Source organism: Parasphingomonas zepuensis, assembly GCF_036663735.1.
GTDB lineage: Bacteria > Pseudomonadota > Alphaproteobacteria > Sphingomonadales > Sphingomonadaceae > Sphingomonas.
The window spans coordinates 1-57,151 of the sequence record NZ_JAXOJO010000008.1 but is presented as its reverse complement, the minus strand read 5'-3'; the positions used below and the strand labels follow the sequence as shown (position 1 = coordinate 57,151).

Below are 57,151 nucleotides of genomic sequence, written 5' to 3'. Positions count from 1 at the left end.
GCGAGGCGGCGCGCCTCGTCGGGATGCCAGGTGACGTTGCCGAACAGCGCGTCGGTATCGGTGTGGAACACCGCCTGGCTGCGGAAGCCGGCGCCGGTCAGCTGAGCGGCATAAGCGCCCTGCGCCCAGGTCTTGCCGCCGAGCGTCGGGAACTGGGTGGCCGACGGGTTGGCCGCCCAGATATTGTACTGCGTACCGAAGCGGACCCGCGAATCCACCTGCAGGCGCTGGCGGCTGAGGAAACCGCCGACCGTTGCCTCGATCGGCTGGTCCTTGGGGCTCGACCAGCGCAGCTCCTGCGAGAACTGATGTTCCTTGTTGCACGAGCCGTAATCGGCAAGCGCATCGAGCTGGGTGTAATCATTGTCGTTGTTGGTGAAGCAGGACCAGGCTTCATAGGCCGTGATCGAGGTGAGATCGCCCAGTTTGCCCAGGCCTAGATCGATCTGCGCGCTGCCGGAATCGAGCTTGGTCTTCGCGTTGAGCGGGCTGTCGATGTTGATCAGCCGGTCCTCCGCATTGGAGGTGAGCAGGGTGTAGCCCGCCGCCGTCATGCGCGCCTGCAGCGCGGCCGGGTTATAGACCGAGAGGATCACCGGCGAGATGGTCGGGAAGCTCTGCCGCCCATGCGTCCCGATCAGGCGGATCGAGAGATTGTCGGTCGGCGTGGCGAGGATCTGGCCGCGCAGGCCCCAGCCCTGACGGGCATTCTGATCCTTGCCGTTGAATATGTTGTGATAGGTGCCGTCGCGATCGCTGTAGAAACCGGACAGGCGCACCGCGAGCTTGTCGGCGATCAGCGGGCCGGTGACGCTCGCCTTGAATTCGTGGAAGCCGAAATTGCCGACGCTGGCCTCGGCCGTCGCGCCGAGATCGAAGCTCGGCTTCAGCGTGTTGATGATCACCGCGCCGGCAGTGGTGTTCTTGCCGAACAGCGTGCCCTGCGGGCCGCGCAGCAATTCCACATCGGCGATGTCGTTGAAGTCGCTCGACACCATGCCCTGGCGGCCGGTGTAGACGCCGTCGACGAAGATGCCGACCGATCCATCGATACCGTCCGTGTTGAAGCCGTTGTTGCCAATGCCCCGGATGCCCAGGTTCAGCTGCTTCGGGTTGGTGAGGTAGACCGAGAAGGCGGGGAATTTCGACTGGAAATTGGTGAAGTTGACGAGATTTTGCCGGGTCAGCTCGGTCGCGGTGATGACGGTTACCGGGATCGGCACCTGCTGGACATTCTCGGTCCGCTTGCGCGCCACGACGGTGATATCGGCCTGGCCATCGGCGCCGTCAGCGGGCGTTTCGTCGGCGGCGGGCGCCGCAGCCGCGGCGGATACGGGGGTTTCGGCCTGCGCGATCGAGGCGAAGGGCAGCAGGCTGGCGGTGAGCATCAGAAAACCGCCGAGCTTCCTGGTCGAGCGCGAAGAAGATGAAGAAATCATCAGGTATAACCCCCAATTTTGTGATGGCGCGGAAGCACGGTTCCTCAATCTCGCAAATGGAGTTGAAGAGTTACACGTTGGACGTGTTTATATGTGCGTGCGGCCGTCTTGCCGTTGGGAGGCCGTTATGATGGTTTCGTGTATCTATTGTGACAAAGTGTTGCTGGTTTCATAAATTATATGGCCTCGGCATGCAGCCCCGGCTGACCGGGCTGGAGCGAGAAGCGCGCAATGTCCGCGATCGACGAATTCTCCAGCCGGGAATCGGCGAGCCCGCGAAAGACCACGCCGCCGCCGCGCGGCGTAAGATCGACCCGGCCATAGCCGCGCACCGCTTCCTCGGCGAAACCGATACCGTCAGCCTGGGCCATCCGCTTGAAGTTGCCGTCATTCGACAGCGAGCTGATCGATCCGCCGACGAACTCGGCCGCGATCGGCGGACCGTCGGGCCTGGCCGGATCGCGGATGTCGGCGGCGGCGAAGGCATGGATATCGCCGCCGAGCGCCAGCGGGTTGCGCGTGCCTGCCTCAGCCCAGCGGCGGAAGATCCGGTCTCGCGCGGCGGGGAAGCCCGACCAGCTATCGGCCGAATATTGGTTGCCGCGCTCGGGATGCGCCGAATCGATCCGCGCCTGCTGATGCATCAGCGTCTGCTGGGCCAGGATATTCCACTGCGCGCCGGTCTTCCCCAGCCGGTCCATCAGCCAGCGCTCCTGCGGCGCCCCCAGCATCGTCCGGCCGGGATCGCCAAGTTCCGGGCAGGCATCGATCAGGCTGCGATATTTCAGGTGGCTGGCAGCGAGTCCCACCGGCTGACAGGCCGGCAGCCCGCGATATTGCCGGTCGTCGAGGATCTGGAACTGCGCGAGGCTGCCCCAGTCGAGCGTGCGGTAAAGCTGCATGCCCCGGCCGTTCGGGCGGGAGACGCCGCGCAGCGGCTGATGTTCGTAATAGGCCTGATAGGCGGCCGCGCGCCGGAGCAGAAAGGCAGCGGGATCGCCGTTGTTTTCGTCCCGCGCGCTGCCGTAATCATTGTCGACTTCGTGATCGTCCCAGGTCAGCGCCCAGGGTGCGGCGTGATGTGCCGCCTGGAGCAACGGATCGAGCTTGTAGGTGGCGTAGCGGGCGCGGTAGCCGGCGAGATCGAGCGGTTCCGGATTCTGGTGCAGCCGGACCGCGTCCTTCGGGTTCGGCGCGCCTTCATAGATATAGTCGCCGAGGAACAGGATCAGATCGGGATCGTCAGCCACCATATGGCGATAGGCGGCATAATGGCCTGCCTCATATTTCTGGCAGGAACCGAAACAGATGCGCAGGCGATCGACCTGAGCGCCGGCGGCGGGCGCGGTGCGGGTGCGGCCGACCGGGCTTGCCTCGCCGCCCGTGATGAAGCGGTAGAAATAGGGCCGTGCCGAGCGAAGCCCGGTGACCTCGACATGGACCGAATGGCCGAGCTCGGCGCGCGCCACGGCGTTGCCCGAACGGACGACATGGGCAAACCGCGCGTCTTCTGCCACTTCCCAGCGCACCGGAACGGCGGCGGCCGTCATTCCGCCATCGGCGGCCAGCGGCTCGGGCGCCAGCCTGGTCCACAGCACGACCCCGTCCGGCGCCGGATCGCCCGAGGCGACGCCAAGCGTGAACAGACGTTGAGGAAGCCGGGCGGAGCCCCGCGCCCCGATCGACAACAGCGCCGCGGCTCCCGCCCCCGCCAGAACCGACCGGCGGGAAATGCCGGAAATCGGCACGGCTGCCGACTCTTCAGTCGACTCTGGGCCGACTCCAACGCTGTGCATGATATTCCTTCGCCTTTGTGGCGGCCGCCATCGGCCCGGAATATTGCGCGTCGATGACAGTAGCGCGCGTCTCCGGGGACGTTACCGCTCGCGTTGCGGGTAGATCGTCTCGCCGCGCTTCAGCATCTCGACAAAGGTCGCGATCTTCCGCTTCCGGCCGACCTCGGTCTTCATGTGGTGTGTGCGAAAGGCGAGGGCGAAGCGGTTCTGCTCGGTCAGTTTCGCGAGCATCGCCTTGGCCCCCGGCTCGGCGTCGATCGCTGCCTGCAGATCGTCGGGAATCTTCATCCCCTTGCCGCTGCCGTAAGCATTGTCCCAGCGGCCATCGGCTTTGGCCGCCTGAACCTGCCTATGGCCGTGTTCCGTCATGCGGCCCTCCTCCGTCAGGCGAGCGACATTGTCGATGTTGATCTTGCTCCAGATGCTCTTCGCGGTGCGCGGCGTGTAGCGTTGGAGATAGCTGGTCTCATCGAGCCCCTTGCGGATGGCGTCGATCCAGCCCCAGCACAGCACCACGTCGATCGCCTCCTTCGGGGTGATCGACGGGAGGCCGGAGGCGACCTTGTGGATCTTGATCCACACCTCGTCAGCGCTGGCGTGATGCCGGCCGAGCCAGGCGTAGAACTGCTCCGCATCGCTGAATTCGTGAACCTTTTCGGGATCGACTCGCACGGGCGCCATATGTCCTCCTGATCCGGTCGTTGCCGGGTGGCCGAGATAGCAGAGCCGGCGCGCAGACGTATCCGGACGATACAAAAATGCCGATTTTTTCTTCGGTCTTTTTCCGTCCACCTGCGTTGGTGCGGGGCGCCCGGCGTGCCGGGTGCGACTGGATGAACGGCAAAAGGATAACGGATGTACGCGAACAGGATGATCCTCATGGCTGCCTCGGCAAGCCTTCTCGCGCTGGGCGCGTGCTCCGGCAAGAGCGACCATGCGGCGGGAAATACGGCCGCCGGCACTGATGCGGTAGCTGCCGTATCGAAGATGCCCAAGGCCGGCTTGTGGAAGATGACCGTTACCGCAGCCGGCATGCCGCAGCCAGTCAAGATGGAAGTCTGCATGGGTGAGCCCGCCGCTGGCAGCAATCCGTTCGCACCGCCGGCACAGCCCGGCCAGAATTGCTCCAAGAACCTGGTGAGCCCCACGGCCTCCGGCTACGCGATCGACATGGAATGCGCGTCGAACGGGATGACGATGGCGATCGCCGGCACCGTCAGCGGCGATTTCGCGTCGAGCTATCGTACCGAGCTGACCACCAAGATGAGCGGCCCGAACCTGCCGCCCGCCGCGCAGACGCCGATCAAGTCGTCGGTTGAATCGACGTATGCGGGCGCATGCCCGGCCGGCATGAAGCCGGGCGAATCCAGGCAGGGCGCCTGATCGGCCGCCGCCCAGCCGCGCCCCCAGGGTGCGGCCGGGCGGCGATCCCCGCGGGGTGCGGCCCCGCGCTGACGTTTTTTGAGGATATGCATGAAGAAGAACCCGTTGATCCTGATCGTGCTGGGTGTGCTGATGCTCGTCGCGGGCGCCGTCATGAAGCTGAACGGCGGAGCGCCGGGGGCCGATGCCGCTACCACGGCGCGCTGCCAGGAGCGGATGAAGGACCAGGGCCTCGAGATGCTGCGACGGTGCGACGAAACGGCGTTCGCCACCGCCATGACGGCGACCGATGCCGATGCCGCAGCCCGCGCGATCAGCGCTGCCAACAACGACGAAGTGGGGAGCAACGCGCTGGCGATGTTCCTGATCGGCCTGGGGATCGTCATGACGATCGGCGGCGTGCTGGTGGCGCGGCGCCGCGGCAATATCTGACGGGAGGCTGGGTATGAGCGGAAACGGAACGATGCGGTTTATCGGGAAGGCATCGGCGCTGGCCACGATCCTGCTTGCAGGCGCTTCGGGAGCGGCGGCGCAGCGCGCCGATCCGACCGCGACAGCGCTGAACCGCTGCCTGAGCGCCGCCGCCAATGCATCGACGGCGGGCCAGACCGGGTGCGAGGCGAGCGCGCTGCGGTCCTACGACCAGCGGATGAACGTCGCTTATACTGCCCTGTTGCGCGGCCTGCCGGCCGGCGCCGCACAGCAACTCCGCCGATCGCAACGCGCATGGCTGGCGTTTCGCGACGCCGAGCGGAGTGCGATCGGCGGGATCTATGCGACCCGGCAGGGCACGATGTATGTGCCGATGCAGGCGGGCTCGGCCACCACGCTGACGCGGGACCGCGCTCTCCAGCTGGAAACCTATCGCCGCGTGATGGCGATCGAGCCCTAACCTAGAGGCGGTGCTCGCCCTTCACCCAGCGCACAGTGCCCGAGCTTGCGCGCATGACAACGCTCTCGGTCGTCATCACGCCGGCCTTGCGCTTCACGCCAGCGAGTAGCGATCCGTCGGTCACGCCCGTCGCGGCGAAGATGCAGTCGCCCTTGGCCAGTTCGGTCAGGTCATATTGCTTGTCGAGATCGGTCACGCCCCATTTGGCAGCACGGGCGCGCTCGTCATCGTTACGGAACAGCAGCCGGCCCTTGAACTGGCCGCCGACGCAGCGGAGCGCAGCCGCGGCGAGCACGCCTTCCGGCGCGCCGCCCGAGCCGAGATAGATGTCGATCGTGGTGTCGGGGTTGGTCGTCGCGATCACGCCGGCCACGTCGCCGTCGCCGATCAGCATGATGCCGCAGCCGAGCGCGCGCAGCTCGGCGATGAGCTTCTCGTGGCGCGGACGATCGAGCACGCACGCGATGATGTCGCCGGGCTCGACGCCCTTGGCGGCGGCGACCGCCTTCACATTCTCGGTCGGGGACTTGTCGAGATCGATGATGCCTTCGGGATAGCCCGGGCCGACCGCGATCTTGTCCATATAGACGTCGGGCGCGTTGAGCAGGCCGCCCTGTTCGGCGATGGCAAGCACGGCGAGCGAGTTCGGCCCGGCGGTGGCGCAGATCGTGGTGCCTTCGAGCGGATCGAGCGCGATGTCGATCTTCGGGCCGGTGCCGATCGCCGAGCCGACCTTTTCGCCGATGAACAGCATCGGGGCTTCGTCGCGCTCGCCTTCGCCAATCACGACGGTGCCGTCCATGTACAGCTCGTTCAGCGCCTCGCGCATCGCCTCGACGGCGGCGGCATCCGCCGCCTTTTCGTCGCCGCGGCCGACCAGCTTCGATGCGGCGATCGCCGCGGCTTCGGTGACGCGCACCATTTCGAGCACGAGAACGCGGTCGAGGACCTTGCTGGCGGTGGTCATGTGGCGTGGATTCCCCTCAGATGATGCGGGCGGGATAGGAGGGGCTTGTGACGTTGTCGAGACGCTAGCTACCGCTTTATTCCCAGTCTGCTTGCGGGAAGGGCGGCAGGGCAGACCTTTTCGGGCGTTTGTCTTGAACAGGCCTTCCCCGGCGGCCGTCCGCGAACGGAAAGGTGAAGGCAGGATTATCCTTTGGGTGGGCTGATTTCGAACAGGCTGGGCCATTCCTTGCCGGTGACGTACAGATGCCGGCCCTTCTCGTCCCAGGCGATGCCGTTGGGCACGGCTTCCGGATCGGTCGCGGCGACCGTCGCGATCAGGGCGGAGAGATCGATCAGCCCGATGATATGCCCGTCACCCGGATCGATCCGGGCGATGAACCGCGTCCGCCAGATATTGGCGAGGATCTCGCCATCGACATATTCGAGTTCGTTGAGCTGATCGAGCGGCCGGCCGTTCACGGTGACGGTGATGCGGCGGCGTTCCTTCATCGTTGCGGGATCGAGGAAACGGAGCTGTGCCGTGCCATCCGACATGATGACGGCCGTACCGTCAGTGGTCAGCGCCCAGCCTTCGCCGGGATAGCTGAACTGCCCCAGCTTGCGGAAACCGTCGAGCGACCAGCGAAAGCCGATATGATGCTGCCAGGTGAGACTGACGATCTGCCGGCCGACCGGTGTGATGCCCTCGCCGAAATAGGGCGGCGGCACGGTGACGCTGCGCAGGACCTTGCCGGTGAGCAGATCGACCTTGCGGATCGAGGACTCGCCGACCTGCCCGGTGCTTTCGTAGAGAAAGCCGTCGCGGTAGAAGAGCCCTTCAGTGAAGGCGGCCGGATCGTGCGGCAACGTACGCACGATCCGCGCGGAATCGATCGGCAACCGCGTGTCGGGCGCCGGCGGCGCGGGTGCGGCCGCCAGCAGCAGAACCAGACAGGCGAGCGCCCGGATCAATCCCGCAACAGCTCGTTGATGCTGGTCTTCGAGCGGGTCTGTGCATCGACGCGCTTGACGATCACGGCGCAATACAGCGCCGGCTTGCCGCCGCCGCCGCCCAGGCTGCCGGGGACGACGACGGCATAAGGCGGCACTTCGCCGCGAAACACTTCGCCGGTCGCGCGGTCGACGATCTTGGTCGAGGCGCCGAGATAGACACCCATCGACAGCACTGCGCCCTCGCCGACGCGAACGCCCTCGGCCACTTCCGAGCGTGCGCCGATGAAGGCGCCATCGCCGATGATGACGGGATCGGCCTGGAGCGGCTCGAGCACGCCGCCGATGCCGGCGCCGCCCGAGAGATGGACGTTCTTGCCGATCTGGGCGCAGCTGCCGACCGTGGCCCAGGCATCGACCATCGTGCCTTCGCCGACATAGGCGCCGATATTGACGAAGCTCGGCAACAGGATCGCGCCCTTCGCAATGAAGGCGCCGCGGCGCGCGACGGCACCGGGGACGACGCGGATGCCGGCCGCGCGGAACTCGGCCTCGCCCCAGCCGGCGAACTTGGACGGCACCTTGTCGAATGCGGGGGAGCCGGCTGAGCCGCCATCGATCAGCGCGTTATCGTTGAGGCGGAAGGACAGGAGCACGGCTTTCTTAAGCCATTGGTTGACTCGCCAGCCGCCATTGCCGTCCGGCTCGGCGACGCGAGCCGCACCGGAATCAAGCTGGGCGAGCGCTGCCTCCACCGCATCGCGCACTGCACCGGTCGTGCCGGTGTTGATCCCGTCGCGCGCGTCCCACGCTGCCTCGATCGTGCCCTGCAAGTCGCTCATGCCCCCTCCAAAATCTCTTCCAGCCAGTGCCGGATGTCGTGTGTCGTGAAATCGATATGATCACGGTCCATATCGGCGGTCTGTTCCGAGCCGTTGTCGACCCAGACGGTCGTCATGCCGATCGCCTTGGCCGGCTTCAGGTTGCGGGCCATGTCCTCGACGAACAGGCTTTCGCGCGGATCGATGTCGAAGGCGGCGCACAGCCCGGCATAAGCCGATTCCTGCGGCTTGGGCTTCAGGTCCATCGCGTGGATATCGTGCACTGCCTCGAAGCTCGCGCCCAGGCCGAGCCGGTCGAGCACGCGGCCGGCATAGGGCGTGTCGGCATTGGTGAAGACGATCTTGCGCCCCGGCAGCTTCGCGATGGCGGCAGCGAGCGGGAGGTTCTCCTCGAGCACGTCCATCTCGATATCATGGACGAAATCGAGGAACTGGTGTGGATCGACGCCGTGATCGGCCATCAGCCCGGCCAGGGTGGTGCCGTGGCCGTGGAAATAGCCCTTCTGGATGCGGCGCGCCTCGACCAGATCGCAGCCGAAGCGTTCGGCGATATAGGCGCCCATCTTGAAGTCGATCTGATCGAACAGCCGTGCACTCGCCGGGTACAGCGTGTTGTCGAGATCGAAAATCCAGTTGCGGATAGGTGCGAGACGCGCGAGCATGGCGGCCGAGGCTCTAGGCCCGCACTGCGCCCGGGGCAAGGCGGGGTTTGGAGCGGTTTAAGGCGGGTCGGGGGGCATCGCCATCGGGGCAGTGGAAAGCACGGCGCGGCGCCGTTTTCCGAACAGAGGGGAGCCGCATGGCGATCGTGACCAGGCAGCGATTGCTGCGCTCAGCCGGCCTTGCCTGCCTGTTCGCCGCGGCGGGCTGTGGCGGCGGGGGAGGGGGCGGCATCGGCAACACGCCCACGCCCCCGGTGACGCCGACCCCGACGCCCCCCGCGACGCCAACGCCCACACCTGCGCCGACTCCCACACCCACCAGTGCCGACACGGCCGAATATCGCGCGACGGTCGGCGCTGTATCGGCCAATGCGCTGGCCGCTTATAACCGCGCGGCGACCGGAGCCGGCATCACCGTGGGCGTGATCGACAGCGGCATCGACCTGCAGAGCGCCGAGTTCGGCAGCCGGATCGACCCCGATTCCGCCTCGACCGCCGGCAACGGGACGGTCGATGACGAAGGCGGCCATGGCACCGCGGTGTCGTTCACGATCGCCGGCCGGCGCAACGGCGCGGGCACGCACGGCATCGCGTTCGACGCAGCGCTGATCGTGGCGCGGGCCGATACGCCGGGCAGCTGCGCCGATACATCCGACGATGGCGGCTGCTCGTTCGAGGACGGGGCGATCGCGCGTGGCCTCGATCTGGCGCGGAACAACGGCGCACGCGTCGTCAACATATCGCTGGGCGGGGAGGCAGCGAATGCCACCCTGATCGAAGCGATCAACCAGGCGACGGCTGCGGGGATCGTCATCGTGATCTCGGCCGGCAATGATTTCGAGGACCATCCCGATCGCGCGGTCAATCCAGACCCCTTCGCGCAGGTCGCCAACCTCGCCCAGGCGCGGGGCCTGGTGATCATTGCCGGATCGGTCGGCGCGAACGATGCGCGGACGCCGGGCGGCGACGCGATCTCCAGCTTCAGCAACCGCGCCGGCAACAGCGTCGCGCATTATCTGGCGGCGGTGGGCGAGCATGTGCGTGCGCCGGACGAGAAGGATACGCCGCTGCTGTGGAGCGGCACCTCCTTTTCTGCACCGCAGATCGCCGGCGCCGTCGCGTTGCTGGCGCAGGCCTTTCCAAACCTGACCGGCGCGCAGATCGTCGAGATCCTGTACATGTCGGCGCGCGACGCCGGTGCGATCGGGGACGACGCCGTCTATGGCCAGGGCGTGCTCGATCTGACCGCCGCCTTTTCGCCGCTCGGCACGAGCTCGGTGGCGGGCACGCATTCGGTCGCGTCGCTGAACGTCAACGCCACACTGTCGGCCCCGATGGGCGATGCGCGCCAGGGCGGGCTGGGCGCAGTGATCCTCGACGGGTTCAGCCGCGCCTTTGCGATCGATCTGGCGCGGACGATCGACCGCAGCGGCCCGTCGCGGACGCTGGGCGGGGTGCTCGAATCGCGGCAGCGCAGCTTCTCGGCGGGGCTCGACGACGACACGGTCGTCGCGCTGACCATCGCGCCGGCGCAGACCGGCGCCAGCGTATTGCGCATGACCCTGCACAGCGGCGATGCGGCACGCGCGCGGGCGATCGCCGGGATCGTGACGAAGCGGCTGGGCAGCGATGCGGCCTTCGCCATCGGGTTTGCCGAGGGTAGTGCAGCGCTGAGCGCGCGCCTTGCCGGACGGGTGGAGCCGGCCTTTCTCGTCGCGCGCGATCCGGTGCAGGGCCAGGGCTTCGACAGCAGCATCACCGGATCGAGTGCGATCCGCCAGCAATTCGGGGCGATCGGCCTGACCGCGGCGATCGAGCGCGGGGACGTGCTGACGCGCGACGCGGACCGGATGCCGGCGCTGCAGGGCCGTTACCTGCGTTATGGCTATGACCGGGCCGCAATCACGATCGATCGCCGCTTCGGCGGTTTGCAGCTGGGGCTGACGGGCACGCGGCTGGCCGAACGGGATACCGTGCTCGGTGCGCGCTTCGGCGATGCGCTGGGCGGGACGCGCGGGACGAGCTGGTTCCTCGACGGCACGGCCCGATGGGAGATGGGCGCCGGCTGGAGGCTCGGCGGATCGCTGCGCCGCGGCTGGACGCAGGCCGAGGTGCGGGGCGGGCTGACCGGACGCGGGTTCATCCGGACCAGCGCCTTTGCCGGCGATATCGGCAAGGCCGGGGTGTTCGGCCGGTTCGACAGCGCCGGGCTGCGTATCGCCCAGCCGCTCCGCGTCGCGAGCGGGGGCATCGACCTGCGGTTGCCGACCTTTTACGACTACGACACGCTGCGCGTGACCGAGTGGACTACCCAGCGGCTCAACCTCGCGCCGACCGGCCGCGAGATCGATCTGGAAGCGCGCTACGCGCTGCCCTTCCTGGGCGGCGCCGTCCAGAGCAACCTGTTCTGGCGCAGGGACCCGGGCAATTTCGCGACACTGCCCGACGATATCGGCGGGGCGGTGCGCTATTCGGTGACGTTCTGATCGTGCCACGCGGGACGAAGGAATATGTGCGCCGTGGATAGCTTTGATTGGCCGGGCGGCGGGATTGGGGGCTTCCACTGGCCGTCAGGCCACCCCATCTTGCTCGCATGACAGCCTATTCCCTGCTCGATCTCGTGCCCGTCGTCGAAGGCGGCACCGTCGCCCAGTCGCTAGCCAATGCCGCCGATCTGGCGCGCCATGCCGAAAGCCTCGGCTTCAGCCGTTACTGGGTGGCCGAACATCACGGCATGGCGGGCATCGCCAGCGCGGCGACCGCGGTGGTGATCGGCCATGTCGCGGCGGCGACGGAGACCATCCGGGTCGGGGCAGGGGGCATCATGCTGCCCAACCATTCGCCACTGGTGATCGCCGAGCAGTTCGGCACGCTCGATGCGCTGTTCCCCGGCAGGATCGACCTGGGCCTTGGCCGCGCGCCGGGATCGGACCAGATCGTCGCGCGCGCTTTGCGCCGCAATCTGGAGAGCGATGCGAACGCCTTCCCGCGCGACGTGGTCGAACTGCAGAGCTTTTTCGCCGATGACGGCCGCACCGGCATTCGCGCGACCCCCGGCGCCGGCGCCGACGTGACTTTGTGGATCCTCGGATCGAGCACGTTCGGGGCACAGCTCGCGGCGATGCTTGGGCTGCCTTATGCCTTTGCTTCGCACTTCGCGCCTGACTCGCTGAAGGACGCGATCGCGATCTATCGCCGCGAGTTCCGCCCTTCCGCGGCGCTGGCCAAGCCGCATCTGATGGCCGGGTTCAACGTGTTCGCGGCCGATACCGATGCCGAGGCCGAATTGCTGGCGAGTTCCCAGCAACAGGCTTTCGTTGCGCTGCGGACGGGCAATCCGGGCAAGCTACGGCCGCCGGTCGCCGATTATCGCGCCAGCCTCGGGCCGCAGGGCGAGCGGATCCTCGACCATGTGCTGCAATGTTCGGCAGTCGGCAGCCCGGCCAAGGTGGCGCGGGAGATCGCCGCGTTCGTGGAGCGGACCGGGGTCGACGAACTGATGATCGCCAGCTCGATCTACGATCATGAGGCGCGCAAGCGCAGCCTGACGATCACTGCCGAGGTGATGCAGGAGTTGAAGGTAGCGGCCTGAGATTCCTCCCCGGCACGGGAGGAATTAATTTGCGGCGGGCAATCTGAGCCGCACGAGCAGGCCGCCGAGATCCTCGCTCTCTTCTAACGAGACCGTCCCCTCGTAAATCTCGGCGACGTCGCGCACGATGCCGAGGCCAAGCCCGGTGCCGGGCTTGCCGGTATCGAGGCGCGCGCCGCGATCGAAGATGCGGATGCGTTCCTCCTCGGGGATGCCGACGCCGTCGTCCTCGATCAGGAACTCGACGAAGCCCGCCTGAGCGCCGACCGTGACGAACACGCTGCCGCCGCCATATTTCGCGGCATTCTCGATCAGGTTGCCGAGCATCTCGTCCAGATCCTGGCGCTCGACATGGACCTGAAGGCCTTTCGGCCCAGTCACGTCGATGCGGACATGGCGGTAAAGCCGGGCGACCGCGCGCTCGACCGATTCGAGGCTCGGCCAGACGTCGGCCCGGCTGTGCGCCGAGCCGCGGCGGCCGACCGCGCGGGCGCGGGCGAGGTGATGATCGACCTGGCGACGCATCGTGCGCGCCTCGCGGATCACCGTCTCGCCGAGATCGTCGGACTGGGCCGTGGCGGCGTTCATGATCACGGTCAGCGGCGTCTTGAGCGCATGGGCGAGATTGCCGGCATGGCGGCGCGCTTCCTCGGCCTGTTTCTCGTTATGCTCAATCAGGGCGTTGAGCTCCTCGACCAGCGGCGCGACTTCGTTGGGCATGGCGCGCTCGACCTGGCGCGACTTGCCCGCGCGCATCCGCGCGATTTCCTCGCGCACGCGGCGCAGCGGCCACAGGCCGTAAAAGGTCTGGAGCGCGGCCATCACGATCAGGCCGAGCGCGAGCAGCAGGAAACTGCGCACCAGCGTCTTGCGCAGCGTCTCGATCTGGGCGTCCAGCCCGTCGCGGCTCTGCGCGACCTGGAAGCGCCAGCGCGTCGCGGCGCCGGGCAGTTTGACGTCGCGTTCGACGATGCGCAGTTTCTCTTCGCCGAACTGCGGGCTGTCATAAGTGTGCACGGCCATATCGCTATGGTCGCTGCCGAAGCCGAGCCGGCGATCCCAGAGCGAGCGCGACGAGAAGGATTCGCGGCCCTTCGCGCTGACCTGCCAGTAAAGCCCGGAATAAGGCTCGAGGAAGCGCTGGTCGGCCGGCTCGCGGTTGAACACGACTTCGCCGTCCGGCCCGATCTCGGACGAGACGATCAGGGCGGTGAGCACATATTCGAGCTGGTCGTCGAAATTGCGCGTGATCGCGGCGGTGAGGACCCGGTCGAGCGCGAAGCCACCGCCCGTCAGCAGCAGGATGATCCAGCCGGCCGCGATGAAGATCATGCGCCGGCTAAGCGAGCCGGTGGTCTTCTGCTTCGGGTAGACGGTCGGGGCCGGGCCGCTCTCCTCGACCGGTTTTGCAGGCGTGACCGGGGTTTCGGCCGCGGGCGCGGCCTCGCCGTCAGCCATGGAGCGTCACTGGGACGGGATCACGCATCCGGATCCTCGAGGCTGTAGCCAAGCCCCCGGATGGTGGTGATGACATCCTGCCCCAATTTCTTGCGGATGCGCGTGACGAACACCTCGATCGTGTTCGAATCGCGATCGAAATCCTGATCGTAGATATGCTCGATCAATTCGGTGCGGCTGACGACCTTGCCCTTGTGGTGGAGCAGATAGCTGAGCAGCTTATATTCCTGCGCCGTCAGCTTGACCGGCTCGCCGGCCAGCGTGACCTTGCCCGAGCGGGTGTCGAGGCGGACGTCGCCCGCCATCAGCTCCGACGAGGCGTTGCCCGAGGCGCGGCGAATCAGCGCGCGCAGCCGGGCGATCAGCTCCTCCGACTGGAACGGCTTGGCGACATAATCGTCGGCGCCGGCATCGAGGCCGGCGACCTTGTCCGACCAGCTGTCGCGCGCCGTCAGCACCAGCACCGGCGCGGTGCGGCCTTCCTTGCGCCAGCGGTCCAGCACGGTCAGCCCGTCGATCTCGGGCAGGCCGAGATCGAGCACGATCGCATCGTAATTCTCGGTCGAACCGAGGAAATGGCCTTCCTCGCCGTCCGTGGCGAGATCGATGGCATAGCCAGCGCCTTCCAGCGTGTTCTTCAGCTGCTGGCCCAGGCTTGGCTCGTCTTCGACGATCAGAACGCGCATTGGATTATCCTCTCCGACGACGCCACACGGGCGTTCAATTTCCGTCCTGGCCGACGACCTTGCCCGAACGGGCATCGACATAGACCCAGATGACCGTTCCCTTACGCACGAACTTGAGCGTGTAAATACTGGTCTGGGGATCGAGCTCGACACCGAGATACTGCGCGCCGTTCATCCGGGGAAGCACGCGCGCCTCGATTTCGCGCAGGGGCATGATGCGGCCCTGGCGCAGCTGATCGAACGCTTCCTGCTGGTCGCGCCGCTGCCCTGGTTCCGCCGGGGCGGACACAGGGCCGAGCGCGGCGAGGGCGGATAACGCAAGCGGTACGAGCATCTTCATTGCGTCTTGCATAGGCACGCAGGCTTGAACAGCCTGTGAATGCACGTGTCAGGCAAGGGTCACATGGGAATAGCCGGCAACGTGGGCGGGCGGCGCTTGCCCGACCTCGCACGGCACCCTAACGGAGCCGCATGGCAGCACCAATCCTCGCATATGAAAATCTCGGCATCATCCAGGGCTCGGGATGGCTGTTCCGCGGCCTCGACATCCATGTACAGCCGCGCGACCGGCTGGCGCTGATCGGCCGCAACGGCGCGGGCAAGACCACGCTGCTCAAGCTGATCGCCGGCAAGATCGAGGCAGACGAGGGCCGGCGCACGATTGTGCCGGGCACGCGCGTGATCCTGCTGGAGCAGGAACCGGATCTTACCGGCTTCCCGACGCTGCTCGATTATGTGCTTGCCGGCGACGAAGCCCCGGCGCGACACGAGGCGGAGGCGATCGCCGATCAGCTCGGCATCGACCTGTCGCGCGAATCGGCCAGCGCCTCGGGCGGCGAGCGGCGCCGCGCGGCGATCGTGCGGGCTCTGTCGCTCGAGCCGGACGTATTGCTGCTCGACGAGCCGACCAACCATCTCGACATCGCGGCGATCGACTGGCTCGAAGGCTGGCTCGGCCGTTACAACGGCGCCTTCATCGCGATCAGCCATGATCGTACCTTCCTGACGCGTCTGACCAAGCAGACTTTGTGGCTCGATCGCGGATCGGTGCGCCGCGCCGAAGTCGGCTTTGGCGGGTTCGAGGCGTGGACCGAGCAGGTCTATGCCGAGGAGGCGCGCAACGCCGAGAAGCTCGACGCCAAGCTGAAGCTGGAGGAGCATTGGCTGCTGCGCGGCGTGACGGGCCGGCGCAAGCGCAACCAGGGGCGGCTGTCCAAGCTGCACGAGATGCGCGCGGTCCGCGCCGCGATGATGGGGCCGCAGGGTACTGCCAATCTCACGATCGGCACCGATGACGCGCGCACCAAGGTGGTGATCGACGTGAAGGGCGTGTCCAAAAGTTTCGGGGACCGTCCGATCATCAAGGACCTGACCCTGCGCATCACGCGTGGCGACCGGATCGGTATCGTCGGCGCGAACGGGGCGGGCAAATCGACTCTGCTGAAGCTGCTGACCGGAGAACTGGCCCCTGACGAGGGGCATATCCGCCTGGCCAAGACGCTCGACGCGATCGTCATCGACCAGCAACGCAGCCTGATGGCGCCGGACAAGACGGTGCGCGAGGTGCTGGCCGATGGCGGCGACTGGATCGAGGTGCAGGGCGTGAAGAAGCACGTCATTGGCTATCTCAAGGAATTCCTGTTCGAGCCCGGGCTGGTCGATGCGATGATCGGCACGCTCTCCGGCGGCGAGCGCTCGCGCCTGCTGCTGGCGCGCGAGTTCGCGCGGCCGTCCAACCTGCTGGTGCTTGACGAGCCGACCAACGATCTCGACCTGGAGACGCTCGACCTGCTGCAGGAAGTGATCTCGGACTATGACGGCACCGTTCTGATCGTCAGCCATGACCGCGACTTCCTCGACCGCACCGTGACGATCACCCTGGGGCTCGATGGTTCGGGCACGGTGGATGTCGTGGCGGGCGGCTATGAGGATTGGGAGAAGCGGCGCAAGCAGCGCGTGTCCGGCGGGAAACGGGCCAATCCGCGCAAGGTCGAGCCGACCGCACCGCCGGCGCCGCGCGTGAAGCTGACCTATAAGGATCAGCGCGATTACGAGCTGTTGCCCAAGCGCATCGAGCAGCTCGATGCGGCGATCGCGCGCGACGAGGCGGCGCTGGCGGACCCCAATCTTTATGCCAGCGATCCCGGTGCCTTTGACCGGCTGATGAAGGCGATCGACGTCGCCCGGACCGAGAAGGAGGCAGCCGAGCTGCGCTGGCTCCAGCTGGCCGAGCAGGTCGAGACGCTGGGCTAGGATCTCCCGGTCAGGCGATGGCGGTCAGTGTCGTCGGCAGAATTTCCGCGAGCAGGGCCGCCCACCCGGCCTGCTGTTCGGGCGTGCTCAACAGGTCCTGGCGGATTTCCAGTTCGGCATAAGGGAGCCGGCCGGGATAGGCGTGGCGCGGGATGGTGTGATCGATGCCGTCCATGGCGTAGGGTTCGTTGTCGCCCACCGTCCAGGCGCCGCGCCGCTGCAGCAGATCGAGCAGGGCGAGGGCAAAGCCCGTGTCTCCTTCACCGTAGAGCACGCCGATCTGCCATGGGCGATCCCGGCCGTTCATGCTGGGCGTGAAGCTGTGGAGCGATACGAGGACGGTTGCCATGCCGGCGGCGTGGCGCCGCTCGATCTCGGCGGCTATCGCCGCCTGATAGGGCTGATGGATCGCAGCGAGGCGCGCCGCGCGCGCGGATGGCGTCATGGCGGCATTGCCGGGGACGGCCGTGAAGTCGCTGATCTCCGGTATCGCGTCCGGGGCGTCCGGATCGCGATTGCAGTCGACGACGAGGCGCGAATAATGCTGCCGGATGAACACGGCGTCCAACGCTTCGGAAAGCACCGCGCCCAGGCCGCCGACCCCGATATCCCAGGCGATGTGCCGGCCGAGATCGTCTCCCCCCAGCCCGAGCGATCCAAGCGCGGCGGGAATGGCATTGCCGGCATGATCGCCCAGCAGAAGGAACGGAGACGCTCCCGCGGGGTTGATGAGGCGGACCGGCGGCGGTTCTTCCGCCGTAAGCAGCGATTGGCTCGGATGGTTGTTCATGCGACGGATGTCCGATGCCTTTCCTGACTCTCTCTCATGTGACGACCTACACCTATCGCCAGCCGGTGTCCTTTGGCGAGCACCGCATCATGGTGCGTCCGCGCGAAAGCTATGACCAGCATCTGATCGAGGCGACGCTCACCATCGATCCGCCGCCCTGCGAGCTGCGCTGGCTGCAGGACGTGTTCGGCAATTCCGTCGCCATAGCGTCGTTCGACAAACGGGCGAAGCGTCTCGTGTTCGATAGCCGCATCCGGGTCGAGCATAATCCGGCGGCCGTGCAGAATGTCGATATCGAGGATTATGCGCGCTTCTATCCGTTCACCTATTCCTCCGAGGAAATGCCGGACCTGCTGCGCTCGATCGAGCGCCAGCATCTCGATCCGCTCCGTCAGATCGACAGCTGGGCGCGACGCTTCGTCAATCCGCTTGGCCAGACCGACACGCTGGCGATGCTTTCGGAGATGACGACCGCGATCAAGCGCGAGTTCACTTATGTCTCGCGCCCCGAAAAGGGCACGCAGAGCCCGATCGAAACGCTGACGCGGCGCAAGGGCACCTGTCGCGATTATGCGATGCTGATGATCGAGGCGGTGCGGGCGCTCGGCTTCGCGGCGCGCTTCGTCTCCGGCTATGTCTACAGCCCGTCCGAGCATGACCAGCGCGCCGGCGGCGGCAACACCCATGCCTGGGTCCGCGTCTATCTGCCGGGATCCGGCTGGGTCGAATTCGATCCGACCAACGGCATCATCGGCAATCGCGGGCTGATCCGCGTCGCCATCGCGCGCGACATTTATCAGGCAGTCCCGATTTCCGGCACCTGGGCGGGATTTCCCGGCAGTTTCATCGACATGGAAGTGTCCGTGGACATCTCCGTCGATCAGAGCGTTTCGTCCCCCTATGCCATTTCCGCCACCGGTAGAAAGTCATCCTGATGCTGATCCGCGCCGGTTACGAGATACGCTACGAAACCGACGTTCCGACGCCGATGATGGCGATGCTGAGCATCCATCCGTCGCGCAACAAGGATCTGGTGACGCCGCACCGCATCACCGCGGCGCCCGACGTGCCGATGTACGATTATCTCGATGCGTTCGGGAACGTCTGTACCAGGGTGACGGTACCGGTCGGCGGCATGACGTTGTCGTGCGACTTCACGATCGAGGATGACGGGCTGCCCGATCCGGCGGCGCCCGGCGCCGTGCAGCATGCGGTGGAGGAGTTGCCGGACGACGTCATCCTCTTCCTGCTCGGCAGCCGCTATTGCGAGACCGACCGGCTGTCGGAAACGGCCTGGTCGCTGTTCGGGCATATCGCACCGGGCTGGCAGCGCGTGCAGGCGATCGTCGACTTCACGCATCACCATATCGAGTTCGGCTATCATTTCGCGCGATCGACCAAGACGGCGTGGGATGCCTATCAGGAGCGCCAGGGCGTGTGCCGCGATTTCGCGCATCTCGCCATTGCGCTGTGCCGCTGCATGAACATCCCGGCGCGCTATTGCACCGGCTATCTCGGCGATATCGGCATTCCGCCGGTCGACGCGCCAATGGATTTCTCCGCCTGGTTCGACGTCTATCTCGGCGATCGCTGGCATACCTTCGACGCCCGGCACAACCGGCCGCGCATTGGGCGGATCCTGATGGCGCGCGGGCGCGACGCGACCGACACGGCGCTGACGACGACCTTCGGATCGGCCACCCTGACCGGTTTCGACGTCCATACCGACGAGGTGACGGCGTCGTGACCGCACTGCTCGACCGCGATCCGTTGCTCGACGAAAGCCGGTTGCCGTTCGCGGCCCCTGATTTCGCGCAGATCCGAAGCGCGGATTTCCTGCCAGCGTTCCGCGCGGCGATCGCTGAAGCGGCGGCCGAGATTGCCGCCATTGCCGAAGACCCGGCGGCGCCCAGCTTCGCCAACACGCTCGAGGCGCTCGAGAGATCGGGCGCCAGGCTGGCGCGGGTGCGGCGCATCTTCTGGACGCTGTCGTCGGCCCAGGCCGATGCCGCCATCCGCGAGATCGAGCCGGTGGTGTCGGCGTTGCTGACCGAGCATGGCATCGCCACGTCGCACGATCCGCGTCTGTTCGCGCGCGTCCGGGCTTTGTGGGAGAAGCGCGAGACGCTCGGGCTGAACGAAGCGCAGGTACGCCTGCTCGACGACAGCCATCGCGGCTTCATCGAAGGGGGCGCCAATCTCGACGCGGCGGGCAAGGCACGTTTTGCCGCGATCGCGCAGGAGCTCTCGGCGCTGTCGACGCGCTTCGGGCAGAATGTGCTGGCCGCCGCGGCCGCGTGGGAAATGCTGCTCGACGCGTCTGATCTCGACGGTCTGCCCGAGCCGATGATCGCCGCCGCCGCGCGCCGGGCCGAGGCGCGGGGCCATGACGGGCGCTATCTGCTGACGCTCGATCGCGGCGATGCCGAAGGGTTGCTGACCTTCTCCACCCGGCGCGACCTGCGCGAAACGATGTGGCGCGCTTTCATCTCGCGCTGCGACGGTGGCCCGCACGACAATGGCCCGCTGGTCGATCGCATCCTGGCGCTGAGGCAGGAGCGGGTGCGCCTGCTCGGGTACCGAAATTACGCTGATTATGCGCTGGCGGACAGTATGGCGAAGACGCCGGAGGCAGCGGAAGCACTGCTGATGCGGGTCTGGCGCCCGGCGCTCCTCCAGGCCGCGGCGGAGCAGGCCGAACTGCAACGGATCGCCGAGGCCGATGGCGAAAGCTTCGCGATCGCCGGCTGGGACTGGCGCTTCTACGCCGAGCGCGTGCGCCGTGAACGCTATGCGCTCGACGGCGGCGAAGTGAAGGAGAATCTCACGCTGGACCGCGTGCGCGACGCTGCCTTTGCCACCGCAGGCCGGTTGTACGGATTGAATTTCGAGCATCGGCAGGATCTGCCCGGGTGGCATCCCGACGTTCGCGCCTGGGCGGTGTCGGCCGGCGATGGCGCCGAGATCGGGCTGCTCTACACCGATTATTTCGCGCGGGCCGAAAAGCATGGCGGTGCGTGGATGGGATCGTTGCGGGTGCAGGAAAGGTTCGACGGGGCGGTGCTGCCGATCGCCTATCTCGTCGCCAATTTCGCCAAGTCGCCGGCCGGCGCAGACACCGGCCTGTCGATCGACGAGGCGCGGACCCTGTTTCACGAATTCGGCCATGCACTGCACGCGTTGCTGTCCGACGCGGCCTATCCGAGCCAGGCTGGCACCGCGGTGGCGCGGGATTTCGTCGAATTCCCGAGCAAGTTCATGGAGCACTGGATCGTCGCGCCCGAGACTCTGGCGGCGCTTGGCCTGCCTGCCGCGCTGATCGAGGCGATCGGCCATGCCGACGATTTCGGCCAGGGCTATGCGACGATCGAATTCCTGGCCTCGGCGATCGTCGATCTGGCGCTTCATCGTTGCGCGGATGCGACGCCCGACGCCAGGGCGCTCGCCGCCAGCACGCTTGCCGACCTCGGCATGCCGGCGGCGATTGCACCGCGGCACGGCCTGACCCATTTCACCCATGTCTTCGACGGTGGCTATGCCGCCAGCTATTACAGCTATCTCTGGTCGGAAGTGCTCGACTCCGATGCTTTTGCCGCCTTTGTCGAGGCGGGCGATATCTTCGATCCAACGCTTGCGGCCCGGTTCCGCGAAGAAGTGCTGGCGCCCGGCAACAGCCGCGATCCGATGGCTTCGTTCATTGCCTTTCGCGGCCGCGAGCCGGACGAGGCGCCATTGCTGCGTGAGCGGCGGCTCGCCTGATTCAGGCGACCATGCCGAGGCGATCCTCGTCGGTATAGACCTGGAAGCGAGTCAGCGTCGTCCGGCCGAACGTGTTGGTCAGCGCTACGTCAGTCGCGTCGCGCCCGCGCGCCATCAGGATCCGCCCGCGCCGCGGCCGGTTATGCCGGGCGTCGAACACATACCAGCGTCCATCGAGATAGGCCTCGAACCAGGCCGAGAAATCCATCTCGCCGACGATCGCCGGAAGATCCATGTCGCCCATATAGCCAGTGCAATAGCGCGCCGGGATGTTCATGCAGCGGCAGAGCGCGATGGCAAGATGCGCATAATCGCGACAGACGCCGACCTGCTCCTCCCACGCATCCCACGCCGTCTTCGTTGCGCGCGCCTGACTATAATCGAAGCGGATACGCTCATGCGTGTACCCGACGATCGCCTGAACCATCGCCCATCCAGGCGCGACCCCGCCGAACAGCTCCAAGGCGGTTTCGGACAGCCGGTCGGTTTCGCAATAGCGGCTGCCCTGGAGGAATTGCAGCACGTCGTCCGGCAGCGCCTCGACCGGCACCTGTCGCGCGTCCGGGGCAACCTCGTCCGGTTCGAACGGGTCCTCGATCAGGAAGCCGCAGGAAATGGTGATGCCACCTTCCGGTATCGTCAGGCGGGTGCAGATGTTGCCGAAGGAATCGACATAATCATAGAGCGGCACATCGGGCTCAGTCATGATCCGCTGCGCGGTGCGCAGATCCTTGTTGCGCGATGGATGGACGCTCAGGTTCGCCAGCATCGGCACTGGCCAATCATTTGCGAAACTGATGTCGTAGCCGGCGCGGATCAACATTTTTTGGCCTTTCGGGCTGGATGAGTGGCCGCAGGAGGGCGGCGATCCAGCCGGGCGCGGTCGCGCCCCTCACGACCCTTACCACCAGCAGTGCGCGCGGACCATGATGGTCAGTGCGCCAGGTCCGCCGCGGCAGGGGCGCCGCTGCCATAGGCGATGACCTCGCGCACGCGGGTCAAGGCATCGGCGCAGGCATCGGTACCGCCCATCAGGGCGAAGGAGCCGCTGAGATCGAGCGAGCAATGCCCGTGGACGATGGCGATGAGCGAGCGGGTGATGGCGACGGCATCGCCGCGCCGCGCCGGCGGGAGCGCGCGTTCGACCTCGTTCGTCACGATCCCGGTCAGCCTGCCGCGCACCTGCACCTGCTCCGCATCGACCGCCTCCCCGACCGGAAGGTGATGATCGTAAATGGCGTTCCACAGATTGCGGTGCGCGTGGGCGAAGTGGAAATAGCCCGCGACGAGGGCGGCGATCCGGTCTTCGCCGCTTTCCTCCAGCGCTGCCTCCAAGGCATCGGCCCACGCCCCGAACGTCCGCGTGTTCACCGCGGCGAACAGCCGATCGAGCGTGCCATAGACATTATAGAGCGTCCCGACGGTGTAGCCGATCCGCTTGGCGACCTCGCGCGCGGAGAATCTGGCGAACCCTACCTCGGCGATGTGATGATGCGCCTGCTCCAGGATCAGCGCCTTCAGTTCCTGTCGACTATGATCCGATCTGCGTCCCATGACTGCGCTATGCGCGGTTATTCCGCGCGGGCAACAGATTAATTGAACGGTGTCCATAAATCCCGTCGAAGGGACAGCGAAGGCGTGGTTCAGGAGGCAGGCTGTTTCCGTCGTTTGCGAGCATCGCTCTTCTCTCGTGGGGGCGGGAGCGGGTGGTGAGGCGAAGCCTTGGCTGCGAGCTCCATCACCACCTGCGTGCCCGCCGGGCCGCTGTCGATCGCGATCGTGCCGGCCGCCTGCCGAGCAAAGGCTTCGACCAGCCGGCTGCCCAGGCCGTGGTCGGCTCCCGGTGCCTTCGTGCCGACCATGCCGACGCCGTCGTCGGCGACCGTCAGGGTCCAGCCGCCATCCCTGCGGTTGCGGAAAGTGACGGCGATGGTGCCGAGATCGCGCCCGGGAAAGGCATGCTTGGCGGCATTGGTGACCAGTTCGTTGACGACTAGGCCGATCGACACGGCCCGGTCGCGCGGCACTGCTGCCGCGTCGCTGTCGCAGACAAGCGTGATGCCGCCCTGCAGGAACAGCGATTCCGCCAGCGCCGCGCTCAGATCGGTCAGGTAATCGCGGATCTCGACGGTGCCAGGCTGTCCGCTGCCGCGATAGAGATGGCGGTGCGCACGCGCGATGCTGTCGACGCGCATCTGCGCCGTTTCCAGCGCCTCGACCGTCGCCGGATCGTTCGAGCGGCGTTTCTGCAGATCCAGCAGACCGGCCACGATCGCGAAGTTATTCTTCATCCGGTGATCGAACTCGGCGAGGAACAGGTCGCGGTCGGCGATCTCGCGGTCGCGTTCCCGGGTGGCCTTGTGGGCAGTGCGACGAAAGATCTCGGCAATGGCGATCGTCATGATGGCGGTGAGGATCACGATGGCCAGGGCCGGGACGCCGGTTCGATCGGCGAACCGGAAAGAGCCCTGGATCGGATAATAATAGTACCAGATATAGACGATCATGATCGTGGCCGTGACGATGCCGGCCAGAGTGCGGGCGAACAGCGTCGCCAGCATGATCGCGGGATAGATCAGCGCGAAGGGCGCCGCGCCGCCGGCGACGAGATCGAAGGCCAGCCGGACGATCCGCGCGGTGCAGACGGTGATGACGGCGACCCCGACCTGCGTGACCCAGACGGGTACGGTCGGGGACAGTCGCTCGCACAGATCAAAGGCGCCGATATTGGCCATGGGCCGAGGTCAACGCCGCGGCGCTATCGAGTCAAGCAACCCCGCCGGGAACAAAAACCGGATCAGCCACTATCATCGTTTCATCCCAGCGATTGCCCGCTTTGGCCCGCCAGATCGACGATATAATGCCAGGCGACGCGGCCGGAACGGCTGCCGCGCCGCGTTGCCCATCCGACCGCATCGACCGGATCGAAGGCAAGACCATAGGCAGCGGCATAGCCCTGGACGATCTCCAGATAGGCGTCCTGATCGATTGCGTGGAAGCCCAGGCTCAGGCCGAACCGGTCGGCCAGGGCGAGTTGATCGTCGACCGAGTCCCGCGGGTTGATCGCGCTTTCCTGCTCGGCGATGTCGCGTGGGATCAGATGGCGGCGGTTCGAGGTGACGATCAGCCGGGCATTGGCCGGGCGCGCCTCGGCACCGCCCTGCAGCATGGAGCGTAGCGCGCGCGCGTCGCCGGCCGCGTCGAAGCCGAGATCGTCGATGAATAACACGAAGGCGCGGGGCACTGGGGCGATCGCGGCGAACAGGGTGGGGAGGGTGTCGAGCCGGGTGGTTACGACCTCGATCAGCGCAAGATTGCCGCCAGCGGCCTGGACGTGCGCCACCGCGCCCTTGACCAGCGCCGACTTGCCGGTGCCGCGCGCGCCCCACAGCAACGCGTCATGCGCCGCGGCGCCGTGGGCAAGGCGATCCAGATTGTCGACCAAAGCAGCCTTTTGCAGATCGATATTGCGGAGCTGCTCGAGCGGCAGGCCGGCGAAATCGCGCGCGGCGGTGAGCGTGTCGCCGCGCCAGACATAAGCGGGATGCGCGAGCGGATCGGCCGGCGGCGGCGCCGGCGGGGACAGGCGTTCGAGCGCATCGGCGATGCGGATCAGGGCTGAATCGTCTGACATTCCAACTCCGTTCGAGCCGGGCGGCTGGCCACAAACGGCCCCAGGCCAGCCCGGTGGCGCCTCGTTAGGAGGAAGTGCGGTCCTTCGACAAGCGGGAGAGGCCCGGTTTGTGGATCATCCGGGCATCAGACATGCAGATCATAGCTCTTCAGCAGATCGTACAAGGTCGGGCGGCTCACCCCGAGCAGCTTCGCGGTGTTCGAGATATTGCCCTCGGTACGGTTGAGCGCATGGCGGATCGCCTTGCGATCGGCCGTCTCGCGCGCGGCGCGCAGGTTCAGCGGCGCTTCGTCCACGCCGGGCGCGAGATCGAGATCGGCGGCGGTGACGAGCTTGCCCTCAGCCATGATCACGGCGCGCTTCATGCGGTTTTCCAGCTCGCGGACATTGCCCGGCCAGCCCCAGCCATCGATCGCCGTGCGCGCGTCCGGCGCCAGGCCGGTGACGGCGCTGCCCATCGTGCGTGCATATTTCTTGAGGAAATGGCGCGCCAGCAGCCCGGCATCGCCGGTCCGCTCGGCCAGCGACGGAATGCGGACGACGATTTCGGCCAGGCGGTAATAGAGATCTTCGCGAAAACGCCCCTCCGCGACCATCGCGTCGATATCCTGATGAGTCGCGCAGACGATGCGGGTGTCGACGGCAATCGCCTTGCGCCCGCCGATCCGCTCGATCACGCGCTCCTGCAGGAAACGCAGCAGCTTGACCTGGAGCGGCAGCGGCACGTCGCCGATCTCGTCGAGGAACAGGGTGCCGCCATTGGCCTGCTCGATCTTGCCCTCGGTCGTCTTCACGGCGCCGGTGAAGGCGCCCTTTTCATGGCCGAACAGCTCGCTTTCGAGCAACGTCTCGGGGATCGCCGCGCAGTTGATTGCGACGAACCCGCCTTTCGCGCGCGGGCTCGAATCATGCACGCCGCGGGCGAGCAGTTCCTTGCCGGTTCCGCTCGCACCGAGCAGCATCACCGACACGTCGGCGCCGGCGACGCGTTCGATCGTGCGGGTGACCTTCAGCATTTCTGGAGCCGCGGTGATCATGCCGCCCAGGGCGGTCTCCCCCTCCTGGCGCTCGGCGAGGCGCCGGTTCTCCGCTTCCAGCGCGTGGACGTGGAAGGCGCGCGCGACGATCAGGCCAAGCGCATCGATGTCGATCGGCTTGGCATAGAAATCCCAGGCGCCGTCGCCGATCGCCTTCAGCGCGCTGGCGCGCGCGCCGTGGCCGGACGCGACGATCACCTTGATGTCGGGCTTGAGCGCGAGGATCGCCTCGAGCGTGGCGAACCCTTCGCTGACGCCGTCCGGATCTGGCGGCAGGCCGAGATCGAGCGTGACGACCGCCGGCTCCTCGGCGCGGATCACGTCGAGCGCGGTGGCGCGGTCGCTCGCGACGAACACCTCATAATCCTCATAGGCCCAGCGCAGCTGGCGCTGCAGCCCGAGATCGTCCTCGACGATCAGCAGCCTGGGACGGGCCTGTGGTGCGCCGGTCATGCCGCGTGCTCCATGGAAGTGCCGCGCGCGGCGGCCAGGGTGACGCGAAAGCGCGAGCCCTCGCCCTCGCGGCTGGTGACGGTGACGGTGCCGCCCATTGCCTGGGCCAGTTGCCGTGCTTCGCACGCGCCGATGCCGAAGCCGCCGGGCTTGGAGGAGACGAAAGGCTTGAACAGCTTGTCGCGCAGAAAGGCCGGCGACATGCCACAGCCACGGTCGATGATGTCGATCGCGATATGCGCCTCCTCGTTCGACACCGCGATCGTCACCGGCTCGGACGCGGCGCTCGCTTCAATCGCGTTCTGGACGAGATGGCCGAGCAATTGTTCGAGGCGCGATGGATCGGCGAGCGCGATGGCCTCACCGTGCACGATGGTGGCGATCGGGTGCTGCGCCCGTCGCCGCTGCGCGACTCGCTCGATCAGTGGGGCGAGCTCGATCGGGCGCAATTCCTCGGCTCGCCCGGAATTATGCTGTGACAGGCGCGCCAGAAGATCGTTCATGCGGCCGGCCGAATCCTGCAGCGTGGCGATCATGTCGGCACGGAATTCGGGATTGTCGGCGTGGCGTTCGGCGTTGCGCGCGGTCAGGGTCAATTGGCTCACCAGATTCTTGATGTCGTGCATGATGAAGGCGAAGCGGCGGTTGAACTCGTCGAACCGCTGCGCGTCGGACAGGGCCTCCTGCGCGCGGGCCTCGGCGAGGTAGCTGGCGACCTGGCGGCCGGCGATGCGCAGGAGGTCGAGATCCTCCCAGTCGAGCGCACGATCGAGCGGCGGGCGCGCCAGCAGGACCGCGCCCTGAAGCCGGTCGAGATGGACCAGCGGCACCAATACCCAGGCGTCGGCCTCGTCGGTCATCCACAGCGGCACGCTGGCGATGTCGCCCGGATCGGTGGTTTCGGCCCGTACCGCGTCCATCTCGATAATGCGGCCGGTCGCCGCGAGATAGGCTGCGAGTGCTTCGTCGCCGCCGGTCGCGGGCAGCGCGTCCGGGTCCCAGTTCCAGCCGGTGCCGATCCCGAGGCCGGCGCCGTCGGGCACGAGCAGCAGGCCGGCGGGCGAATCGGTCAGGTCGGCGATTGCCTTCACGATGCGTTCGTCCAGTGGCGCGGCACCTTCGCCGGGCTTGCCGAGGGTGTCGGTGAAGCGGATCCACTCGGCACGGTAATCATAGCGGTGGCGGAAGAAGTGCTTGGCGAGCTTCACCTTGGTCCAGGCACGGACCCAGGGCGAGGACAGGACGGTAAGGGCCGCCGCGGTCGATCCGAATACGAAGGCGGTCTGCAACACGCGGGATTCGCCGCCGCCGAACACTGAGATCACGCTCGTCGCGGCCACCATGACGACCGCGTAGAGCAGGGCCGCGGCGAAGGAGAGGGTCTGCCAGGCGACGGTGCGGGAGAGCTGGAGGGTCCAGTCGCCGTTGCGCTGCACCGCTGCCGCGAATAGCGGCGCGGCGAGCGCCATCACCAGCCCACGTCCAGCCAGCAATTCGGACGAACGGACGCCGGCAAGATAGACGACGGCATAGAGCAACAGATCGATGCACCACATCGCGGCAAGGGCGATCACCGCCAGCCGGATGCCGCCGCGCGCCTTGGGCGAGACCGCCGCGTGGAGATGGTTGACCAGCACCAGCGCGCTGATCGCGACGATCGCGCGCAGCAGGAGCTGGACCCGGGCAAGCGGTGCCAGGGTGCCGCGGCCGATCACTTCGTCGGTGATGGCAAGTCCGACGCCGGCCAGCGCGACAAGGACGACGACGCCGTACAGGACCGCCACGGCGCGCGCCTCCGGCGCATCCCGATCGCGCCGGACGAGCGCGAACATGAAGCCGAGCCACGCCAGGTTGCGGGCGCTTTCGGCGATCAGCGTGACGAGATCTGCCGGACCGATCCCGGCCACCGCCAGTGCCCAGAGGGCGGTGATGGCCAGCGCGACCACGAAGGTGAGGCGGGGGAGGGCGGTGCCGGCATCGCGCAGCCGGGTCAGCGCGACGCCCGCAAAGAGCAGGGCGGCGAGCGCGTGACTCCACAGGATGACGGCGACCGGCATCCGCTCAGCCGGCCCGATCCGGCGAGGGAGCGATACTGCGCGCGGGATAGTTGTAAGGCCGCCTCATGGCTGGCCTTGTACCGGGCAAAGTGTAAACAAATCCGACACACGGCAGGGCTGTCGTGGAAATTGACAGAATAGCGGTTGGACACTGCTTTTCGCGCAAAGTGGCGGCGGCGAACCCGTGGCGCGAAAAGAGATGGATCGTCCTTGATCCACAACAGTTTCTAAGCTGCCCCCGCCGGGCTATGGCGAATTCACAGGAGACCACCGTATGCCGCTTTCCAAGCCGATCATTCCTGTCATTCTGTCGGGAGGGTCGGGCACGCGGTTATGGCCGATGTCGCGGTCGGAGCGGCCGAAACAGATGCTGGCGCTGACGGCGCAGGAGACGATGCTGCAGCTGACGGCGCGGCGGGCGCACGGCGAACGGTTCGCGGCGCCGATCGTGGTAGCGAATGCGCGCCATGCCGAGATGGTCGAGGAGCAGCTGGCGGCGGTCGAGGCATCGGCGCAGACGCTGATCCTGGAGCCGGTCGGGCGCAATACGGCGCCGGCGATCGCGCTGGCGGCGCTGGCGGCAGGCGGCGGGGCGGATCCGCTGCTGATAATGCCGTCGGACCATGTCATCGCCGATGTGGCGGCGTTCCATGCCGCGATCCATACCGCGATGCCGCTGGTGCTCGACGGGTGGCTGGTCACCTTCGGGATCGATCCGCAGGCGCCGGAGACCGGCTATGGCTGGATCCATGTCGGCGAGGAGATTGCCGGGGGCGTCCACCGCGTGGCGAATTTCGTGGAGAAACCGCCGCGCGACAAGGCCGAGGCGATGCTGGCCGCGGGCGACCATGCCTGGAATGGCGGGATCTTCCTGTTCCGCGCCGACCGCTATCTGGCGGCATTGCGTGATCATGCCCCGGCGATGCTGGCGGCCTGCGAGCAGGCGATGGCGGCGGCGAGCACCGAGGGGCGACGCATTTATCCGGATGCGGCCGCCTTTGCAGAGTCTCCGTCGGATTCGATCGATTATGCGGTGATGGAAAAGGCCGACCGGGTGGCAGTGGTGCCGGTCAGCATGGGCTGGAGCGATCTGGGCAGCTGGGATGCGCTGCATGCGATCAGCGATCTCGACGCAGCCGGCAACGCCCATCAGGGCGAAGTGCTCGCGATCGAGACCGCCAATTGCCTGGTGCGCACGGACGGCGTGCGGATCGCGCTGGTCGGCGTTGAAGACCTGATCGTCGTCGCCAGCGGCAACGACGTGCTCATCCTCCCGCGCGGCCGCAGCCAGGAAGTGAAAAAACTGATCGAGGCAATGAAGGAATAGTACCTTCATCGCCCGACCCCAGGCCTAGGTCGTGACCTCTGCCTGCGGTGCCGTCGCGAGTTCGAGCATTCGCGCGGCGATCTCGCGCTCGCCCATAACCACTTCTGGCACACCGCATTTCGCGAGATAGGCGACCTCTGCATCCGAATGCGCTCTGGCGATGACGCGGATGTCGGGGTTGAGCGCCCGCGCGTGCTCGAAGATGGCGCCAGCCTCGAAACCTTCCGGGATGGCGATCATCAGCTTCGTCGCGTGGCGGATGCCGGCGGCTTCGAGCGTTCGCGAATCGAGTGCGTCGCCCTGCAGCACGGCCATCTGGTCGGCCTGCGCCTTGCGCACCATGTCCGGCTGATCCTCGATCACGACGAAGGAACGGTCGCGGCTCCGCATGTCGGCCGCGATCAGGCTGCCGACCCGGCCATAGCCGACCAGCACGATGTGGCCCATCTGTGGCTCCGGCCGCTGCGGGTCGGCGACGACGCGGTCTTCCTCCCGGCGGGGAACCACCAGCGAGAAGATGAACGGGTTGAGGAAGATCGAGATGATCGCGCCGGCCAGGATCAGATCACGCGCATCAGCCGGCAGCACGTTCAGTTCGGCCCCGAGCGACGCCAGGATGAAGGAGAATTCACCGATCTGCGCGAGGCTTGCCGCGACCGTAAAGGCCGTGCGCCCGGAATGGCCGAACGCCTTGACGATTCCGAAGGCGGCGATCGATTTGCCGAGGATGATGATGGCGACTGTCGCGAGCAACGGCAGTGGCTGTTCGATCACCACGGCGGGATCGAACAACATGCCGACCGAGACGAAGAACAGCACGGCGAAGGCATCGCGCAGCGGCAGGGTCTCCTCGGCCGCGCGGCGGCTGAGCTGGGTTTCGCCGAGGATCATGCCGGCGAAGAAGGCGCCGAGCGCGAAGGATACGTCGAACACATAGGCAGCACCGAATGCCACGCCGAGCGCGATCGCCAGGACGGCGAGGCGGAACAGCTCGCGCGATCCGGTATGCACCACCCAGTGCAGCGCCATCGGGATCAGCTTCCGGCCAACCAGCAGCATGAGCGCGATGAACCCGGCGACCTTGAACAAGGTGCCGACCAGCGGGGCGACGAGAGATGACGTGCCGCCTTCGGCCGCACCGTTCGCGATGCCGGCCACGGCGGGCAGGAGCACCAGGGCGAGGACCATCACCAGATCCTCGACGATGAGCCAGCCGACCGCGATCCGGCCGCGCTCGGTTTCGACCAGGTTGCGGGTCTGCAGCGCGCGCAGCAGCACGACCGTGCTCGCCACGGACAGCGCAAGGCCGAACACGAAGCCCGCCATCAAGGTCCAGCCGAGCGCCCAGCCCAGCGCCATGCCGAGCAATGTCGCCGCCGAGATCTGCACGACAGCGCCGGGCACCGCGATGTTCCGAACCGACAGCAGATCGCGCAGCGAGAAATGCAGGCCGACGCCGAACATCAGCAGGATCACGCCGATCTCGGCCAGTTCGTTGGCCAGGGCGGCATCGGCGACGAACCCCGGCGTGAACGGGCCGACAAGCACGCCCGCCAGAAGATAGCCGGCGATCGGCGACACTTTCAGCCGATGGGCGAGGGCGCCCATCAGGAAGGCGACGACGAGGCCTGCGACGATCGTGGCGATGAGGGGAGAGTGGTGCGGCATCAAATTTCCATGTCTGTCCGCCCCCCTCTCGGATCGACGGTTCGGCATCCGACCATGGCCGGATGCCGGGTTGGCAGGTCGTGTGGAGCGGTCGGTCCGGCGTGAGGCCGGCCCGACTGCTCCTTGCTTCAATAAGCGTTCATGGCGATCACCGCCGTCAACAGGCCGGCCGCGCCAGCCAGCCCCGCGGCGACGATCGCCTTGAACCACCAGGGCGGTCGTTTCTGGGTCCCGTCGTCGAGATCGAATCCGTGCACGTCTACATCCTTTCCATCCGGGCACGCCGAAGCGTGCCCGTCGATCTTCAAGGTGCGGCAAGGTGGTACACCCGTCGGGGCGCGATACGCGTGCCGCTCATCGCCCCGCGCGGGGCGCAGATCGTTCAGGCGAACGGCGGCCCACGGGGATAGGCAGCCGAGACAATCCTGCCGGAGAGGGAAGGTGTCGCCGATCTGTCGGGCGGGAGCGGTGCAGCCGAGATGCGGGGCGGTAGCCCGGCGACGTCCGGTGCAGGCAGGAAGGAAGTCGCCGGCAATGGCACGACGATATCCGATCCCGCTTCGTCATCCCCGTTCGTGAGAGTCTCGGCCGTAATCAGCGGCCGGTGCGTCCCCACCTTCAGCGCCACGCTGGTGGTGGCCGGGTTGAAGGCGGAGCCAACGGCAGTGCTGTGCGGAAGGCCGACGGGCAGCAGCGCGCTGAGCAGCGCAGTCAGCAACGCCGCCCACACCACCGCCAGGAACGGGCGCGGCACGCTCATTCCGTCAGCGGGGTTCTGAGCGTGCGTCATTGCGTCGTCCGGCCTTTCCTGGGCACTTGGGCGTGCACCTCAATTAACCCGCCCTTCGCGCAAAATGTTCCCTCGCGGTCGGAACATTTCTGCAGATCGCGCGTGCACAAGACCTTGCGATAATCCATAACGCGTTATATACCGCGTTATGGATCGCGGAGGAACATATGGCTGACGATGTCGTTGCTGAACTGGGCCATCTGTTTCTCGGCACAAGGCTGAAGCGCTTGGCCGAGCGGATGCAGGGTGATGTCCAGCGGGTGGCGGCGGCTGCCGGTCTTGCGATCCAGCCGAGCCAATATCCCGTGCTCGCCGCGATCGACCGCCACGGCGCGCTGACCGTCGGGGAGATTGCCGAGGCGCTCGGCATCAGCCAGCCCGGCGTGACGCGCAATGTCGCGCGGCTGGTGGAACTGGGGCTGGTTGAGATGCGGCGCAACGGCCGCGATCAGCGGCACAAGTCGCTGGCGCTGACGGCGGCGGGCAGCGCGGCAATGGAGACATCGAAGCGCACGGTGTGGCCGCGGATCGACATGGCGGTCGCGGCGATGTGCGAAAGCGTGTCGGGCTCCTTCCTCGACCAGGTGGCGGCGATCGAGCGGGCGCTTGATGAGCGGCCGCTCGATTGTCGGGCGGCCGATCTCGGACTGTCGATCCTGCGCTATTCGGATGATCTGGCGCGCGATTTCCACGACATCAACGCCGAATGGATCGCGGCGATGTACCGGCTCGAGCAGACCGACCGCGACGTGCTGGAAAATCCGCGCGAACGGATCATCGATGCCGGCGGTGACATATTGTTCGTCGCGGCCGAGGGGCTCGGCGTCGTCGGCACCTGCGCCTTGCAGAAGACCGGCGAGCATCGGTTCGAGCTGACCAAGATGGGCGTGGTAGGTTCGGCGCGCGGGCGCAAGGCCGGCGAATTTCTGTTGCGCGCCGTCATCGCCCGCGCCGCCGATATGGGCGCGGAGACCCTGTATCTGCTCAGCAACCGCAAGAGCGAGGCGGCGATCCACCTCTACGAGAAACTGGGCTTCGTCCACGATCCCGCGATCATGGCCGAGTTCGGCGCGCGCTATCAGCGCTGCGACGTCGCCATGCGCTACCGGCCGGCCTTGAGCAGGCTGCGTTAAACCCGAGGCGCTTCGCCTGCTCCAGATATTTGTTGTCGCATCGTTTTTGCGAAAAACCGGTTCTCACTTTTTCGCACGATGCTCTGGGTCAGCCCATCAGCGCTTCGGCCTGGTCGAGCGTGTCCCGGAAGGTCGCGACGATCGCCTGGTACGGCGCGGGGCTGGCCATATCGAGGCCGGCGCGCTTCAGGATATCGACCGGATAATCCGATCCGCCCGCCTTCAGCACCCCCAGATAATTGTCGCGCTCCTTCGCGCCGCCTTTCAGGATCGATCGCGCGAAGAAGGACGCGGCCGAGATCGACGTGGCATATTGGTAGACGTAGAAGCTGTTGTAGAAGTGCGGGATATAGGCCCATTCGACGCCATAGGCCGGCTCGATCGCGACTTTCGGCCCGTGATAGCGCTTGAGCAGATCGAGATAGAGCTTCGTGAAGGTTTCGCCCGACAGGCCTTCGCCCGCCTCGGCCTTGTCATGCGTCGCCAGCTCGAATTCGGCGAACATCGCCTGACGGAAGAAGGTGCCGCGAATCCCTTCGAGTTGCTGGCCGAGATAAAAGAGCTTCTCCTCCCGGGTCTTAGCCCGGGCGACCATATAGGCCGACAGGAGCTGCTCGTTGCAGGTCGAGGCGATCTCGGCGGTGAAGATCGTATAATCGGCCTTCTCATAGACCTGGGCCTTGGCTGCGAGCAGCGAATGGATCGCATGGCCCCATTCGTGCGCATAGGTCGTCAGCCCGTCGTAATTCTCGCCGAGGTTGAGCAGCAGATAGGGATGCACGTCATAGGCGCCGGGGTTCATATAGGCGCCGGATCGCTTGCCCGGGCGTGGGAGCGGATCCATCCATTTCGCGGCGCTCGCCTTGGCGAAGGTTGCGAGATATTCCGGGCCGAGCGGCTTCAGCGCGTCGAGCGTGATCGTGCGCATGTCGGGCACCGTCACCTTGCGGTCGAGCGCCACAAGCGGGGGATAAATGTCCCAATAGCCCATGTCGGGCAGCTTCAGCAGGCGGCGACGCAGCTCGAAATAGCGGTGCAGCTCGGGCAGGCCCTTGTTCGTCTCGGCGACGAGCGTGCGATAGACCGCTTCGGGCACGTTGCCGCCCGACAGCGCGGCTGCGAGCGAGGTCGGATATTTCCGCGCGCGGGCGTTGAACACATCTGCCTTGAGCTTCGCGACATAGGCAGCGCCGAGCGAGTTCTGGAACTTGCCATATTCGCCCCAGAAGGTGTCGAAGATCATCTTGCGGTCGGCGCGGTTCGGGGCGTCGCGGTTCAGCGTATAGGCCTGGTCGTCGAGCCTGACGTCCTTGCCGGTCGACAGCTTGACGGTTGGCCAGGGAATGTCCGACGCGACGAGCTGGCCACGGATATCGCTTGGCCCCTGCAGCGCGGCGCCCATGCCGGCGAGCAGCCCCTCGCCCTCGGCGGTGAGCGTGTGCGCTTCCTGGCGGACGATGTCGCGCAGGTAGAAATCGAACCGTGTCTTCAGTGTCTGGTTCGCGGCGATGAAGCCCTCGACCTTCGCCGTGCCGAGCGCGAGCAGTTCGGGCGCGACCGGCGCGGTCGCTTCGCCGAATGCGGTGTAAAGATCGATCGCCTGCGCCTTGCGCTGCTGATTGGCCTGGATGCGGACGTCCTCATCGGCCTTGAGGCTGGCATAGACATAGATGCGCGCGACGGTGCGGCCGAGATCGGATCCGGCGACCAGCGCCTTGGCCAGCGTGTCGGCACTCTCGCCCAGCTTGCCATGATATTGCTTCAAGCCCGGGACGGCCGCCAGCGCCTGCTTGCGGGCCGCGTCCCACGCCGCCTCATTGGGGTAGATCTCGGTCAGGTCCCAAGCCGCGCCACTGGCGGGCGGGTTCGCGGCGTCCTGCGCCCAGACGGGCATGGCGGCGGCAAGCGAGGCGATGGTGGCGGCGGCGAGGGCCTCGCGGCGCGACAGGCTGGTCATAGGATGGGATTCCCCAGATGATGATTGCCGGCAATGTGTCGCGCTTCGGCCTGCTTGGGAAGTGCCGATGCCCTCAGCTGCACAGGTGCGGCGGCGGCGCGGGCGTGGCGGGCGGAATGAACGAGATTCCGTCCAGCACGCGCACCCGCGGCGCCAGGGCGGCCGGCGCGGTCGCGCCGCGATAGAGGATGTAGAGCCGCGTTGGATCGATCCGCCCGGCGCGGAAATTGCGGCGATCGGCCTCGATCCGTGCCCGTGCCGAGCGCGGGATGCGCGACACGTACATGTGGCGCATCGGGCGGCAGGCGAGCATCGCGCGCCAGCCGATTTCCTCGATCAGCTGGAGATCGCGGAACGGATCGGGCGGCTGCATTTCGATCGCAGACGCGCTGTCGATCACCGCCTGCCAGCGCGGATCGCGCGTCATCAGATAGGTCTCCGGCTGAGTCGCCCGCAATGTTGCCGGGCGGATCGCGGCGAACATCGGCGAGAGATCGGCGATTTGCAGCACCAGCGCCGCGCCGAGCACCAGGGTGCGCCGCTCAAGCCGGAACACGACAAGCAGGGCGGCATAGATCATGGTGTAGGCGACCGGCCAGAACAGCCGCCCAGAGGCGCGGACGAGATCGAACGCGTCGATCACGGCGGACGGTAGCGGCACGAGCAGGATAAGCTGACCCTGCAGCAGCACCCCGTGCGAGATCGCGAGGAGCGTGAGCACGGCATAGGCCGGGAGGAGCCAGCGCAGATCGGCGAGCGGGGCAGGTTCGGCGCCGCCGGAGACCGCCCGGCGCCGGACGATCGCGGCGCCAATGGCGGTGACGACCAGCAGGATCAGGCCCGCGCCGAGATATTGATACCCCTCATAACCGCGGCCGTGATCGTCGGGCGTCGACGGGAAGAACAGGCTGTAGCTGGGATTGGCGGGATTGATCAGCGCGTCGAGCGCCATCGGGAAGGCGCCGTAGGTGCCGGTCGAAACCGGCGGGTCGGCGAGGCCGTGCAACAGCGCCAGGCAGATCCCGAGCGCGCCCACCACGCCCACCAGGCCGAAGACGCCCCGCCGGCCTGCAGGATCGCCGGCAATCAGCGCGCGCAGCATCGCGCTTGCCCAGATCGCGCCGACCATCAGCAGCATATAGCTGTGGACCAGCCCGGCGACGGCGATCACTGCCAGCCACGGGGGCCAGCGGCGCGACCGCTCGCGGTCGACGAAGATCCACAACGCCCACAGGATCAGCCAGTGCGAGCAGAGATTGGAATGGGCGTAGCGATTGTACAGCGCCGGCAGCAGGGTGAGCAAAGCGGTGCCGAGCCAGGCGCTGAGGAAATCCGGTGCCCGGTCGCGCAGCAGCAGCCAGGCGAAGCGCACATGCAGCGCAAGGCTGATCAACAGCCACCAGCCGATGAACTGCACGCCGGCTGGCATGGCCCAGGCGAGCGGCTTCAGGACGAGGCCGAGCAGCGGATTGCTGTCCATCATCAGCAGATGGATGCCGTCGGGGGACAGCATCAGCGGCGTCGCGGTGCCGGGCCAGTTCCCGGCGCGCAGATAGGCGGCGAGGCCAAGCGCGTTGGCGCCCCAGTCCTGCCCGCTCAGCACCCAGCCGACATTGGTGATATCAAGGACCTGCGGATGCACCCAGGCGAGAAAGGCGCCGGCCACGATCGTCGCCAGGGCAAGAAAACGGGATAAACGGGCCACCATGATCCGGTCATGCCGCATCCGGACGACCGTCTGGTTAACGCGACCGTGAAAAACCCTCGGGCCCGTTCCTTTTTATCGCGACGCAGCCGGCGCGATGATCGAGACGCCGTCGATCACCGTCACCCGGCCAACGAGCGCGGGCGGGATGCGGCCATCGAGCAGGACATACAGCCGGCGGCGATCGATCTGGCCGAGATTGAACGCCACGGCATCGGCATTCACCCGGCGGCGCACCAGAACCGGCTCGCGCGACGCGTAGAAATAACGCACCGGCTTGCCCGCCAGGATCGCGCGCCAGGCGATTTCCTCCATCACCGCAAGATCGCGATAGGGCTCGGGCGGCTCGAACTCGATCATGTCGGCCCGGGCGATCAGTGCATCCCAGCGCGGATCGAGCGTGCGGCGATAGGGGCTGGTCGCGGTGGCCGAAAACGTGCTCCCCCGCGCCGATTCGAACAGCGGTACGAGATCGACGAGCTGGATCAGCAGTGCCCCGGCCAGCACCCAGGTGGCGTAGCGCATCCGGCAGGCGACTGCGATCGCCGCCAGCGCGATGCTGTACAGCGCCGGCCAGAACATCCGCCCCGAAGCGCGGATCGGGTCGAGCATCTGGATCAGCCGGCCCGGCATCGGCAGGGTAGCGATCACGTCGCCCTGCCAGATCAGCCGCGGCCCGATCGCGACCAGCGTCAACACCAGAAAGGCGGGCAGCAGCCAGGCGAGCCGGGGAAAGAGATCGTCCTTCGGCTGATCCCCGCGGTGGCGCACCGCGTAGACCAATGCGATCATGACGAGCAGAATCAGCCCGACGCCCAGATAGTTCATCCCCTCGAGCGCCTGCGAGGCATCGAGCGACCGGGCCGGGAGCAGCGCCGAATAGGCCCGGTCGTTCGGATTCCACAGCGCGTCGAGCGCCATCGAGAAGGCGCCATAGCCGCCGGCCGCGAGGATCGGCTGGCCGACGGTGCCGAGCAGGATCGGGACGATCAGCAGCGGCGCCAGCACCACGGCGACATCAGTGAACATGCGCGCGCGCGCTTTCCCGTTCGGCGCCAGTACGAATTGCCGCAGCATCGCGCTCGCCCAGATCGCGGCGACCATCACCAGCAGATAGGGGTGGATCAGCATCGCGGCGACGATCACCGCCACCCACCAGCCCGGGTTCGCCACGCGCCGCGCATCGACGAAGATCCATAGCGCCCAGAGGATCAGCCACTGCGCGCACAGATTCACATGGCCGAAGCGCGCCAGCAGCACCGGCATCAGGGTGAGCAGCGCCGCGCCGATCCAGGTCGCCAGCGGATTGGGCGCGTAGCGGCGGACCAGCGCCGCGGCAAAGCCGGTGTGCAACAGGATGCAGGCGAACAGCCACCAGCCGAGATATTGGAGCCCGGTCGGCAGGATCGCCGCGAACGGGCGCAGCAGCAGGCCGAGCAACGGATTGCCGTCCGTCAGCGCGAGCGAGATGCCCTCGGGCGCCATCAGCAAGGTCGAATGAAGCGACGGCCAGGGCGCCGCGGTGCGCAGATACGCCGCCATGCCGACCGCCGCTTGCCCGTGATCGTTGCCGTCGAGCAGCCAGGCCAGCCGCGTCGGATTCAGCACGGCGAGATGTTGCCAGCCAGCGAAGATCGCAAAGCTGAGCGTCAGCCAAGGTAATATCCACAGGAGCAGACGGTCGCGCATCGCTCCGCCCCATGCGCGCGCGACGCGGGAAAATCCATGCGCCTTATTATTCCTCCCCGGTACGGGGACCACCCGCTTCTTCAGCGGGTGGTGGAGGGGCTTGGAGCGCGAAACGCCTGCCCCGCGCTTTAAGCCCATCATCCGCGGAAGCAGCACGCGGCCCTCGCTTCGTGAGGCGAACAAGAAAAGGGCCGGAGGTTTCCCTCCGGCCCTTTCTTTTTCTCGACCAGTCGGCCGGGAGCTTGGATCGGCGCGGGCAAAGCCCGCGCTTTCGTCGGTCGGGTCGGCGGCGTTGCCGCCGAACCGCCGTCCGTTCTGATTTCGTGTCGGGACCAGCTTTGCTGGTCCCGTCCGAAATCAGAAGTCCATGCCGCCCATGCCGCCCATGCCGCCGCCGCCCATGGGCATGGCGGGCTTGTCTTCCGGCAGCTCGGACACGGCGGCTTCCGTCGTGATGAGCAGGCCGGAGACCGAGGCCGCGTCCTGCAGGGCAGTGCGGACGACCTTGGTCGGGTCGATCACGCCGCTCTCGACAAGGTTCTCATACTGGTCGGTCTGCGCATTGAAGCCCAGCGTCGGGTCGTTGCCGTCGAGCAGCTTGCCCGAGATCACCGCACCGTCATGGCCCGCATTCGCCGCAATCTGGCGAACCGGCGCGTAGAGCGCCTTGCGGACGATATCGATGCCGCGGGTCTGGTCGTCGTTCGCGCCCTTCATGCCCTCGAGTGCCTTGGTGGCATAGAGGAGAGCCGTGCCGCCGCCGGGGACGATGCCCTCTTCGACTGCTGCGCGGGTTGCGTGGAGAGCGTCGTCGACGCGATCCTTGCGCTCCTTGACTTCCACTTCGGTCGAACCGCCGACCTTGATCACGGCAACGCCGCCGGCGAGCTTGGCAAGGCGCTCCTGGAGCTTCTCCTTGTCGTAATCGCTGGTGGTGTTCTCGATCTGCTGGCGGATCGCGTCGGTGCGGCCCTTGATCGCGTCATGGTCGCCGGCACCATCGACGATGGTGGTGTTGTCCTTGTCGATCGTGACGCGCTTGGCGGTGCCGAGCATGCCGATCGTGACGCTCTCGAGCTTGATGCCGAGATCCTCGGAGATCATCTCGCCCTTGGTCAGGATCGCGATGTCCTCGAGCATCGCCTTGCGGCGATCGCCGAAGCCAGGCGCCTTGACGGCTGCGACCTTGAGGCCGCCGCGCAGCTTGTTGACGACGAGCGTGGCTAGAGCCTCACCCTCGATGTCCTCGGCGATGATCAGGAGCGGACGGCCCGACTGGACGACGGCTTCCAGGATCGGGAGCATCGCCTGCAGGTTCGACAGCTTCTTCTCGTGGATCAGGATGTACGGATCGTTCAGCTCGACCGACATCTTCTCCGGGTTGGTGATGAAGTAAGGCGAGAGATAGCCGCGGTCGAACTGCATGCCTTCGACGACGTCGAGCTCGAACTCGAGGCCCTTGGCTTCCTCGACGGTGATCACGCCTTCCTTGCCGACCTTCTCCATCGCCTCGGCGATCTTCTCGCCGACGACGGTGTCGCCGTTAGCCGAGATGATGCCGACCTGGGCGATTTCCTTGGTGCCCGAGACGGGCTTGGAACGTGCCTTGAGGTCCTTGACGACTTCGATGACCGCGAGGTCGATGCCGCGCTTCAGGTCCATCGGGTTCATGCCGGCCGCAACCGACTTCATGCCTTCGCGAACGATCGCCTGGGCGAGAACGGTCGCGGTGGTGGTGCCGTCACCGGCGACGTCGTTGGTCTTCGAGGCCACTTCGCGCAGCATCTGCGCGCCCATGTTCTCGAACTTGTCCTTCAGCTCGATCTCCTTGGCGACGGTGACGCCGTCCTTGGTGATGCGCGGTGCGCCGAACGACTTGTCGATCACGACGTTGCGGCCCTTCGGCCCAAGCGTGACCTTCACTGCGTCGGCGAGGATGTCCACGCCGCGGAGAATGCGCTCACGCGCGTCACGCGAAAATTTTACGTCCTTGGCTGCCATGTGAGGCTACCCTTTCAAATTGGAAAGTTGAGGAAATTCGGAAGGTCGTGGCTTAGCCGACGATCCCCAAAATATCGGATTCCTTCATGATCAGCAGGTCTTCACCGTCGATCTTGACTTCGGTGCCGGACCATTTGCCGAACAGGATCTTGTCGCCAGCCTTGACGTCGAGCGGGGTGATCGTGCCGTCCTCGGCGCGGGCGCCGGTGCCGACGGAGACGACTTCGCCTTCCTGCGGCTTTTCCTTGGCGGTCTCGGGGATGATGATCCCGCCCGCGGTCTTCTCTTCAGCCTCTACGCGGCGGACGAGGACGCGGTCGTGCAACGGACGAAAAGTCATATGCGCTTGTCCCTTTTCAAATGGGGTCGTTAATCATTGTTAGCACTCACGCGGAGTGAGTGCCAGCGATGCGCATATGTGGCGGGACGGTCGTTTCGTCAACCGCAGGCCAAGCCATTCCGGTGACAATTTCGCCCTGTATTGCGTGCCTAATACAGGCGTTTACTCAACCCCCCTCATGCTCTAGCGAAGGGTCAACCGCATATGCAGGGGAACGCTACGTGAGACTTGTTCGAGGCGCCTGGAAGATTCTGGTCGGCATCAAGGACGCCCTTGTCCTGATCGCGATGCTGCTGTTCTTCGGCCTGTTGTTCGGCGCGCTGTCGGCCAAGCCTGGCCCGACCACGATCCGCGACGGCGCGCTGGTGCTGCGGCTCGACGGCCAGATCGTCGAGCAGCCCGAGGAAGCCGATCCCTTCGCGGCGATCAGCGGGGGCACGCCGATGCATCAGTTTCGCCTTCGCGACGTCGTCCGCGCGCTCGACAAGGCGAAGGACGATGATCGGGTCAAGGCAGTGGTGCTCGATCTCGACTCGTTCCGCGGCGGCTATCCCGCGGCGATCGAGGAGGTCGGCAACGCCATCCGCCGCGTGCGCGACAGCAAAAAGCCGGTCCTTGCCTATGCCACCGCCTATACCGATTCCGGATATCGCCTGGCCGCCAATGCCAGCGAGATATGGATGAGCCCGATGGGTGGCACATTGTTCATGGGGCCGGGCGGATCGCAGCTCTATTACAAAGGGCTGATCGACAAGCTGGGGGTCAACGCGCACGTCTACCGCGTCGGCAAGTATAAATCCTATGTCGAGCCCTATACCCGCGCCGATGCCTCGCCCGAGGCGAAGGAAGAGGTGGTCAAGCTCTACCAGGTCCTGTTCGCGCAGTGGCAGGAAGCGATCGTCAAGGCGCGGCCCAAGGCGAAGATCGCCGATTTCCTCAGCAAGCCCGATCAGGTGATCACTGCCGTGCAGGGCGATATCGCCAAGGCCAACATGCAGGCTGGCCTGATCGACAAGCTCGGCACGCGCTTCGATTTCGGCAAGCGCGTGGCGGAGATTGCCGGCTCCGACAGCCAGAAGCCGGCCGGCACCTTCAACACGATCAATTATGCCGCCTATGTCGCGGCCAATCCGCTGCCGACCAATGGCGCCGCGATCGGCGTGCTGACGATCGCGGGCGATATCGTCGACGGCAAATCCAATAACGGCAGCGCCGGTGCCGACACGGTGACCAAGGCCTTGCTCGAAGGACTCGCCCGCAAGGATCTGAAGGCGCTGGTGGTGCGGATCGATTCGCCGGGTGGCTCGGCGCTGGCGTCGGAGGACATGCGCCGCGCGATCATGGAGGCCAAGGCGCAGAAGCTGCCGGTGGTGATCTCGATGGGCAGCCTGGCCGCATCGGGCGGCTATTGGGTGGCGACCGCGGGCGACACGATCTTTGCCCAGCCCAACACCATCACTGGCTCGATCGGCATCTTCGGCATCATTCCGTCGTTCGAGAACACGCTGCGCAAGATCGGCGTCACCAGCGACGGCGTCCGCACGACGCCGCTGTCGGGCCAGCCCGACGTGGTCGGCGGCTTCTCGACGGCGGCCGATACGATCTTCCAGGCCGGCATCGAAAATGGCTATCGCCAGTTCATCGCGCGCGTAGCGGAGGCCCGCAAGCTCAGCCCGCAACGGGTCGACGAGATCGGGCAGGGCCGGGTATGGGATGGCGGCACCGCCCGCCAGATCCGCCTGGTCGATCGCTTCGGCGGGTTGCAGGATGCAATCGACGAGGCGGCGCGCCGCGCTGGCCTGAAACCGGGGGACGTGCATGCCGAATATCTCGAAAAGAAACCCGGCTGGATTGGCCAGTTGATGGAGAAGGTGATCGGGCCGGACGACGGCGACACCAGCGGCGACGGCACTGATGCCTTCACCCGCATCGCGGCCGATCGCCGCGCGATCTTCGCTCAGGCGCTGGGGGACGTGAAGCGCATCGGCACCGGCGCGGCGATCCAGGCGCGTTGCCTCGAATGCGAAGGTCTGGGCGGGACGAGCGCATCGTCGTCCGACATCAAACTGCTCGATTTCGTGCTCGCACGGGTGGCGCAATGATCGCGATTCGGGCCGCGCGGCCGGAAGACGCCGCCGCGATCGCGGCGATCTATGCGCCCTATGTCGAGACTGGCACCGTCTCGTTCGAACTGGAGCCGCCGGACGCCCGCGCGATGCGGGGGCGGATGGCGTCGTCGGATGGGCTCTATCCCTGGCTCGTCGTCACCAATGGCGATGAAGAAGGCGGGGTGCTGGGCTATGCCTATGCGACGAAGTTCCGCGATCGGCCGGCGTATAAATATATCGTCGAGACCTCGGTCTATCTCGCCAGCGGCACGCAGGGGCAGGGCAATGGCCGCCAGGTCTATGAGGCGCTGATCTCCACCCTGCGCGCGCAGGGCTTCACCCATGCGGTCGGCGCGATCGCCTTGCCCAACGATTATTCGATCCGCCTGCACGAATCGGTCGGCTTCCGCCGCACCGGCGTGCTGCGCGAAGTCGGTTATAAGCAGGGCCGCTGGATCGACGTCGGCTTCTGGCAGCGCGAGCTCAACCCGGCGACGATCCCGCCGCTCGAGCCCAAGCCGTTCAGCGAAGTGGGCCTGGTGCGGAACGGGTGATTCTCCTCTCCCGGCGGTTCGCATCGGCAAGCCGCGAAGCTCGGCGGGGTGAGGGCGCGTATTCGGTCACCCTCACCCTCCCATGCTTCGCATGGGCCCTCCCTCTCCCGCTGGGAGAGGGGTTTTAACGTTCTCCCCTCTCGTCTAAAGCCCGCCCACTCATGACCGACGCACCCGATACCCAGCGCGACTGGCGCGACACCGTCTTCCTGCCGAAGACCGATTTCCCGATGAAGGCCGGCCTGGCCCAGAAGGAGCCGGTGATTCTGGAGCGCTGGGCGAAGCTCGGCCTGTACGATCGCCTGCGCGAGCAGCGGAAGGGCCGCGAGCGCTTCATCCTGCATGATGGCCCGCCCTACGCCAATGGCGACATCCATATGGGCCATGCGATGAACAAGGTGCTGAAGGACATCATCGTCCGCAGCCAGTCCTTGCTCGGCAAGGACGCGCCGTACGTGCCCGGCTGGGATTGCCACGGCCTGCCGATCGAATGGAAGGTCGAGGAAGCGTACCGCGCGAAGAAGCTCGACAAGGATCAGGTGCCGGTCGCGCAGTTCCGCGCCGAATGCCGCGCCTATGCCGAGAAATGGGTCGCGGTGCAGCGCGTCCAGTTCGAGCGCCTCGGCGTGATGGGCGACTGGGAAGACCCGTACCTCACCATGAAGTTCGAGGCCGAGGCCGCGATCGTGAACGAGCTGCTCAAATTCGCCGAAAGCGGCCAGCTCTATCGCGGCGCCAAGCCGGTGATGTGGTCGCCGGTCGAGAAGACAGCGCTGGCCGAGGCCGAGGTGGAATATGAGGATGTGGTGTCGACCCAGATCGACGTCGCGTTCGAGATCACCGAAGCGCCGAACGCGCCCGAACTGGTCGGCGCTTATGCGGTGATCTGGACGACGACGCCGTGGACGATTCCGGTGAACCAGGCGCTGAGCTATGGGCCTGAGGTCGAGTACTCACTGGTCGGTTTTTTGCGCGATAACGAGACGGTGAAGCTGCTCGTCGCAACAGATCTGCTTTCGAGCTTCATGCAACGGACTGGTTTGCAGCCAACAGCGATTCCTTTGGAACGCGGGGTATTCAAGGGCGCGCAACTTGTCGGCGCTGTCGCCCGCCACCCCATGCACAAGCTCGGCGGCTTCTTCGCCAAGCCGCGCCCGTTCCTGCCCGGCGATTTCGTCACTACCGACGCCGGCACCGGCCTCGTCCATATGGCGCCCGACCACGGCGAGGACGATTTCCTCCTCTGCAAGGCGCACGGCATCGATCCCGTCTTCGCGGTCGATGGCGCGGGCATGTTTCGGCCCGACTGGCTGTGGCTGGGCGGGCAGGGCAGCGTCATCAACAAGAAGTTCGTCGCGTCGGACGGCCCGATCTGCACCGATCTGCGCGAGGCAGGGGCGCTGCTCGCCGCATCGGACGATTTCGCGCACAGCTATCCGCATAGCTGGCGCTCCAAGGCCAAGGTGATCTTCCGCGCCACGCCGCAATGGTTCATCCCGATGGACGAGATCAAACAGGATCTCGCCGTCGCCGAGCCGATCGAGCTGGGCGCCGATGCCGGCTTCGCGCCGATGCTCGGCCACGCCATCGGCAATGGGCCGACCCTGCGCGAGATCGCGCTCGATGCGATCGAGCGGACGCGCTGGATCCCGGCGCGCAGCCAGAACCGCATCCGCTCGATGGTCGAACAGCGCCCCGACTGGGTGATCAGCCGCCAGCGTGCCTGGGGCGTGCCGATCGCGCTCTATGTCGACCGCGTGACCGGCCAGTATCTCAACGATCCGGCGGTGAACGCCCGCATCGTCGACGCGTTCAAGGCAGGCGGCGCCGACGCATGGTTCGCGGCCGACCACCAGGCCCTGCTCGGCGACAAGTACCGCGCCGAGGATTATGAGGTGATCACCGACATCCTCGACGTCTGGTTCGATTCGGGCTCGACTCACGCCTTCGTGATCGAGGCGCGTTATGGTGAAGGCACGCGCGCCAATCTCTATCTAGAAGGCTCGGACCAGCATCGCGGCTGGTTCCAGTCGTCGCTGCTCGAAAGCGCCGGCACGCGCGGCCGCGCGCCATACGATGCCGTGCTGACGCACGGCTTCGCGCTGGACGGGCAGGGCAAGAAGATGTCGAAGAGCCTCAAGAACGTCGTCGATCCGCTCAAGATCATCGACGAATCCGGTGCCGACATCTTGCGCATGTGGGTAGCCTCGACGGATTATTTCGACGATGTGAAGATCGGCAAGGAAGTGCTCGCCACGGCCTCCGACGCCTATCGCAAGCTGCGCAACACCTTCCGCTACATGCTCGGCGCGCTCGACGGGTTCAGCGATGCGGAGAAGGTCGATACGCGGCACATGCCGGAGCTGGAGCTGTATGTGCTCCACCTGCTCGGCCGGCTCGATGTCGAGCTGAAGGCGGCGACGGAGAATTTCGAGTTCAACCGCTATCTGCGGCTGCTCACGGATTTCGCGCAGGACGATCTGTCGGCCTTCTTCTTCGATATCCGCAAGGACAGTCTCTATTGCGACGCGCCTGACGATGCGAAGCGGCGCGCCTATCGCACCGTGCTCGACATCCTGTTCCACGCGCTGATCCGATACGCCGCGCCGATCCTCTGCTTCACGGCGGAGGAAGTTTGGCAGGCGCGTTTCCCGGACGAGGAAGGATCGGTCCATTTCCTCGAATGGCCCGAACTGCCAGCGCTGCCGGGTGACGATGCGGTGGCGACGGTGTGGGCCGATGTCCGCAGCCTGCGCGAGCAGGTGACCGAGGCGATCGAGCCGCTGCGCCGCGAGAAGATCGTGCGCTCCAGCCTCGAGGCTGAAGTGACCGTGCCGAAATCGCCGCTGTCGAACGAGGCGCTGGCCGAGTTGTTCATCGTGGCGAAGGTGTCGACCGGCGATAGCGTGTCGGTGACCCGCACCGCTTTCCATAAATGTGGCCGCTGCTGGCGGCATCTGCCCGATGTCGCCGAGGATGGCGCGCTCGATGCGCGTTGCGCTACGGTGGTTGCACGATGAGCCGGCTTCCCGTCTTCGGCCTCGCCAGCGGCGCCGTGCTGTTCGTCGCCGACCAGGCGACCAAATATGGCGTGACCGACATTCTCGGCCTTAACGAATCCAGCCTGGGGCGGGACATCACGTCCTTCTTCACGCTGCGCTTCGTCGCCAATCGCGGCGTCTCGCTCGGCTTGCTGCATGCCGATACCGAAGCGATGCGCTGGGGGCTGGTCGTGCTGACCGCGGCGATCGCGATCGGCGTGCTGGTGTGGATGCTGCGCGAGCCCAACAAGCAGGACCAGTTCGCGCTCGGCCTGGTACTGGGCGGTGCGGTCGGCAATATCCTCGATCGGATCCGCTTCGGCTATGTCGTGGATTTCGCGGATCTGCACATCGGGTCCTGGCGGCCCTTTCTGGTATTCAATGTCGCCGACGCGGCGATTACGATAGGGGTGCTCATCCTGCTTGTGCGAGCGCTCCTGGTGCGCGACAAGCCGCGGGCAGGGCGTGCTTCAGTGGAGAATATTAATGCGTAAGTTGGTGTCGATCGCAACCGGGCTTGGCCTTGCCGTCCTGCTCGCCGGCTGCGGCCATGGTGGCATGGACCGGGAGCGGCCGGACGAATTCGCCGTCGCGCGCCAGGCACCTTTGGTCATCCCGCCCGATTTCGCCCTCACGCCGCCCCAGCCGGGCGCTGCGCGCGCCAATGACGTGAGCCCCAACGCCCAGGCGCTCGATGCGCTGTTCGGCGGCCGTTCGGCGCGCAGCGCGTCGGAAAGCGCGACGATCGAAGCGGCCGGCGGCGATAGCGCCGATCCCGGCATCCGCTCGTCGGTCGCCGATCCCGGCACGGCCGTGGTCGACAAGGGCACCACCACCCGCGACATCGTCGCCGCCCCCGAAGGCGACGGCCAGGACGCGCGCGCAACCACGCCGAATCCATAAACGGAGGGTCGCGCGCAGGCGGGAGGGGAGAATAGACGTTCCGCTCCACCGCCCTGCTTCCTGACCGATGCGCGCGATCCTGATCCGCAGGCTTGCGACTGCCCTCCCGACGCTGCTTGCCGTCTTGAGCGTGGCCGAAAGCGTCGCCGAGCCGCTGCGCCATCTCCAGTCGGGTCCTGACGGCAGCGCCGGTCGCGGGCGATAGCGGACTCGCCTTTGCCGATCGGCGTCCGGCCGGCCTGTGTGGCGCCAGGCGCAACGCGTGGCCATCGCGCGAGCGCTGGTCGCATCGCCCGGCTGCTGATCCTTGATGAAGCGACGTCGGCGCTCGACGTACTGGTGGCGGGGCGGGTGCTCGACCGGCTTCAGCGGGAGCGGGGGCTTGCGATCCTGATGATCTCCCACGACATCGCGGCCGCGCGGCGGCTGTGCCACCGCATCGCGGTGATGGAGGCGGGGCGGATCGTCGAGGAAGGGCCGGCCGATGCGATCGTCGCCGCGCCACAGTCGGCGGCAGCACGCGCGCTGGTCGCGGCGCGCTGACAAGCAAAAGGGGGCGGCCATGGGCCACCCCCTTTCGACATTTCAGCGAAGCTTAGAAGCTGACGCCGACCGAGCCGACGACGCCCGAACCGGTAATGTTGCGGCTACCCACATACACGTCCTTGTTCGTGTCGACATAGCTCACACCGAAGGTGAGGTGATTCCAGGTCACGGTCGCGCCCAGGCCCCAGTCGGTATATTCCTTACCCGAGGGGATCAGGTAGCTCGGGCCCCAGCTGTGGCCGAGATGGGCGGTCAGGCCGATCGGCGTGTTCGGGATGCCTGCCGAAAGATCGCCGGCGAGGTACAGATTGTCCTCCTTGCCCGAGCCAACCGACAGTGCGTTCGACTTCGGCGCATAGTTCGCGGTCACCTTGCCGGTGACCGGGCCGGCCGTTGCGGAGACGGCGACATAAGGCTCGAAGAAGTCGGTCGGCGCACTGCCGCCGCCCGGATAGTAATAATAGAGCACGCCACCGTCGATTTTGACGCCGTTGCCGAAGGTGTGGGAATAACCGGCGATCAGATCCAGCTCCTGGTCACTGCCGGCCGCGACATAGTCGTCGATCGAAGAACCCCAGGCGCTGACATAGAAGCCAGACTCATGCGTCACGGTCAGGCCACCCTGCAACGCGACCTTCTTGTTGGTCTGCGAGACGCCGCGGAAGCGATAATCGGAGACGATGGTAGCACTACCGGAGACGGTGATGGCCGGCGGCGGCGCGGTTTCTTCCTGCGCGAACGCAGGTGTGGCGGAGGCAAGCATCAGCGCGCTGAGGCCGATCGTGGTGAAGCGCATGGGTATCCCTTTCGATGTGAAAACGGGTCCCCACCTGCAGCCGGCGGAACCAGGCATCTGTAAGGGCGGACGACCGCCTCCCCGTGCCAGTGTTTCCGTTCGGTAACGAAATATTGCCGAGCCGCGCTGCAACGCACAACATAATTCTGTCACGCAGCGCTGGTTTGCGCTGCATGTTGCACTCGCGCAACAGTGTCGGGACGCTACGGCAGCGGGTTCGGCTGCCCCGGTTTGTGGCTGAAATGTATCTGTCTTTGCGGCAGCGGGAGATCGATCCCATGCTCCTTGAACAGCCACCACAGGCGATTGAGCACGTCGGAGCGAACATTGCCGACGCCGCCTTCGGGATCGCTGATCCAGGCGAGGATTTCGTGATCGACGCCGCTCTGGCCGAAGGCGTTCAGCCAGACAGTCGGCTTCGGGCTGTTGAGCACCCGCGGGCTTTCCACCGCCGCGCGCATCATCAGTTCCTGCGCCAGCTTCAGGTCGCAGCCATAGCCCACCGTCACCGGGATCCGCACCCGGACGTTGCGGTCCGTGTACGACCAGTTCTCCACCTCATTGGTCATGAGGTTTTCGTTCGGGATCAGATGCTCCTTGCCGTCCCGCGTCAGCACCGAGACGGCGCGGATGCCGATCCGGTTGACCCAGCCGAAGCTCTCGCCGACGACGATCACGTCGCCCGGCTTGATCGAGCGGTCCATCAGCAGGATGATGCCCGCGATCAAATTGCCGATGGTCTTCTGCAGGCCGAACCCCACCGCGAGGCCGAACGCGCCGGAGAATACCGCGAACGCCGTCAGATCGATGCCCAGCAGATCGACGCCGAAGAAGAAGGCGACCGTGACGACGGCAATACCGGCGAGCTTTTGCGAAAGCAGCTTCTGGGTCGCGTCCATCCCGCGCGCGGTGGCGATCCAGTGCGCGATCAGGCGGTTGGCCAGACGCACCGCGGCGAACAGCGCGGTGGCGGTCACCACGATCGTCACGACCGATAGCAGCGAGAAGCGCCGCTTGCCGATATCAACGCCGATTCGTTCGAGCACCAGGGTGATCGGCGCCAGCCCGCCAACGGCATGGCTGAGAATGGCCACGAAGATGATCGATGCGACCGACCAGGCCATCCAGCGCGGGATACCCAGGCCGCGCAGCAGTTCGATGCACACCAAAGCCGTCGCCGCGCCGAGCGCGAAGCCGATCGGGAATCCGGCAAGCGGGGGCCATTCGGTGACGTTGAGCAGGATCGCCAGCAGCAAGGCGGCGGTGCCGTGACGCACGATACGATGGAGCCGCAGGCCGACGCCCTCGGCCTGGCCGCCGAGGCGCTTCTTCCATTCCTGTTCGGCCCGCTGTCCGAGCAGGCGGCCGGCGGCGAGGCCGGCGAGCAGCGCCAGCAGCACCAGGCCACCGGCGACGGCAATTTGGATCAGCATGGTTTGGGAGATCGTCGCCAGCCCGAGCGGTTCCAGCCAGGCGGCGACCGGGGTCACGCCAGCGCTGCCCGGAACCGGCCGAGACCGGCGTCGAGATCGGCGATCAGGTCGTCCGGATCCTCGATGCCGATCTGGAGCCGCACCAGCAGCCCGGAATCGCGCCGCTTGGTGGCGGTGCGGTAGCGCGCCGGATCGACCGGCAGCGCAAGGCTCTCGAAGCCGCCCCAGCTATAGCCGATGCCGAAATGCTCGAGCCCGTCGATCAGCGCGGCGCGGGCCTCCTCGGTCGCGTTCTCGAGCGTGAAGGAGAACAGCCCGGTCGATCCCTTGAAATCGCGCACGAACAACTCGTGGCCGGGGCAATCCGGCAGCGCCGGGTGGAACACCGCACCCACCCCGGGCTGCTGCTTCAGCCAGCGCGCGATCGTCAGCGCGCTCGACTGGTGCTGGGCGAGGCGGATCGCGAGCGTGCGCAGCCCGCGCGAGCCGAGCCAGCAATCGTCCGGGCTGGCGATCTGGCCGAGCTGGAAGCTGGTGTCGCGCAGCTTCGCGAAATGCCCCGGCGCGGCGGTGACCGATCCGAGCATCACGTCGGAATGGCCGACGATATATTTGGTGCAGGCAAGGATCGACAGATCGATCCCCCGCTCGATCGCCGGGAAGAACAGCGGCGTCGCCCAGGTATTGTCGAGCAACGTCACGATGCCGCGCGCCTTCGCCGCCGCGACGATCGCCGGCACGTCCTGCACCTCGAAGGTCAGGCTGCCGGGGCTTTCCATGAAGATCGCGCGCGTTGTGTCGCTGATCATCCCGGCAATGTCGGCGCCGATCAGCGGATCGTAGAAGCGCGTGGCGATGCCCATGCGCTTGAGCAGCCCGGTCGCCATCGAGCGGGTCGGATCATAGGCGCTGTCGGGCAGGAGCAGCTCGTCGCCCGGCGAGAGCACGGAGAGCAGCGCTGCAGCGATCGCCGCCACGCCGGAGGGATAGAGGAAGGTCGCCTCCGCGCCCGGCTCCAGATCGGTCAGCGCGTCGGCGAGCGACCACTGAGTCGGCGTGCCGCGCCGCCCGTAGAACAGCCGGTGGTGCGTATCCCGGCCGCCCGCCGCACGCAGCTCCGCGACCGAATCATAGAGGATCGTGGAGGCCCGCCACACCGGCGGATTGACGATCCCCTGAGTCCAGCCCGGGCGGCGGCCGGCCGCCACAACACGCGTCGAATCGCCCTTGGGGCGGCCGTCCTGCTCACTCATTCATTGCTGCTCACGCTGTTCCCGTTGCTTTCGGGGTTGATCGATCGGCGCCCCATTCGGACCAGCTGCCGTCATAGACCGCCGCTTCGTTGCCGAGCAGATGCGCGCCGAACGCGAGGACCGAGGCAGTGATGCCGGATCCGCACGTCATGACCACCGGCTTGGCCAGATCGACGCCGGCCTCGTCGAATTCGGCCTTCAGCGCCGCGCCCTGCTTCCAGGTGCCGTCGGCGTTGAACAACTGGCCATAAGGCAGGTTCTTCGATCCCGGGATATGCCCGGCATGCGTGGCGGGGCGGGGATCGGGCTCCTCGCCGGAGAAGCGTGCGGCGGAGCGGGCGTCGAGCACCTGCTCGGCGCCGCTGTCCAGATTCGCCTTCATCTGATCGAGATTGCGCACGCTCTTGTCGTCCGCCCAGACGGTGAAGTGGCGGTGGCGCAGGCTTTCCTTGCCGCTCGCGACGTCGCGGCCCTCGGCCTGCCATTTGGCGAGGCCCCCATCGAGGATCGCCACGTCATGCGCGCCGAACAGGCGCAGCATCCACCACGCGCGCGCAGCCGTGTGATGCGGGGACTGGTCGTAGAGCACTATGCGGCTGCCATCGCCCAGGCCGAGCGACTGCATGCGGCTCGCGAATTTCTCGGGCGGGGGCAGCATCGAGGGGAGCGGGTTCGACGTATCGGAAAGATCGGCCAGATCCATGAACACCGCGCCGGGAATGTGCGCCGCCTCATATTCCGCCGCCGCGTCGCGCGGCGCTTCGCCGGGCAGGGTGGTGAAATAGGTGGCGTCGACGATCCTGAGGTCGTTCGCGCCCAACTCGTTCGCGAGCCATTCCGTCGTAACCAGCGAGTCCATGGTGTTCCTCCTGACAAAGTCCGCTCGGGTCGAGCATCCGGAGCATCCTCTCCACCCACCGTCCCGGGGAGGAAGAACGACCCATGGCCAAAGCACAGGGCGGACGGAAAGGACTCTCCTGCCTTCTCTCTAGCCAGTGGCGGCGATGGCGTCGAGCCGATCGCGACCGTCGCGCGCCGTTTCAATTCGCCGCATCGCACCCTAGATATGGTTCATGACCCCCAAGCATCTCGGCCAGGCCAGCGCGCTGCCCACTTCTCCCGAAGCGGCGATACTCGATTACGTCCCCAATCCTCGCCCCGGCAGGCCCTATCTCGTGCGCTTCGCGGTGCCCGAATTCACCTCGCTCTGCCCCGTCACGGCGCAGCCCGATTTCGCGCATCTCGTGATCGATTACGTGCCCGGCGAGACGATCGTCGAATCCAAGTCGCTGAAGCTGTTCCTCGGCGCGTTCCGCAACCATCAGGCGTTCCACGAGGATTGCACCGTCGGCATCGGCGAGCGGCTGAATGCCGAAATGAAGCCGCTATGGCTGCGAATCGGCGGCTATTGGTATCCGCGCGGCGGCATCCCGATCGATGTCTTCTGGCAGTCCGGAACGCCGCCGGAGGGTGTCTGGCTGCCCCCGCAGGACGTCCCCGGATATCGCGGACGGGGCTGAATCGTTCATTTCACCTTAATCTTGACCGAAATTAACGCGAATCTCTTGTTGCGGTGCAACATCGGTGCAACCATATTGAAACTTGGCCGTTCGTGGGAGGCAGTTCAGGGGTTCCCAGCCCTGTTTCACATGAGGTAATCACGCAATGGTTCTTTCGGCAGAAACACTTGGCCCGATCGATCACCTGGCGCTGATCGGCAATTTCCTGCCGCGCAAATGCGGCCTTGCAACATATACCACCGATACCTTCACGGCGTTGAAGGGCCGGTTCCCCGATCTCAAGATCGACGTCTATGCGATGGACGATCACCCCGGTCGCTATGAATATCCCCCGGAAGTCACGGCGAGCATCCCCGATCAGGACCGCGTCGCCTATATCAATGCTGCTCGCTCGATCGAGCGGAGTGGCGCCCAGGCGATCTGGCTGCAGCACGAATACGGCATCTTCGGCGGGCCGGCCGGCGAACATATCCTCGCACTGCTCGATCGAGTGTCGATCCCGGTCATCGTTACCCTGCACACTATTCTCGAAAAGCCGAGCGCCGATGAGCGCCGGGTGATGGAGGGCCTTCTGCGCCGCGCCGCCAAGGTCGTCGTGATGGCCGAGCGCGGGCGCGAGATCCTCGAGCGCGTCTATGGCGCGAGCCCGCGGTCGATCGTGATGATCCCGCACGGCGTGCCCGATCGCGCCTTTGTCGATCCGGAGACGTTGAAGGCGCGGTTCGGCTGGGAAGGCCGCAAGACGCTGCTGACCTTCGGCCTGCTGGCGCCCAACAAGGGCATCGAGACGATGATCGACGCGCTGCCGGCGATCGTCGCCGAGCATCCCGACGTTCTGTACGCCGTGCTCGGCGCGACTCATCCCAACCTCGTCGCCCATGAAGGCGAAGCCTATCGCGACCGGCTCAAGGCGCTCGCCGCGGAACACGGCGTTGCCGATCATGTCGCGTTCATCGATGCGTTCCTCGAGCATGACGAACTGATCGACTATCTGCAGGCGGCCGACATTTATGTGACGCCGTACAGCAATCCGGCGCAGATCACGTCCGGCACGCTCTCCTACGCGGTGGGCGTGGGCAAGGCAGTGGTATCGACGCCTTATGTCCATGCCACGGAGATCCTGGGCGACGGGCACGGCGTGCTGGTCGATTTCGGCGACAGCGCTGCCTTTGCGCGCGAGATCAACGCCCTGCTCGGCAGCGATCGCAACCGCGTCCGCCTTTCCGAGCGTGCCTATGCGCGCGGCCGCACGATGATCTGGCCGCGGCTTGCCGAAGTCGCGATGGGCGAAATCGCCGAAATGGTCGCCGCCAAGCCGCGCCGCCTGCCGGCCAAGGTGCGCCTCACGCCGCTGGTGCCGGATATCGCCGCCGTCGAGCGGATGAGCGACTCCACCGGCATGCTGCAGCATTCGATCTATTCGGTGCCGGATCGCCGGCACGGCTATTGCATCGACGATAATGTGCGCGCGCTCATGCTGATGACGGCTATCGACAATCTCGACGAGGCAGTGCGCGACAAATGGATGACGATCTATGCATCGTTCGTCCAATATGCGTGGAATCCGGACAAGCGCCGCTTCCGCAACTTCATGAATTTCGATCGCACCTGGTGCGAGGAATATGGCTCCGAGGATTCCAACGGGCGCACGATTTGGGCGCTCGGCGTCACCGCGCGGCGTTCCTCGCTGGTCAAGCATCGCGACTGGGCCGTGCGGCTGTTCGACGAGACTGCCTCGCTCGCCTTCGAATTGCAGAGCCCGCGCGCTCAGGCATTTGCAATGCTCGGCGCAGCGGCGATGCTGGGCGCCCATCCGGGTCATGAACTCGCCACCAACATCCTGGAGCAATTCTCCAACGACCTGCTCGCGCTGGTCGAAGAGGCGCGGCGCCCCGAATGGGAATGGTTCGAGATCGTGCTCGCCTATGACAACGCCCGGCTGCCAGAGGCCCTGATCCGCGCCGGCATGGCGCTCAAGCGCGATGACCTGCTGAAGTGCGGGCTCTCCACGCTTGGCTGGATCGTCGCACAGCAGACCTCGCCGGAAGGCCGTTTCCGCGCCATCGGCACGGAGAGCTTCGGGCGCGCTTATGAGGAGCCGCTACCGTTCGATCAGCAGCCGCTCGAGGCGCAGGCCACGATCGATGCCTGTTCGGCCGCGTTCAGGGCCACCGGCGATGCGCGCTGGGTCGAAGAGGCGACGCGCGCCTATCGCTGGTATCTCGGCCAGAACGACCTCGATCTGCCGCTGGCGACCGCGCAGGACGGCGGCTGTTTCGACGGCCTGATGCCGACCGGGCTCAATCGCAACCAGGGCGCCGAGTCGATTCTGGCACTGCAATTGGCGTCTTGCGCGATTTCGGGGCTTTCAAAGCGGGTCGAAAGCGTGGCAGGACCGGACCGCGCCGTCGCGTAGCCTCGCTCGCGACGTCGCCAAGACGTCATACCGCGAGGCCCATAAGTGATCGAACTGTTCCACCACGCGCTGCGGCTGCATGCCGATCCCTCACGTGTGGTTGTCCGTCCCTTTCATCTCGCCTGGGCCGGCAATGGCGGCAGCCGGACCGAGCGGCTGGTGCGCGAGGTGATGGAACTCGACACCGCTGCTACCCGCGCCGAGCTCGAAATTGTGCTCAAGGATTTCGAGGCGCGCCACTGGCAGACGCGCCGCGTGTTCATGACCCGCTATGACGAGATCGAGGAAATGCTCGGGCTCGACGGTAGCGAGATCGGCGACGAGAAGCGCCAGCTGATCGGCGCCTATTTCTGCCACGAATACAGCTATGCCGCCGCCGCGCTGATGAATCCAAGCGCGGTGCCGCATTTCGATCAGAGCGGCATGCCGCCGGGATCGCTGCGCATCCTGATGTCGCTGCGCGCGGTGGGGGAGGGGCATATCTCCTCGGTCGCCTTCCGCGAGGGCATCATCACCGCGAACAACGAACTCAAGCTGGCGCCCGAACCACCCTTCGCCACCGCGACCGACGCGGTAGGGCAGGACGAGGAGGAACTGCCCGAGGGGCCGATCACCGTCTATCGTCACCGCGATTCGACTTTGTCGGGCACGGTGATCTTTCCGATCACCGCAGCCCAGTCGAAGGGACTGGAGGATCTCCGGCTCGTCAAATTCACCCATGACGACGGCTCTGACGAATGGCTCGGCACCTATACCGCCTATAACGGCTCGGCGATTCAGTCCGAGCTGCTGCGCACCCGGGATTTCCGCGCGTTCGATCTCGTGCCGATGACCGGCCCTGCCTCGCGCAACAAGGGCATGGCGCTGTTCCCGCGCAAGATCGGTGGCCAGTATATGATGATGGGCCGGCAAGACGGGGAAAACCTGTTCCTGCTCAAATCCGACACGCTGACCCACTGGGAAGAGGGCGAGAAGCTGCTCACCCCGCATTTCCCCTGGGAACTGGTGCAGATCGGCAATTGCGGCCCGCCGATCGAGCTGGACGAAGGCTGGCTGATGCTGACGCACGGCGTCGGCGCGATGCGCAAATATTCGATCGGTGCGGTGCTGCTCGACAAGGACGATCCCTCCAGGGTGCTGGGGCGCACGCGCGAGCCGATCCTGGCCGCGGCGCATGAAGACCGCGAGGGCTATGTGCCCAACGTCGTCTATAGCTGCGGCGCGATCCGCCACGGCGACAAGCTGTTCGTGCCGTACGGCGTGGCGGACAGCTCGGTCGCCTTCGCCTTCATCCCGATCGCGACCCTGCTCGCCGCGATGTGACCTGCTTAAGCCCCTC

The 57,151-nt window shown here is 66.3% G+C and carries 49 protein-coding genes (1 of these 49 cut by a window edge); 20 read left to right on the top strand and 29 right to left on the bottom strand.

The window, feature by feature from the left end; all coding sequences use genetic code 11:
- The 3 genes from U1769_RS22995 to U1769_RS22985 all read right to left on the bottom strand — a co-directional run.
- A protein-coding gene (locus U1769_RS22995; protein WP_332720437.1) for a TonB-dependent receptor crosses the window boundary here: on the bottom strand, positions 1 to 1,388 show its 5' portion. Its footprint begins 1,009 nt before the window's first position; the window shows 1,388 of its 2,397 coding nt (coding positions 1-1,388); its start codon is at positions 1,386 to 1,388; its stop codon lies off the left edge, out of view.
- A gap of 227 nt (positions 1,389 to 1,615) precedes the next feature.
- The gene (locus U1769_RS22990) at positions 1,616 to 3,235 is read right to left on the bottom strand and encodes an alkaline phosphatase D family protein (protein WP_332720436.1); all 1,620 of its coding nucleotides are present in this window, start codon (positions 3,233 to 3,235) and stop codon (positions 1,616 to 1,618) included.
- A gap of 81 nt (positions 3,236 to 3,316) precedes the next feature.
- A complete protein-coding gene (locus U1769_RS22985) occupies positions 3,317 to 3,916 on the bottom strand; it encodes a YdeI/OmpD-associated family protein (protein ID WP_332720434.1) in 600 nt (199 codons plus the stop codon).
- Positions 3,917 to 4,090: 174 nt separating this feature from the next.
- Here U1769_RS22985 and U1769_RS22980 point away from each other — a divergent pair, with 174 nt between their 5' ends.
- The 3 genes from U1769_RS22980 (at position 4,091) to U1769_RS22970 (ending at position 5,510) form a co-directional block, all read left to right on the top strand.
- Positions 4,091 to 4,618 carry a DUF3617 domain-containing protein gene (locus U1769_RS22980; RefSeq protein ID WP_332720432.1) on the top strand — a complete coding sequence of 176 codons (528 nt, stop codon included), beginning with the start codon at positions 4,091 to 4,093 and terminating at the stop codon, positions 4,616 to 4,618.
- 90 nt (positions 4,619 to 4,708) lie between these two features.
- A complete protein-coding gene (locus U1769_RS22975; RefSeq protein ID WP_332720431.1) occupies positions 4,709 to 5,050 on the top strand; it encodes a hypothetical protein in 342 nt (113 codons plus the stop codon).
- A 31-nt stretch (positions 5,051 to 5,081) separates the two neighbouring features.
- The gene (locus U1769_RS22970; RefSeq protein ID WP_332720430.1) at positions 5,082 to 5,510 is read left to right on the top strand and encodes a lysozyme inhibitor LprI family protein; all 429 of its coding nucleotides are present in this window, start codon (positions 5,082 to 5,084) and stop codon (positions 5,508 to 5,510) included.
- Between the two features lies 1 nt (position 5,511).
- On the opposite strand, the gene glpX is transcribed toward U1769_RS22970, so the two are convergent.
- From glpX to U1769_RS22950, 4 genes are all read right to left on the bottom strand, one after another.
- Positions 5,512 to 6,477, bottom strand: coding sequence for a class II fructose-bisphosphatase (glpX, locus tag U1769_RS22965; RefSeq protein ID WP_332720429.1), 966 nt, complete (start codon positions 6,475 to 6,477; stop codon positions 5,512 to 5,514).
- A 185-nt stretch (positions 6,478 to 6,662) separates the two neighbouring features.
- Positions 6,663 to 7,430, bottom strand: a complete 768-nt coding sequence (locus tag U1769_RS22960) for a glutaminyl-peptide cyclotransferase (protein WP_332720428.1) — start codon at positions 7,428 to 7,430, stop codon at positions 6,663 to 6,665.
- Positions 7,427 to 8,251 (bottom strand): 2,3,4,5-tetrahydropyridine-2,6-dicarboxylate N-succinyltransferase, encoded by an 825-nt coding sequence (dapD, locus tag U1769_RS22955; RefSeq protein WP_332720427.1) that lies wholly within the window; start codon positions 8,249 to 8,251, stop codon positions 7,427 to 7,429. Before dapD ends, U1769_RS22960 begins: the two co-directional genes overlap by 4 nt.
- Positions 8,248 to 8,913 (bottom strand): pyrimidine 5'-nucleotidase, encoded by a 666-nt coding sequence (locus U1769_RS22950; protein ID WP_332720426.1) that lies wholly within the window; start codon positions 8,911 to 8,913, stop codon positions 8,248 to 8,250. The genes dapD and U1769_RS22950 overlap by 4 nt, the downstream gene beginning before the upstream one ends.
- A 137-nt stretch (positions 8,914 to 9,050) precedes the next feature.
- Between U1769_RS22950 and U1769_RS22945 the strand changes: the two genes are divergently transcribed.
- Both U1769_RS22945 and U1769_RS22940 read left to right on the top strand, forming a co-directional pair.
- Positions 9,051 to 11,399: a S8 family peptidase gene (locus U1769_RS22945; protein WP_332720425.1), complete on the top strand. Its 2,349-nt coding sequence runs from the start codon at positions 9,051 to 9,053 to the stop codon at positions 11,397 to 11,399.
- A 107-nt stretch (positions 11,400 to 11,506) separates the two neighbouring features.
- The gene (locus U1769_RS22940) at positions 11,507 to 12,505 is read left to right on the top strand and encodes an LLM class flavin-dependent oxidoreductase (protein WP_332720424.1); all 999 of its coding nucleotides are present in this window, start codon (positions 11,507 to 11,509) and stop codon (positions 12,503 to 12,505) included.
- Positions 12,506 to 12,529: 24 nt separating this feature from the next.
- Here the strand turns inward: U1769_RS22940 and U1769_RS22935 are convergent, their stop codons facing one another.
- From U1769_RS22935 to U1769_RS22925, 3 genes are all read right to left on the bottom strand, one after another.
- A complete protein-coding gene (locus U1769_RS22935; protein ID WP_332720546.1) occupies positions 12,530 to 13,837 on the bottom strand; it encodes a sensor histidine kinase in 1,308 nt (435 codons plus the stop codon).
- 146 nt (positions 13,838 to 13,983) lie between these two features.
- Positions 13,984 to 14,649 (bottom strand): response regulator transcription factor, encoded by a 666-nt coding sequence (locus U1769_RS22930; RefSeq protein ID WP_332720422.1) that lies wholly within the window; start codon positions 14,647 to 14,649, stop codon positions 13,984 to 13,986.
- Positions 14,650 to 14,683: 34 nt separating this feature from the next.
- Positions 14,684 to 14,989, bottom strand: a complete 306-nt coding sequence (locus U1769_RS22925; protein WP_332720420.1) for a PepSY domain-containing protein — start codon at positions 14,987 to 14,989, stop codon at positions 14,684 to 14,686.
- A gap of 131 nt (positions 14,990 to 15,120) precedes the next feature.
- On the opposite strand from U1769_RS22925, the gene U1769_RS22920 reads away from it, so the two are divergent.
- Positions 15,121 to 16,902, top strand: a complete 1,782-nt coding sequence (locus U1769_RS22920; protein ID WP_332720419.1) for an ABC-F family ATP-binding cassette domain-containing protein — start codon at positions 15,121 to 15,123, stop codon at positions 16,900 to 16,902.
- 10 nt (positions 16,903 to 16,912) lie between these two features.
- On the opposite strand, the gene U1769_RS22915 is transcribed toward U1769_RS22920, so the two are convergent.
- Positions 16,913 to 17,692: an N-formylglutamate amidohydrolase gene (locus U1769_RS22915; RefSeq protein WP_332720418.1), complete on the bottom strand. Its 780-nt coding sequence runs from the start codon at positions 17,690 to 17,692 to the stop codon at positions 16,913 to 16,915.
- 14 nt (positions 17,693 to 17,706) lie between these two features.
- On the opposite strand from U1769_RS22915, the gene U1769_RS22910 reads away from it, so the two are divergent.
- Genes U1769_RS22910 through U1769_RS22900 form a run of 3 tightly spaced genes read left to right on the top strand, consistent with a single transcriptional unit; the run spans position 17,707 to position 21,451 of the window.
- Positions 17,707 to 18,627, top strand: coding sequence for a transglutaminase family protein (locus U1769_RS22910; protein ID WP_332720417.1), 921 nt, complete (start codon positions 17,707 to 17,709; stop codon positions 18,625 to 18,627).
- Positions 18,627 to 19,439, top strand: coding sequence for a transglutaminase-like domain-containing protein (locus U1769_RS22905; RefSeq protein ID WP_332720416.1), 813 nt, complete (start codon positions 18,627 to 18,629; stop codon positions 19,437 to 19,439). The genes U1769_RS22910 and U1769_RS22905 overlap by 1 nt, the downstream gene beginning before the upstream one ends.
- Entirely contained in the window at positions 19,436 to 21,451 is a 2,016-nt protein-coding gene (locus U1769_RS22900; RefSeq protein ID WP_332720415.1) for a M3 family metallopeptidase, read from the top strand. The genes U1769_RS22905 and U1769_RS22900 overlap by 4 nt, the downstream gene beginning before the upstream one ends.
- A 1-nt stretch (position 21,452) precedes the next feature.
- Here U1769_RS22900 and U1769_RS22895 read toward each other — a convergent pair whose 3' ends face one another.
- From U1769_RS22895 to prsK, 6 genes are all read right to left on the bottom strand, one after another.
- Entirely contained in the window at positions 21,453 to 22,274 is an 822-nt protein-coding gene (locus U1769_RS22895) for a transglutaminase-like domain-containing protein (protein WP_332720413.1), read from the bottom strand.
- Positions 22,275 to 22,384: 110 nt separating this feature from the next.
- Complete coding sequence (locus U1769_RS22890) at positions 22,385 to 23,005, bottom strand: TetR/AcrR family transcriptional regulator (protein WP_332720412.1); 621 nt, start codon at positions 23,003 to 23,005, stop codon at positions 22,385 to 22,387.
- An 89-nt stretch (positions 23,006 to 23,094) separates the two neighbouring features.
- The gene (locus U1769_RS22885; protein ID WP_332720410.1) at positions 23,095 to 24,186 is read right to left on the bottom strand and encodes a sensor histidine kinase; all 1,092 of its coding nucleotides are present in this window, start codon (positions 24,184 to 24,186) and stop codon (positions 23,095 to 23,097) included.
- A gap of 80 nt (positions 24,187 to 24,266) precedes the next feature.
- On the bottom strand, positions 24,267 to 25,085 hold the full coding sequence (locus U1769_RS22880; RefSeq protein WP_332720409.1) for an ATP-binding protein: 819 nt from the start codon (positions 25,083 to 25,085) through the stop codon (positions 24,267 to 24,269).
- Positions 25,086 to 25,210: 125 nt separating this feature from the next.
- Positions 25,211 to 26,575, bottom strand: a complete 1,365-nt coding sequence (prsR, locus tag U1769_RS22875; protein WP_332720408.1) for a PEP-CTERM-box response regulator transcription factor — start codon at positions 26,573 to 26,575, stop codon at positions 25,211 to 25,213.
- Positions 26,572 to 28,632, bottom strand: coding sequence for an XrtA/PEP-CTERM system histidine kinase PrsK (gene prsK / locus U1769_RS22870; protein ID WP_332720407.1), 2,061 nt, complete (start codon positions 28,630 to 28,632; stop codon positions 26,572 to 26,574). The genes prsR and prsK overlap by 4 nt, the downstream gene beginning before the upstream one ends.
- 274 nt (positions 28,633 to 28,906) lie before the next feature.
- Here prsK and U1769_RS22865 point away from each other — a divergent pair, with 274 nt between their 5' ends.
- Positions 28,907 to 29,959 (top strand): mannose-1-phosphate guanylyltransferase/mannose-6-phosphate isomerase, encoded by a 1,053-nt coding sequence (locus U1769_RS22865; RefSeq protein WP_332720406.1) that lies wholly within the window; start codon positions 28,907 to 28,909, stop codon positions 29,957 to 29,959.
- Between the two features lie 24 nt (positions 29,960 to 29,983).
- Here the strand turns inward: U1769_RS22865 and ybaL are convergent, their stop codons facing one another.
- From ybaL to U1769_RS22850, 3 genes are all read right to left on the bottom strand, one after another.
- Positions 29,984 to 31,627 carry a YbaL family putative K(+) efflux transporter gene (gene ybaL / locus U1769_RS22860; RefSeq protein WP_332720405.1) on the bottom strand — a complete coding sequence of 548 codons (1,644 nt, stop codon included), beginning with the start codon at positions 31,625 to 31,627 and terminating at the stop codon, positions 29,984 to 29,986.
- Positions 31,628 to 31,755: 128 nt separating this feature from the next.
- A complete protein-coding gene (locus tag U1769_RS22855) occupies positions 31,756 to 31,884 on the bottom strand; it encodes a hypothetical protein (RefSeq protein WP_332720404.1) in 129 nt (42 codons plus the stop codon).
- A 125-nt stretch (positions 31,885 to 32,009) separates the two neighbouring features.
- Complete coding sequence (locus U1769_RS22850) at positions 32,010 to 32,417, bottom strand: hypothetical protein (protein ID WP_332720403.1); 408 nt, start codon at positions 32,415 to 32,417, stop codon at positions 32,010 to 32,012.
- A gap of 167 nt (positions 32,418 to 32,584) precedes the next feature.
- On the opposite strand from U1769_RS22850, the gene U1769_RS22845 reads away from it, so the two are divergent.
- Positions 32,585 to 33,550 carry a bifunctional helix-turn-helix transcriptional regulator/GNAT family N-acetyltransferase gene (locus U1769_RS22845; RefSeq protein WP_332720402.1) on the top strand — a complete coding sequence of 322 codons (966 nt, stop codon included), beginning with the start codon at positions 32,585 to 32,587 and terminating at the stop codon, positions 33,548 to 33,550.
- An 88-nt stretch (positions 33,551 to 33,638) separates the two neighbouring features.
- Here the strand turns inward: U1769_RS22845 and pepF are convergent, their stop codons facing one another.
- The 5 genes from pepF to groES form a co-directional block, all read right to left on the bottom strand.
- Positions 33,639 to 35,507, bottom strand: coding sequence for an oligoendopeptidase F (gene pepF, locus U1769_RS22840; RefSeq protein ID WP_332720400.1), 1,869 nt, complete (start codon positions 35,505 to 35,507; stop codon positions 33,639 to 33,641).
- 73 nt (positions 35,508 to 35,580) lie between these two features.
- Positions 35,581 to 37,212 (bottom strand): DUF6311 domain-containing protein, encoded by a 1,632-nt coding sequence (locus tag U1769_RS22835; RefSeq protein WP_332720398.1) that lies wholly within the window; start codon positions 37,210 to 37,212, stop codon positions 35,581 to 35,583.
- A gap of 75 nt (positions 37,213 to 37,287) precedes the next feature.
- Complete coding sequence (locus U1769_RS22830) at positions 37,288 to 38,901, bottom strand: DUF6311 domain-containing protein (protein WP_332720396.1); 1,614 nt, start codon at positions 38,899 to 38,901, stop codon at positions 37,288 to 37,290.
- Between the two features lie 357 nt (positions 38,902 to 39,258).
- On the bottom strand, positions 39,259 to 40,902 hold the full coding sequence (gene groL, locus U1769_RS22825) for a chaperonin GroEL (protein WP_332720395.1): 1,644 nt from the start codon (positions 40,900 to 40,902) through the stop codon (positions 39,259 to 39,261).
- A gap of 52 nt (positions 40,903 to 40,954) precedes the next feature.
- On the bottom strand, positions 40,955 to 41,242 hold the full coding sequence (groES, locus tag U1769_RS22820; RefSeq protein WP_332720394.1) for a co-chaperone GroES: 288 nt from the start codon (positions 41,240 to 41,242) through the stop codon (positions 40,955 to 40,957).
- Between the two features lie 221 nt (positions 41,243 to 41,463).
- On the opposite strand from groES, the gene sppA reads away from it, so the two are divergent.
- The 6 genes from sppA (at position 41,464) to U1769_RS22790 (ending at position 48,391) form a co-directional block, all read left to right on the top strand.
- Positions 41,464 to 43,344 carry a signal peptide peptidase SppA gene (sppA, locus tag U1769_RS22815; RefSeq protein WP_332720393.1) on the top strand — a complete coding sequence of 627 codons (1,881 nt, stop codon included), beginning with the start codon at positions 41,464 to 41,466 and terminating at the stop codon, positions 43,342 to 43,344.
- Positions 43,341 to 43,904, top strand: coding sequence for a GNAT family N-acetyltransferase (locus U1769_RS22810; protein WP_332720391.1), 564 nt, complete (start codon positions 43,341 to 43,343; stop codon positions 43,902 to 43,904). The genes sppA and U1769_RS22810 overlap by 4 nt, the downstream gene beginning before the upstream one ends.
- 161 nt (positions 43,905 to 44,065) lie before the next feature.
- Positions 44,066 to 46,924, top strand: a complete 2,859-nt coding sequence (ileS, locus tag U1769_RS22805; RefSeq protein WP_332720390.1) for an isoleucine--tRNA ligase — start codon at positions 44,066 to 44,068, stop codon at positions 46,922 to 46,924.
- Positions 46,921 to 47,439, top strand: coding sequence for a signal peptidase II (gene lspA, locus U1769_RS22800; protein ID WP_332720389.1), 519 nt, complete (start codon positions 46,921 to 46,923; stop codon positions 47,437 to 47,439). The genes ileS and lspA overlap by 4 nt, the downstream gene beginning before the upstream one ends.
- A complete protein-coding gene (locus U1769_RS22795) occupies positions 47,432 to 47,848 on the top strand; it encodes a DUF3035 domain-containing protein (protein WP_332720388.1) in 417 nt (138 codons plus the stop codon). Before lspA ends, U1769_RS22795 begins: the two co-directional genes overlap by 8 nt.
- A gap of 216 nt (positions 47,849 to 48,064) precedes the next feature.
- A complete protein-coding gene (locus tag U1769_RS22790) occupies positions 48,065 to 48,391 on the top strand; it encodes an ABC transporter ATP-binding protein (protein ID WP_332720387.1) in 327 nt (108 codons plus the stop codon).
- Between the two features lie 52 nt (positions 48,392 to 48,443).
- On the opposite strand, the gene U1769_RS22785 is transcribed toward U1769_RS22790, so the two are convergent.
- The 4 genes from U1769_RS22785 to sseA form a co-directional block, all read right to left on the bottom strand.
- Positions 48,444 to 49,190, bottom strand: coding sequence for a TorF family putative porin (locus U1769_RS22785; protein ID WP_332720386.1), 747 nt, complete (start codon positions 49,188 to 49,190; stop codon positions 48,444 to 48,446).
- A 203-nt stretch (positions 49,191 to 49,393) separates the two neighbouring features.
- Positions 49,394 to 50,623 carry a mechanosensitive ion channel family protein gene (locus U1769_RS22780; RefSeq protein ID WP_443030448.1) on the bottom strand — a complete coding sequence of 410 codons (1,230 nt, stop codon included), beginning with the start codon at positions 50,621 to 50,623 and terminating at the stop codon, positions 49,394 to 49,396.
- Positions 50,624 to 50,676: 53 nt separating this feature from the next.
- Positions 50,677 to 51,876 (bottom strand): cystathionine beta-lyase, encoded by a 1,200-nt coding sequence (gene metC / locus U1769_RS22775; RefSeq protein WP_332720384.1) that lies wholly within the window; start codon positions 51,874 to 51,876, stop codon positions 50,677 to 50,679.
- Between the two features lie 10 nt (positions 51,877 to 51,886).
- A complete protein-coding gene (sseA, locus tag U1769_RS22770; protein WP_332720383.1) occupies positions 51,887 to 52,735 on the bottom strand; it encodes a 3-mercaptopyruvate sulfurtransferase in 849 nt (282 codons plus the stop codon).
- Positions 52,736 to 52,949: 214 nt separating this feature from the next.
- Here sseA and queF point away from each other — a divergent pair, with 214 nt between their 5' ends.
- The 3 genes from queF to U1769_RS22755 all read left to right on the top strand — a co-directional run bounded on the left by queF (position 52,950) and on the right by U1769_RS22755 (position 57,135).
- Positions 52,950 to 53,396, top strand: coding sequence for a preQ(1) synthase (gene queF, locus U1769_RS22765; RefSeq protein WP_332720382.1), 447 nt, complete (start codon positions 52,950 to 52,952; stop codon positions 53,394 to 53,396).
- 145 nt (positions 53,397 to 53,541) lie between these two features.
- Positions 53,542 to 55,812, top strand: a complete 2,271-nt coding sequence (locus U1769_RS22760) for a glycosyltransferase family 4 protein (protein ID WP_332720380.1) — start codon at positions 53,542 to 53,544, stop codon at positions 55,810 to 55,812.
- A gap of 45 nt (positions 55,813 to 55,857) precedes the next feature.
- Complete coding sequence (locus tag U1769_RS22755) at positions 55,858 to 57,135, top strand: glycoside hydrolase family 130 protein (RefSeq protein WP_332720378.1); 1,278 nt, start codon at positions 55,858 to 55,860, stop codon at positions 57,133 to 57,135.
- Positions 57,136 to 57,151: the final 16 nt, after the last annotated feature.

What these genes read in the sequence shown, in the direction of transcription:
- U1769_RS22990 (WP_332720436.1), bottom strand. Translation starts at nt 3,235, where the DNA reads ATGCACAGCGTTGGAGTCGGCCCAGAGTCGACTGAAGAGTCGGCAGCC.
- U1769_RS22985 (WP_332720434.1), bottom strand. Translation starts at nt 3,916, where the DNA reads ATGGCGCCCGTGCGAGTCGATCCCGAAAAGGTTCACGAATTCAGCGAT.
- U1769_RS22980 (WP_332720432.1), top strand. Translation starts at nt 4,091, where the DNA reads ATGTACGCGAACAGGATGATCCTCATGGCTGCCTCGGCAAGCCTTCTC.
- U1769_RS22975 (WP_332720431.1), top strand. Translation starts at nt 4,709, where the DNA reads ATGAAGAAGAACCCGTTGATCCTGATCGTGCTGGGTGTGCTGATGCTC.
- U1769_RS22970 (WP_332720430.1), top strand. Translation starts at nt 5,082, where the DNA reads ATGCGGTTTATCGGGAAGGCATCGGCGCTGGCCACGATCCTGCTTGCA.
- glpX (WP_332720429.1), bottom strand. Translation starts at nt 6,477, where the DNA reads ATGACCACCGCCAGCAAGGTCCTCGACCGCGTTCTCGTGCTCGAAATG.
- dapD (WP_332720427.1), bottom strand. Translation starts at nt 8,251, where the DNA reads ATGAGCGACTTGCAGGGCACGATCGAGGCAGCGTGGGACGCGCGCGAC.
- U1769_RS22950 (WP_332720426.1), bottom strand. Translation starts at nt 8,913, where the DNA reads ATGCTCGCGCGTCTCGCACCTATCCGCAACTGGATTTTCGATCTCGAC.
- U1769_RS22945 (WP_332720425.1), top strand. Translation starts at nt 9,051, where the DNA reads ATGGCGATCGTGACCAGGCAGCGATTGCTGCGCTCAGCCGGCCTTGCC.
- U1769_RS22940 (WP_332720424.1), top strand. Translation starts at nt 11,507, where the DNA reads ATGACAGCCTATTCCCTGCTCGATCTCGTGCCCGTCGTCGAAGGCGGC.
- U1769_RS22935 (WP_332720546.1), bottom strand. Translation starts at nt 13,837, where the DNA reads ATGATCTTCATCGCGGCCGGCTGGATCATCCTGCTGCTGACGGGCGGT.
- U1769_RS22930 (WP_332720422.1), bottom strand. Translation starts at nt 14,649, where the DNA reads ATGCGCGTTCTGATCGTCGAAGACGAGCCAAGCCTGGGCCAGCAGCTG.
- U1769_RS22925 (WP_332720420.1), bottom strand. Translation starts at nt 14,989, where the DNA reads ATGAAGATGCTCGTACCGCTTGCGTTATCCGCCCTCGCCGCGCTCGGC.
- U1769_RS22920 (WP_332720419.1), top strand. Translation starts at nt 15,121, where the DNA reads ATGGCAGCACCAATCCTCGCATATGAAAATCTCGGCATCATCCAGGGC.
- U1769_RS22915 (WP_332720418.1), bottom strand. Translation starts at nt 17,692, where the DNA reads ATGAACAACCATCCGAGCCAATCGCTGCTTACGGCGGAAGAACCGCCG.
- U1769_RS22910 (WP_332720417.1), top strand. Translation starts at nt 17,707, where the DNA reads ATGCCTTTCCTGACTCTCTCTCATGTGACGACCTACACCTATCGCCAG.
- U1769_RS22905 (WP_332720416.1), top strand. Translation starts at nt 18,627, where the DNA reads ATGCTGATCCGCGCCGGTTACGAGATACGCTACGAAACCGACGTTCCG.
- U1769_RS22895 (WP_332720413.1), bottom strand. Translation starts at nt 22,274, where the DNA reads ATGTTGATCCGCGCCGGCTACGACATCAGTTTCGCAAATGATTGGCCA.
- U1769_RS22890 (WP_332720412.1), bottom strand. Translation starts at nt 23,005, where the DNA reads ATGGGACGCAGATCGGATCATAGTCGACAGGAACTGAAGGCGCTGATC.
- U1769_RS22885 (WP_332720410.1), bottom strand. Translation starts at nt 24,186, where the DNA reads ATGGCCAATATCGGCGCCTTTGATCTGTGCGAGCGACTGTCCCCGACC.
- U1769_RS22880 (WP_332720409.1), bottom strand. Translation starts at nt 25,085, where the DNA reads ATGTCAGACGATTCAGCCCTGATCCGCATCGCCGATGCGCTCGAACGC.
- prsR (WP_332720408.1), bottom strand. Translation starts at nt 26,575, where the DNA reads ATGACCGGCGCACCACAGGCCCGTCCCAGGCTGCTGATCGTCGAGGAC.
- prsK (WP_332720407.1), bottom strand. Translation starts at nt 28,632, where the DNA reads ATGCCGGTCGCCGTCATCCTGTGGAGTCACGCGCTCGCCGCCCTGCTC.
- U1769_RS22865 (WP_332720406.1), top strand. Translation starts at nt 28,907, where the DNA reads ATGCCGCTTTCCAAGCCGATCATTCCTGTCATTCTGTCGGGAGGGTCG.
- ybaL (WP_332720405.1), bottom strand. Translation starts at nt 31,627, where the DNA reads ATGCCGCACCACTCTCCCCTCATCGCCACGATCGTCGCAGGCCTCGTC.
- U1769_RS22850 (WP_332720403.1), bottom strand. Translation starts at nt 32,417, where the DNA reads ATGACGCACGCTCAGAACCCCGCTGACGGAATGAGCGTGCCGCGCCCG.
- U1769_RS22845 (WP_332720402.1), top strand. Translation starts at nt 32,585, where the DNA reads ATGGCTGACGATGTCGTTGCTGAACTGGGCCATCTGTTTCTCGGCACA.
- pepF (WP_332720400.1), bottom strand. Translation starts at nt 35,507, where the DNA reads ATGACCAGCCTGTCGCGCCGCGAGGCCCTCGCCGCCGCCACCATCGCC.
- U1769_RS22830 (WP_332720396.1), bottom strand. Translation starts at nt 38,901, where the DNA reads ATGCGCGACCGTCTGCTCCTGTGGATATTACCTTGGCTGACGCTCAGC.
- groL (WP_332720395.1), bottom strand. Translation starts at nt 40,902, where the DNA reads ATGGCAGCCAAGGACGTAAAATTTTCGCGTGACGCGCGTGAGCGCATT.
- groES (WP_332720394.1), bottom strand. Translation starts at nt 41,242, where the DNA reads ATGACTTTTCGTCCGTTGCACGACCGCGTCCTCGTCCGCCGCGTAGAG.
- U1769_RS22810 (WP_332720391.1), top strand. Translation starts at nt 43,341, where the DNA reads ATGATCGCGATTCGGGCCGCGCGGCCGGAAGACGCCGCCGCGATCGCG.
- ileS (WP_332720390.1), top strand. Translation starts at nt 44,066, where the DNA reads ATGACCGACGCACCCGATACCCAGCGCGACTGGCGCGACACCGTCTTC.
- lspA (WP_332720389.1), top strand. Translation starts at nt 46,921, where the DNA reads ATGAGCCGGCTTCCCGTCTTCGGCCTCGCCAGCGGCGCCGTGCTGTTC.
- U1769_RS22795 (WP_332720388.1), top strand. Translation starts at nt 47,432, where the DNA reads ATGCGTAAGTTGGTGTCGATCGCAACCGGGCTTGGCCTTGCCGTCCTG.
- U1769_RS22785 (WP_332720386.1), bottom strand. Translation starts at nt 49,190, where the DNA reads ATGCGCTTCACCACGATCGGCCTCAGCGCGCTGATGCTTGCCTCCGCC.
- U1769_RS22780 (WP_443030448.1), bottom strand. Translation starts at nt 50,623, where the DNA reads ATGCTGATCCAAATTGCCGTCGCCGGTGGCCTGGTGCTGCTGGCGCTG.
- metC (WP_332720384.1), bottom strand. Translation starts at nt 51,876, where the DNA reads ATGAGTGAGCAGGACGGCCGCCCCAAGGGCGATTCGACGCGTGTTGTG.
- sseA (WP_332720383.1), bottom strand. Translation starts at nt 52,735, where the DNA reads ATGGACTCGCTGGTTACGACGGAATGGCTCGCGAACGAGTTGGGCGCG.
- queF (WP_332720382.1), top strand. Translation starts at nt 52,950, where the DNA reads ATGACCCCCAAGCATCTCGGCCAGGCCAGCGCGCTGCCCACTTCTCCC.
- U1769_RS22760 (WP_332720380.1), top strand. Translation starts at nt 53,542, where the DNA reads ATGGTTCTTTCGGCAGAAACACTTGGCCCGATCGATCACCTGGCGCTG.